At 71.2% G+C, this 56,414-nt stretch carries 56 protein-coding genes and 1 riboswitch (2 of these 57 cut by a window edge); of the genes, 21 read left to right on the top strand and 35 right to left on the bottom strand.

The genetic code is table 11. From position 1 onward, the window contains the following. A protein-coding gene (locus ABD732_RS14365; protein WP_344784908.1) for an MFS transporter crosses the window boundary here: on the top strand, positions 1–25 show its end. Its footprint begins 1,484 nt before the window's first position; the window shows 25 of its 1,509 coding nt (coding positions 1,485–1,509); the start codon falls outside the window, past its left edge; the stop codon is at positions 23–25. A 10-nt stretch (positions 26–35) separates the two neighbouring features. Here the strand turns inward: ABD732_RS14365 and ABD732_RS14360 are convergent, their stop codons facing one another. The 6 genes from ABD732_RS14360 to guaB all read right to left on the bottom strand — a co-directional run bounded on the left by ABD732_RS14360 (position 36) and on the right by guaB (position 7,816). Beyond that, positions 36–1,247, bottom strand: coding sequence for an amidohydrolase (locus tag ABD732_RS14360; protein ID WP_344784906.1), 1,212 nt, complete (start codon positions 1,245–1,247; stop codon positions 36–38). Between the two features lie 42 nt (positions 1,248–1,289). Continuing rightward, positions 1,290–2,798 (bottom strand): anaerobic C4-dicarboxylate transporter family protein, encoded by a 1,509-nt coding sequence (locus ABD732_RS14355; RefSeq protein ID WP_344784904.1) that lies wholly within the window; start codon positions 2,796–2,798, stop codon positions 1,290–1,292. Positions 2,799–2,874: 76 nt separating this feature from the next. Then, positions 2,875–4,635, bottom strand: coding sequence for a GMC family oxidoreductase N-terminal domain-containing protein (locus ABD732_RS14350; RefSeq protein WP_344784902.1), 1,761 nt, complete (start codon positions 4,633–4,635; stop codon positions 2,875–2,877). A 50-nt stretch (positions 4,636–4,685) separates the two neighbouring features. Continuing rightward, on the bottom strand, positions 4,686–5,096 hold the full coding sequence (locus ABD732_RS14345) for a DUF1622 domain-containing protein (RefSeq protein ID WP_344785033.1): 411 nt from the start codon (positions 5,094–5,096) through the stop codon (positions 4,686–4,688). Positions 5,097–5,114: 18 nt separating this feature from the next. Continuing rightward, on the bottom strand, positions 5,115–6,278 hold the full coding sequence (locus tag ABD732_RS14340; protein WP_344784900.1) for a GuaB3 family IMP dehydrogenase-related protein: 1,164 nt from the start codon (positions 6,276–6,278) through the stop codon (positions 5,115–5,117). A gap of 26 nt (positions 6,279–6,304) precedes the next feature. Next, on the bottom strand, positions 6,305–7,816 hold the full coding sequence (gene guaB, locus ABD732_RS14335; RefSeq protein WP_344784898.1) for an IMP dehydrogenase: 1,512 nt from the start codon (positions 7,814–7,816) through the stop codon (positions 6,305–6,307). A 67-nt stretch (positions 7,817–7,883) separates the two neighbouring features. Here guaB and ABD732_RS14330 point away from each other — a divergent pair, with 67 nt between their 5' ends. After that, entirely contained in the window at positions 7,884–8,273 is a 390-nt protein-coding gene (locus tag ABD732_RS14330; protein ID WP_344784896.1) for a DUF5319 domain-containing protein, read from the top strand. A gap of 47 nt (positions 8,274–8,320) precedes the next feature. On the opposite strand, the gene ABD732_RS14325 is transcribed toward ABD732_RS14330, so the two are convergent. The 3 genes from ABD732_RS14325 to ABD732_RS14315 all read right to left on the bottom strand — a co-directional run bounded on the left by ABD732_RS14325 (position 8,321) and on the right by ABD732_RS14315 (position 10,639). Continuing rightward, positions 8,321–9,160, bottom strand: coding sequence for an anti-sigma-D factor RsdA (locus ABD732_RS14325; RefSeq protein ID WP_344784894.1), 840 nt, complete (start codon positions 9,158–9,160; stop codon positions 8,321–8,323). Further along, positions 9,157–9,729: a sigma-70 family RNA polymerase sigma factor gene (locus ABD732_RS14320; protein WP_344784892.1), complete on the bottom strand. Its 573-nt coding sequence runs from the start codon at positions 9,727–9,729 to the stop codon at positions 9,157–9,159. Before ABD732_RS14320 ends, ABD732_RS14325 begins: the two co-directional genes overlap by 4 nt. A gap of 88 nt (positions 9,730–9,817) precedes the next feature. Beyond that, positions 9,818–10,639, bottom strand: a complete 822-nt coding sequence (locus ABD732_RS14315; protein ID WP_344784890.1) for a hypothetical protein — start codon at positions 10,637–10,639, stop codon at positions 9,818–9,820. 269 nt (positions 10,640–10,908) lie between these two features. Here ABD732_RS14315 and ABD732_RS14310 point away from each other — a divergent pair, with 269 nt between their 5' ends. Continuing rightward, positions 10,909–11,208, top strand: coding sequence for a WhiB family transcriptional regulator (locus ABD732_RS14310; RefSeq protein WP_344784888.1), 300 nt, complete (start codon positions 10,909–10,911; stop codon positions 11,206–11,208). A 91-nt stretch (positions 11,209–11,299) separates the two neighbouring features. Here the strand turns inward: ABD732_RS14310 and groES are convergent, their stop codons facing one another. The 16 genes from groES to rplM all read right to left on the bottom strand — a co-directional run bounded on the left by groES (position 11,300) and on the right by rplM (position 24,331). Then, positions 11,300–11,599, bottom strand: a complete 300-nt coding sequence (gene groES, locus ABD732_RS14305; protein ID WP_344784886.1) for a co-chaperone GroES — start codon at positions 11,597–11,599, stop codon at positions 11,300–11,302. 152 nt (positions 11,600–11,751) lie between these two features. Next, positions 11,752–12,780 carry a tRNA (adenosine(37)-N6)-threonylcarbamoyltransferase complex transferase subunit TsaD gene (gene tsaD / locus ABD732_RS14300; protein WP_344784884.1) on the bottom strand — a complete coding sequence of 343 codons (1,029 nt, stop codon included), beginning with the start codon at positions 12,778–12,780 and terminating at the stop codon, positions 11,752–11,754. Beyond that, entirely contained in the window at positions 12,777–13,253 is a 477-nt protein-coding gene (gene rimI, locus ABD732_RS14295; RefSeq protein ID WP_344784882.1) for a ribosomal protein S18-alanine N-acetyltransferase, read from the bottom strand. Before rimI ends, tsaD begins: the two co-directional genes overlap by 4 nt. After that, positions 13,250–13,936 carry a tRNA (adenosine(37)-N6)-threonylcarbamoyltransferase complex dimerization subunit type 1 TsaB gene (gene tsaB, locus ABD732_RS14290; RefSeq protein ID WP_344784880.1) on the bottom strand — a complete coding sequence of 229 codons (687 nt, stop codon included), beginning with the start codon at positions 13,934–13,936 and terminating at the stop codon, positions 13,250–13,252. The genes rimI and tsaB overlap by 4 nt, the downstream gene beginning before the upstream one ends. Beyond that, positions 13,929–14,390: a tRNA (adenosine(37)-N6)-threonylcarbamoyltransferase complex ATPase subunit type 1 TsaE gene (gene tsaE, locus ABD732_RS14285; RefSeq protein WP_344784878.1), complete on the bottom strand. Its 462-nt coding sequence runs from the start codon at positions 14,388–14,390 to the stop codon at positions 13,929–13,931. The genes tsaB and tsaE overlap by 8 nt, the downstream gene beginning before the upstream one ends. After that, positions 14,387–15,514, bottom strand: coding sequence for an alpha/beta fold hydrolase (locus ABD732_RS14280; protein WP_344784876.1), 1,128 nt, complete (start codon positions 15,512–15,514; stop codon positions 14,387–14,389). Before ABD732_RS14280 ends, tsaE begins: the two co-directional genes overlap by 4 nt. After that, entirely contained in the window at positions 15,511–16,662 is a 1,152-nt protein-coding gene (alr, locus tag ABD732_RS14275) for an alanine racemase (RefSeq protein WP_344784874.1), read from the bottom strand. The genes ABD732_RS14280 and alr overlap by 4 nt, the downstream gene beginning before the upstream one ends. Positions 16,663–16,667: 5 nt before the next feature. After that, positions 16,668–18,128: an NAD(P)H-hydrate dehydratase gene (locus ABD732_RS14270; protein WP_344784872.1), complete on the bottom strand. Its 1,461-nt coding sequence runs from the start codon at positions 18,126–18,128 to the stop codon at positions 16,668–16,670. A 3-nt stretch (positions 18,129–18,131) separates the two neighbouring features. Then, on the bottom strand, positions 18,132–19,994 hold the full coding sequence (gene glmS / locus ABD732_RS14265; RefSeq protein WP_344784870.1) for a glutamine--fructose-6-phosphate transaminase (isomerizing): 1,863 nt from the start codon (positions 19,992–19,994) through the stop codon (positions 18,132–18,134). Positions 19,995–20,005: 11 nt separating this feature from the next. Next, complete coding sequence (locus ABD732_RS14260) at positions 20,006–20,953, bottom strand: poly(ethylene terephthalate) hydrolase family protein (protein ID WP_344784868.1); 948 nt, start codon at positions 20,951–20,953, stop codon at positions 20,006–20,008. Beyond that, entirely contained in the window at positions 20,929–21,123 is a 195-nt protein-coding gene (locus tag ABD732_RS14255) for a hypothetical protein (RefSeq protein WP_344784866.1), read from the bottom strand. The genes ABD732_RS14260 and ABD732_RS14255 overlap by 25 nt, the downstream gene beginning before the upstream one ends. Continuing rightward, the gene (locus ABD732_RS14250; protein WP_344784864.1) at positions 21,120–21,680 is read right to left on the bottom strand and encodes a hypothetical protein; all 561 of its coding nucleotides are present in this window, start codon (positions 21,678–21,680) and stop codon (positions 21,120–21,122) included. Before ABD732_RS14250 ends, ABD732_RS14255 begins: the two co-directional genes overlap by 4 nt. Continuing rightward, on the bottom strand, positions 21,677–21,958 hold the full coding sequence (locus tag ABD732_RS14245; RefSeq protein ID WP_344784862.1) for a hypothetical protein: 282 nt from the start codon (positions 21,956–21,958) through the stop codon (positions 21,677–21,679). Before ABD732_RS14245 ends, ABD732_RS14250 begins: the two co-directional genes overlap by 4 nt. 85 nt (positions 21,959–22,043) lie before the next feature. Continuing rightward, on the bottom strand, positions 22,044–23,372 hold the full coding sequence (gene glmM, locus ABD732_RS14240) for a phosphoglucosamine mutase (protein WP_344784860.1): 1,329 nt from the start codon (positions 23,370–23,372) through the stop codon (positions 22,044–22,046). Next, on the bottom strand, positions 23,373–23,891 hold the full coding sequence (gene rpsI, locus ABD732_RS14235; protein WP_344784858.1) for a 30S ribosomal protein S9: 519 nt from the start codon (positions 23,889–23,891) through the stop codon (positions 23,373–23,375). It abuts the gene before it with no gap. Continuing rightward, complete coding sequence (gene rplM / locus ABD732_RS14230; protein ID WP_344784856.1) at positions 23,888–24,331, bottom strand: 50S ribosomal protein L13; 444 nt, start codon at positions 24,329–24,331, stop codon at positions 23,888–23,890. The genes rpsI and rplM overlap by 4 nt, the downstream gene beginning before the upstream one ends. A gap of 168 nt (positions 24,332–24,499) precedes the next feature. On the opposite strand from rplM, the gene ABD732_RS14225 reads away from it, so the two are divergent. Further along, positions 24,500–25,027 (top strand): YceI family protein, encoded by a 528-nt coding sequence (locus ABD732_RS14225; RefSeq protein WP_344784854.1) that lies wholly within the window; start codon positions 24,500–24,502, stop codon positions 25,025–25,027. On the opposite strand, the gene ABD732_RS14220 is transcribed toward ABD732_RS14225, so the two are convergent. Beyond that, positions 25,008–25,733, bottom strand: coding sequence for an AraC family transcriptional regulator (locus ABD732_RS14220; RefSeq protein WP_344784852.1), 726 nt, complete (start codon positions 25,731–25,733; stop codon positions 25,008–25,010). The genes ABD732_RS14225 and ABD732_RS14220 overlap by 20 nt on opposite strands. 171 nt (positions 25,734–25,904) lie before the next feature. Between ABD732_RS14220 and ABD732_RS14215 the strand changes: the two genes are divergently transcribed. Both ABD732_RS14215 and cynS read left to right on the top strand, forming a co-directional pair. After that, positions 25,905–26,279, top strand: a complete 375-nt coding sequence (locus tag ABD732_RS14215; RefSeq protein WP_344784850.1) for a cupin domain-containing protein — start codon at positions 25,905–25,907, stop codon at positions 26,277–26,279. After that, complete coding sequence (gene cynS, locus ABD732_RS14210) at positions 26,276–26,746, top strand: cyanase (protein WP_344784848.1); 471 nt, start codon at positions 26,276–26,278, stop codon at positions 26,744–26,746. Before ABD732_RS14215 ends, cynS begins: the two co-directional genes overlap by 4 nt. Here cynS and ABD732_RS14205 read toward each other — a convergent pair. The 3 genes from ABD732_RS14205 to ABD732_RS14195 form a co-directional block, all read right to left on the bottom strand. Then, complete coding sequence (locus ABD732_RS14205; protein WP_344784846.1) at positions 26,733–27,923, bottom strand: type VII secretion-associated protein; 1,191 nt, start codon at positions 27,921–27,923, stop codon at positions 26,733–26,735. The two genes, cynS and ABD732_RS14205, sit on opposite strands and share 14 nt — an antisense overlap. Then, entirely contained in the window at positions 27,920–31,864 is a 3,945-nt protein-coding gene (gene eccCa / locus ABD732_RS14200; protein ID WP_344784844.1) for a type VII secretion protein EccCa, read from the bottom strand. The genes ABD732_RS14205 and eccCa overlap by 4 nt, the downstream gene beginning before the upstream one ends. Positions 31,865–31,977: 113 nt before the next feature. Then, complete coding sequence (locus ABD732_RS14195; protein ID WP_344784842.1) at positions 31,978–34,206, bottom strand: fatty acid desaturase; 2,229 nt, start codon at positions 34,204–34,206, stop codon at positions 31,978–31,980. Positions 34,207–34,248: 42 nt separating this feature from the next. Beyond that, positions 34,249–34,343, top strand: a riboswitch (TPP riboswitch). Here ABD732_RS14195 and ABD732_RS14190 point away from each other — a divergent pair. Continuing rightward, positions 34,334–35,125 carry a 3-oxoacyl-ACP reductase gene (locus tag ABD732_RS14190; protein ID WP_425553054.1) on the top strand — a complete coding sequence of 264 codons (792 nt, stop codon included), beginning with the start codon at positions 34,334–34,336 and terminating at the stop codon, positions 35,123–35,125. (Overlaps the previous riboswitch by 10 nt.) A gap of 19 nt (positions 35,126–35,144) precedes the next feature. On the opposite strand, the gene ABD732_RS14185 is transcribed toward ABD732_RS14190, so the two are convergent. Beyond that, positions 35,145–36,800: an NERD domain-containing protein gene (locus ABD732_RS14185; protein WP_344784840.1), complete on the bottom strand. Its 1,656-nt coding sequence runs from the start codon at positions 36,798–36,800 to the stop codon at positions 35,145–35,147. Between the two features lie 137 nt (positions 36,801–36,937). Between ABD732_RS14185 and ABD732_RS14180 the strand changes: the two genes are divergently transcribed. From ABD732_RS14180 to mycP, 3 genes are all read left to right on the top strand, one after another. Further along, positions 36,938–37,888, top strand: coding sequence for a DUF808 domain-containing protein (locus tag ABD732_RS14180; RefSeq protein ID WP_344784838.1), 951 nt, complete (start codon positions 36,938–36,940; stop codon positions 37,886–37,888). Between the two features lie 112 nt (positions 37,889–38,000). Then, a complete protein-coding gene (eccD, locus tag ABD732_RS14175; RefSeq protein ID WP_344784836.1) occupies positions 38,001–39,488 on the top strand; it encodes a type VII secretion integral membrane protein EccD in 1,488 nt (495 codons plus the stop codon). After that, on the top strand, positions 39,488–40,873 hold the full coding sequence (mycP, locus tag ABD732_RS14170; RefSeq protein ID WP_344784834.1) for a type VII secretion-associated serine protease mycosin: 1,386 nt from the start codon (positions 39,488–39,490) through the stop codon (positions 40,871–40,873). The genes eccD and mycP overlap by 1 nt, the downstream gene beginning before the upstream one ends. Here mycP and ABD732_RS14165 read toward each other — a convergent pair. After that, entirely contained in the window at positions 40,800–41,756 is a 957-nt protein-coding gene (locus ABD732_RS14165) for a 4-hydroxy-3-methylbut-2-enyl diphosphate reductase (protein ID WP_344784832.1), read from the bottom strand. The genes mycP and ABD732_RS14165 overlap by 74 nt on opposite strands. A gap of 34 nt (positions 41,757–41,790) precedes the next feature. On the opposite strand from ABD732_RS14165, the gene ABD732_RS14160 reads away from it, so the two are divergent. Genes ABD732_RS14160 through ABD732_RS14150 form a run of 3 tightly spaced genes read left to right on the top strand, consistent with a single transcriptional unit; the run spans position 41,791 to position 44,010 of the window. Next, a complete protein-coding gene (locus ABD732_RS14160) occupies positions 41,791–42,519 on the top strand; it encodes a lipid droplet-associated protein (protein WP_344784830.1) in 729 nt (242 codons plus the stop codon). A gap of 28 nt (positions 42,520–42,547) precedes the next feature. After that, complete coding sequence (xseA, locus tag ABD732_RS14155; protein WP_344784828.1) at positions 42,548–43,789, top strand: exodeoxyribonuclease VII large subunit; 1,242 nt, start codon at positions 42,548–42,550, stop codon at positions 43,787–43,789. Continuing rightward, complete coding sequence (locus ABD732_RS14150; protein ID WP_344784826.1) at positions 43,786–44,010, top strand: exodeoxyribonuclease VII small subunit; 225 nt, start codon at positions 43,786–43,788, stop codon at positions 44,008–44,010. The genes xseA and ABD732_RS14150 overlap by 4 nt, the downstream gene beginning before the upstream one ends. 20 nt (positions 44,011–44,030) lie before the next feature. Here the strand turns inward: ABD732_RS14150 and ABD732_RS14145 are convergent, their stop codons facing one another. Further along, complete coding sequence (locus ABD732_RS14145; protein ID WP_344784824.1) at positions 44,031–44,597, bottom strand: DUF4245 domain-containing protein; 567 nt, start codon at positions 44,595–44,597, stop codon at positions 44,031–44,033. A 94-nt stretch (positions 44,598–44,691) separates the two neighbouring features. Here ABD732_RS14145 and glpX point away from each other — a divergent pair, with 94 nt between their 5' ends. Further along, positions 44,692–45,678, top strand: a complete 987-nt coding sequence (glpX, locus tag ABD732_RS14140; protein ID WP_344784822.1) for a class II fructose-bisphosphatase — start codon at positions 44,692–44,694, stop codon at positions 45,676–45,678. A 7-nt stretch (positions 45,679–45,685) separates the two neighbouring features. Continuing rightward, a complete protein-coding gene (locus ABD732_RS14135) occupies positions 45,686–46,510 on the top strand; it encodes a hypothetical protein (protein WP_344784820.1) in 825 nt (274 codons plus the stop codon). Between the two features lie 91 nt (positions 46,511–46,601). Here ABD732_RS14135 and ABD732_RS14130 read toward each other — a convergent pair whose 3' ends face one another. Together ABD732_RS14130 and ABD732_RS14125 are read right to left on the bottom strand one after the other, a co-directional pair. After that, complete coding sequence (locus ABD732_RS14130) at positions 46,602–47,303, bottom strand: ABC transporter ATP-binding protein (RefSeq protein WP_344784818.1); 702 nt, start codon at positions 47,301–47,303, stop codon at positions 46,602–46,604. Between the two features lie 12 nt (positions 47,304–47,315). After that, complete coding sequence (locus ABD732_RS14125) at positions 47,316–48,317, bottom strand: ABC transporter permease family protein (RefSeq protein ID WP_344784816.1); 1,002 nt, start codon at positions 48,315–48,317, stop codon at positions 47,316–47,318. Positions 48,318–48,480: 163 nt separating this feature from the next. Here ABD732_RS14125 and ABD732_RS14120 point away from each other — a divergent pair, with 163 nt between their 5' ends. Next, positions 48,481–49,677 carry a sensor histidine kinase gene (locus tag ABD732_RS14120; RefSeq protein ID WP_344784814.1) on the top strand — a complete coding sequence of 399 codons (1,197 nt, stop codon included), beginning with the start codon at positions 48,481–48,483 and terminating at the stop codon, positions 49,675–49,677. Next, positions 49,674–50,306 carry a response regulator gene (locus ABD732_RS14115; RefSeq protein WP_344784812.1) on the top strand — a complete coding sequence of 211 codons (633 nt, stop codon included), beginning with the start codon at positions 49,674–49,676 and terminating at the stop codon, positions 50,304–50,306. Before ABD732_RS14120 ends, ABD732_RS14115 begins: the two co-directional genes overlap by 4 nt. On the opposite strand, the gene ABD732_RS14110 is transcribed toward ABD732_RS14115, so the two are convergent. Further along, positions 50,303–50,935, bottom strand: coding sequence for a trimeric intracellular cation channel family protein (locus tag ABD732_RS14110; protein WP_344785029.1), 633 nt, complete (start codon positions 50,933–50,935; stop codon positions 50,303–50,305). The two genes, ABD732_RS14115 and ABD732_RS14110, sit on opposite strands and share 4 nt — an antisense overlap. A 127-nt stretch (positions 50,936–51,062) precedes the next feature. On the opposite strand from ABD732_RS14110, the gene ABD732_RS14105 reads away from it, so the two are divergent. From ABD732_RS14105 to ABD732_RS14090, 4 genes are all read left to right on the top strand, one after another. Next, positions 51,063–52,763 carry a fumarate hydratase gene (locus ABD732_RS14105; protein WP_344784810.1) on the top strand — a complete coding sequence of 567 codons (1,701 nt, stop codon included), beginning with the start codon at positions 51,063–51,065 and terminating at the stop codon, positions 52,761–52,763. Between the two features lie 85 nt (positions 52,764–52,848). Then, entirely contained in the window at positions 52,849–54,402 is a 1,554-nt protein-coding gene (locus ABD732_RS14100) for a multicopper oxidase family protein (protein ID WP_344784808.1), read from the top strand. 72 nt (positions 54,403–54,474) lie between these two features. After that, a complete protein-coding gene (locus tag ABD732_RS14095) occupies positions 54,475–55,884 on the top strand; it encodes a class II fumarate hydratase (protein WP_344784806.1) in 1,410 nt (469 codons plus the stop codon). Positions 55,885–55,907: 23 nt separating this feature from the next. Next, positions 55,908–56,414, top strand: partial view of a PIG-L deacetylase family protein gene (locus tag ABD732_RS14090; protein ID WP_344784804.1) — the 5' portion only. The gene runs 171 nt beyond the window's last position; only the first 507 of its 678 coding nucleotides appear in the window; its start codon is at positions 55,908–55,910; the stop codon falls past the right edge of the window.

Below are 56,414 nucleotides of genomic sequence, written 5' to 3'. Positions count from 1 at the left end.
CAAGGACTTCGTCCAGACGCCCTGATCCGCCGCGATCAGCTCAGCCAGGCGCGGGCGGCGGTCACCAGCGCCGCCACCCCCATGGTGAGCGTTGGCTCGATCACCGGGGCGTACTCCGGCGAGTGGTTCGACGGAATCTCCGCGAGCACCTGGAAGAGGTCGGCCGGCGGAGCGAACAGTTTCGGATCGGCACCGCCGAGGAACCAGTACACCGAGGGGGCATTCGCGGCCGCACCCAGCTGACCGAAGTCCTCCGAGCCCGACCCCGGCGGCACCTCCATCACGCGCCCGGCGAAGGCGGTGTTGAACGCACCGACGACGCGCTCGAGGGCGGCATCGTCGTTGTGGGTGGCCGGGCCGCTGTACAGAGTGACGATCTCCGGTTCACGTTCGGCACCGGAGGCCATCGCCTCGCCCTTGACCACCCGGGCGATCGCGTCGAGCACCTTGGTCCGCACCAGCGGGTCGAAGGTGCGGACCGAGAGCTTGAGGGTCGCCTCGTCGGGAATCACGTTGTTCTTGGTCCCGGCCTCCACGACGCCCACGGTGACGACGGCCTGATCGGTCGCGGCCACCTCGCGGCCGACGATGGTCTGCAGCCGCAGGATCACCGCGGCGGCCATCACGATCGGGTCGATGGTGGCCTCCGGCCGCGAGCCGTGCCCACCCTTGCCGAACAGCGTGATCTCCAGCGCATCACTGGCCGCCAGCGTGTACCCGGGGTGGTAGAACACCATCCCCGCCGGACCGGGCGCGACGTGCTGGCCGAGCACGACGTCGGGGTGCGGCACCTTGTCCAGCAGCCCGCCGTCGACCATGGCCTTGGCGCCGGAGAGATTCTCCTCGGCCGGCTGGAAGACCGCGACGACGGTGCCCTTCCACTCGTCGAGGGTGGACGCCAACTTGCCCGCGGCGCCGATCAGCGCTGTGGTGTGCATGTCATGACCGCAGGCATGCGCCACCGGGACGGTCTCGCCGTCGTCGTTCACAGCGGTCACCGTGCTCGCGTAGTCGAGCCCGGTCTCCTCCGCGACCGGCAGCGCATCCATGTCGGCGCGCAACCACACGGTCGGCCCGTCGCCGTTGCGCAGCACCCCGACGAGGCCGTAGCCGCCGATGTTCTCGGTCACCTCGTAGCCGAATGACTTCAACGAGTCCGCGACGATGCCCGCGGTGCGCTGCTCGTGCCCGGAGAGCTCCGGGTGGGCGTGGAGATCCTTGTAAAGCGTGGCCAGATCGGTCGTCATGGAAACTGTCCTATCGTGCTGGGTTTCAGGTGGGCCGGACGATCAGAAAACGAACATTTGAACGACCATGCCGACGGCGATCGAGAAGACGACGCCGAGCAGCATGGGCACGGTGAACGAGCCGTTGATCAAGATCGAGCCCTGCTTGGTGGAGCCTGTCTTGTCCGTCATGATGCATGCCTGGCCGAGGCCGCCCATCGAGGCCAGCAGGTTGTTACCGCTGGCCGCACCGAGCATGCCGGTCATCGGCCCGACTCCCAGGCCGGCGATGACCGACGCCGGGATCAGGATCGTCAGGGACGCCACCTGACTCTGGATCAGGGCAGCGAGGACGAAGAGGATCACCGCGAAGAGCAACACGGAGACGCCGATCGCACTGCCGACGAAGCTCTTGATCGACTCCATATGGGCGTTCAGGATGGTTCCCGCCATGACCGGCGTGGCCAGTAGCAGCAGCGCCGCGATCAGTCCGGTTCCGACGATTGGCTGACCGATCACCTTGGGCGTCTTGACCTTGCAGATGATCATGATGAGTCCCACCACCGCGAACATGGTGATCGGGATCATCGTGGACATCGAGACGTGCCGTTCCACCATGTGCGCCACCGGGGCGTCCAAACTGCCCGAGTCGTCGATGACCGCCACCGAGTACGTGGGCCGCAGCTTCTCGAAGAATCCCAGGATGCAGCCGACGATCACGCCGCCGACGAAGATGTATGCACTCCATGCGGCACGCGGCGGAAGCGGCTCGGCCTCAACATCATCAGCGAGCTCCGGCGGCGGCTCCACCTCTCCGGCAGCCAAACGCCGCTGGTATTCCGGATCGTCCTCCAGATTCTTGCCGTAGCGGGTCATCACCAACGACATCAGCACGGTGGCTATCAACGAGGCCGGCACGGTGACGGCGAGAGTCTTGCCGAGCGAATTGCCCTGACTCTCGGTCATCTGAATGAACACGTAGCTCACTGCCGCGACCGGGCTGGCCATCAGCGCCAGCTGGCAGACCGCGTTCGCGGTGGCCAGCACCCGCTCGGGACGGATCTTGGCCGAATACGACACCTCGTACAGGATCGGGATCAGCGCGAAGGTGATGTTGCCGGTACCGGACATGACCGTGAACAGCCACACCAGCAGCGGGCCGATGATGGGTATCTGTTTGGGGTGCCGGCGCAGTGCCTTCGCCGCCATGCGCACCAGCCAGTCCATTCCCCCGGCGGCCGTCATCGCAGCGGTGGCACTGATCACCGACAGGATGATGAAGATCGCGGCGATCGGTGCCGTTCCCGGTTGGAGTCGCAGGACCTCGACCATGATGAACACCGAGACGGCGGAGGCACCGATGAGCCCGAACGGCCCGTACCGCGCGCCCAGAGCCAAAGGCAGCAGAAAGAGCAGGATCTCGACGACGACCTTGAAGACTGTCAACTCATTCTCGCTTCCCAGTGACTCGAATGCAGCTTTCGTCAAGTTATCGTGGTGCCCGCCTCGGGCTACCTGGCGACTCGGGGAACCGGCACCGAATACACCCGTGCATGGCACGATTTGAACCACTTACGGCCTCACCCACCCGCGTCGGCTATCGCCTAAGGCATGGCCGCAGGTGGAGCGCCGGATGCTCCTATAGATGTCAGTCGGGCACGCGAGCAGAATGCTCCGGGGCCGAGTGGTCGACCGGAGTGAGATTCAGCCGCAGTGCTCCAGGGGCACCCGCCGGCACCACCGGTGCCGCCGGCGGATTCGGGGCCATTCGCACATAGGCCTCCCCCTGCGCCGGTCGAGGATCGGCGTCACCGCGGTTCGGCCACAGGGCGATCGCCCGCTCGGCCTGCGCGCAGATCGTCAGCGACGGATTCACGCCCAGGTTGGCCGAGATCGCGGCGCCGTCGGTGATGTGCAGGGTCGGGTAGCCCCAGACGCGGTGGTACGGGTCGATGACGCCGGTGGCCGGGTCGTCGGAGATCACGCAGCCGCCCAGGTAGTGCGCGGTGAGCGGCATGTTGACGATGTCGCCCCAGGTGCCGCCCGCCATGCCGTCGGGCAGCTGGTCGGCGGCCAGCCGGGTGGCCTGGTTGCCGGCCGGGATCCACGTCGGGTTCGGCTCCCCGTGCCCCTGCTTGCTGGTCACGTACTTGAGCGGGCCGCGCTTGCGCAGATAGGTGGTCAGCGAGTTGTTGTTGTTCTGCATCACCAGCGCGATCACGGTCCGCTGACTCCACTTGCGCACGACGAGCAGCCGCACCAGCAGCAGCGGATTCTTGGCCGCCTGCTGCAGGAACTGGCGGACCCGGTATCCGATGGTGCCGCCGTCGGTGAGCAGGGTCTGCAGGTAGGCGATCGCGTTGCTGCCCTTGCCGTAGCGGACCGGTTCGATGTGGGTGTCGGACGCCGGATAGAACGACGACGTGATCGCCACGCCCTCGGAGAAGTCGCGGTCCGCGTCGTAGGTGCGCGCCTGGGCGCCCAGAATCGACTCGGAGTTGGTGCGGGTCAGCACGCCCAGCGCGTCAGAGACCTTCGGCAGCGTCGTGTCCTTGGCACCGAACATGATCTTCTGCGTGTTGAAGGTGCCGGCGGCCACCACCACCTGCGCGGCGGTGTAGTCGCGGCGCCGCGCCCCGAACGGCCCCCACGCCGACGAGCCCCGCGTGGACACCACCCAGCTGCCGTCGCTGCGCTGGGCGAGGCGGTCGACGGTGGTGCGGTCGATGATCCGCGCGCCGTTGGCCTCGGCCAGGCCCAGGTAGTTCTTCATCAGGGTGTTCTTGGCGCCGACCCGGCAGCCGGTCATGCAGGCGCCGCATTCGGTGCAGGCGGTGCGGGCGGGTCCGGCACCGCCGAAGTACGGGTCGGGGACCTGCTGGCCGGGCGCGCCGTCACCGCCGGTCTTGGCGCCGAAGAAGACGCCCACCGGGGTGGGGCCGAAGGTGTCGCCGACGCCCATCTCGTCGGCCACCTTCTGCATCACCGCATCCGAGTGGGTGAAGGTCGGATTGGTCACCACGCCGAGCATGCGTCGCGCCTGCTCGTAGTGCGGGGTCAGCTCGGACTCCCAGTCGGTGATGTGCGCCCACTGCGGATCGTTGAAGAACGGTGACGGCGGTTTGTACAGGGTGTTGGCGTAGTTCAGGGAGCCGCCGCCCACCCCGGCGCCGGCCAGGATCATCACATCCTTGAGTGCATGGATGCGCTGAATGCCGTACAGGCCAAGCCGCGGGGCCCACAGCCATTTGTGCAGGCGCCAGCTGGTCTTGGCGAACTGGTCGTCCTCGAAGCGCCGGCCGGCCTCGATCACCCCGACCCGGTACCCCTTCTCCACCAGCCGCAGTGCGCTCACGCTGCCGCCGAAACCGGAGCCGATGATCAGGACGTCGAAGTCGGTGTTGCCCATGACTGACGATACTAATGACCGTTGTCACTATTCCGACAGCAAGCGTGCCCTTACTTGTCGGACGCCTTGGCTGCCGCGGCGTCCCGGCGCACCTCGTGGGCGACGACGGTGGCCCCGCTGGTGACCACTGCGCGCCGCCACGGCAGCACGCCGTCGATCTCGATCTGGATGGAGATCGACAGCACGGTTCGGATGAGCACGATGATGCCCAGGATCAGGGCGTCCTCGATGGACGGTTTGGAGGTGATGGTGCGGACCAGGTCGGCGGCCACCAGGACTTCCAGACCGAGCAGGATGGCGCCGCCGAGCGTCCGGCGGACGATGCCGAAGATCTCCTCGCCGGGATCCCCGCGCCCGATGGCCCGGATCCCCAGGACGATCGCGATCAGCAGACCGACCACCATGGCCAGCGTGCCCAGCGACTCGAAGGCTACGGCGACCCAGGTGAAGACATCCTCCATCACATCCACGGGCTCACCTTAGCCGCGGACGGACAGGCCCACCTTCTGAAACTCCTTCAAGTCCGCGTAACCGGCCTTGGCCATGGAACGGCGCAGGGCGCCGATCAGGTTCAGCAGGCCGTCCGGATCGTCGGACGGGCCGTTGAGCACCCGCTCCAGGCTGGAGCGATCGGTCGCCTCGGCGACCTGGAGCAGCGCGCCGCGCGGGGTGTCCGGGTGGGCGGCCGCCGACGGCCAGTACCAGCCGCGCCCGGGCGACTCCTCGGCGGCGGCCAGCAGCGTGCCCAGCGAGACGGCGTCGGCGCCGCAGGCGATGGCCTTGGCGATCTCGCCGGAGGTGTGCAGGTCGCCGTCGGCGATCACGTGCACGTAGCGGCCGCCGGTCTCGTCCAGGTAGTCGCGGCGGGCCGCGGCGGCGTCGGCGATCGCGGTGGCCATCGGCACGCCGATGCCCAGCACCTCGTTGGTGGTGGTGGCGCCCTCGGCCGAGCCGTAGCCGACGATCACCCCGGCCGCGCCGGTGCGCATCAGGTGCAGCGCGGTGCGGTGGTCGTGGACGCCGCCGGCGATCACCGGGATGTCCAGATCGGAGATGAAGGTCTTCAGGTTCAGCGGCTCCAGCTCGGTGCCGTCGCCGTTGCGGTCGACCAGGGTGACGTGCTCGGCGGAGATGATGGTGCCGTGGACGACGAGGATCTCCATCCCCGCCGCCAGCAGCGCCGGCGTCAGTTCGGGGGCGTGCTGGGGGCTCACCCGCACGGCGGTGGTCACCCCCGCCTCCCGCACCTGTGCGACGGCGGCGGCCAGCAGCTCCGGCTGGACCGGGGCCGAGTGCAGCTTCTGCAGGAACCGCACGGCGGCTCTCGGGTCGGGATCGGTGTCGGCGACCTCGATCAGCTCGGCGAGCTTGGCGTCGACGTCGGTGTGCCGGGCCCACAGGCCCTCACCGTTGAGCACGCCGAGCGCACCGAGACGCCCCAGTGCGATCACCGCGGCCGGCGAGCCGATGGCGTCGGTCGGATGGTTCAGGATCGGGGCCTCGAACCGGTAGGCGTCGATCTGCCAGGCCGTGGAGACGTTCTTGGACGACCGGGTCCGCCGGGACGGGACGATCGAGATGTCTTCGAGTTCATAGGTCCGGCGGGCGGTCCTGCCCATGCCGAATTCGACGAGGTCACGCACTCGAGGCGCCTTTCTGTCAGCTGCTCTCAGCGAGAGTAGTAATTCGGCGCTTCGGCCGTCAGGGTGATGTCGTGCGGGTGGGATTCCTTGAGCCCGGCCGCGGTGATCTGCACGAACTGCGCCTGCTGCAGTTCGGCGATGGTCTGGGCGCCGGTGTATCCCATGGCCGCGCGCAGACCGCCCACCAGCTGGTGGATCACCTGCGACAGCGGGCCGCGGAAGGGCACGCGGCCCTCGATGCCCTCGGGCACCAGCTTGTCCTCGGCCAGCACGTCGTCCTGGAAGTAGCGGTCCTTGGAGTACGACTTGCCCTGCCCGCGGCCCTGCATGGCCCCGAGCGAGCCCATGCCACGGTAGCTCTTGAACTGCTTGCCGTTCACCAGGATCAGTTCACCCGGCGATTCGGCGGTGCCGGCCAGCAGCGAGCCGAGCATCGCGGTGGAGGCACCGGCCGCGAGGGCTTTGGCGACGTCACCGGAGTACTGCAGGCCGCCGTCGGCGATCACCGGGACGCCCGCGGCGTCAGCGGTCGCGCAGGCTTCCAGGATCGCGGTGATCTGCGGGGCGCCGACCCCGGCCACCACGCGGGTGGTGCAGATGGAACCGGGGCCCACCCCCACCTTCACCGCGTCCACGCCGGCGTCGATGAGCGCCTGCGCACCGGAACGGGTGGCGACGTTGCCGCCGATCAGCTGCACGCGTCCGCCGAGTTCGGCCTTGAGCTTGGCGATCATCTCCAGGACGCCGCGCGAGTGCCCGTGGGCGCTGTCGACCACCAGGACGTCCACCCCGGCCTCGGCCAGCAACGTCGCCCGGGTCCAGGCCTCGTCGCCCGCACCGACCGCGGCGCCGACCAGGAGACGGCCGTCGGCGTCCTTGGTGGCGTACGGGTGCTGCTCGGTCTTGACGAAGTCCTTGACGGTGATCAGACCGGTGAGTCGGCCGTTGCCGTCGACGATCGGCAGCTTCTCGATCTTGTGCCGCCGCAGCAGGCCGAGCGCGGCCTCGGCGGAGACGCCCTCCTGGGCGGTGATCAGCGGCGCCGGGGTCATCACCTCGGCCACCGGACGCGACTGGTCGTGCTCGAAGCGCATGTCGCGATTGGTGATGATGCCGACCAGCGCGCCGGCATCGTCGACCACGGGCAGCCCGGAGATCCGGAAGCGGGCGCACATGGCGTCCACCTCGGCGAGGGTGTTGGTCGGGCTGCAGGTGACCGGGTCGGTCACCATGCCCGCCTCCGAGCGCTTGACCGTCTCCACCGCCGACGCCTGCGCTTGCGCCGACATGTTCCGGTGCAGCACGCCCATGCCGCCGGCGCGAGCCATCGCGATGGCCATGCGCGACTCGGTGACGGTGTCCATGGCCGAGCTCACCAGGGGCACGCGCAGAGTGATGTCGCGGGTCAGTCGCGACGAGGTGTCCACCGCGTTCGGCACCACCTCGGAGGCGGCCGGGAGCAGCAGTACGTCGTCGAAGGTCAGGCCGAGCATCGCGACCTTGCCGGGATCATCTCCACCAGTGCGCACGGGAGTCATCGCTCCATCGTATCGGCCCGCACGCGGCCCGGCCCCCGGTGCCCACCGGATCGGCTACGGTGGAGGCGTGCACGACCACTTCCCTCCCGGCATGCCGCCGGATCCCTTCGCCGACGACCCGACCGATCCGGCCGCCGCGCTCGACGCCCTCGAACCCGGCGTCCCCCTGGATGATCAGGAACGGGAGGCCGTGCGCGAAGATCTGGTGGACCTGGAGGTCTACGAACGCCTTCTGGCCCCGCGCGGCATCCGCGGACTCGTAGTGATCTGCGAGGACTGTCGTGAAGATCACTTCCACGACTGGGACATGCTGCGCGCCAGCCTGCATCAGCTGCTGCTCGACGGCACGGTGCGGCCCCACGAGCCGGCCATCGAGCCGCGCCCGGAGGACTACGTCACCTGGGATTACTGCCGCGGCTTCGCCGACGCGCACGCCGTCTTCCGCGACCGCCGCTGAACCGGCTTCAGCCCGAACGACCCTCGGTCACCGAACGCCTCAACCGCTCAGCGGCTGGGGGTCGGTGAGACCGTGACGGTGCGCGAGGCCTGACTCGAACTGGTCGGCCGGGAGGTGGACGGTTCCGAGCTCGACGGCTGCGACGGTGACGACGACGGCGCCGAGGAGGACGACGACGGCGTCTCGGACGAGGGGACGGTGACCGTCACCGAACTCGACGTGCTGGAGTCGCTGGTGATGTCCGACGGCGGTGTCGCCGGATCGGTGCTCGACTCGGAGGTGCCGGTCATCAGCCGCTTGTCGGTCTCGGTGCGCTTGTCGTCGTCGTCGCGCAGCCGCTGAATCCACTGCTCCATGCGTTCGCGGGTGGCGCCCTCGTTGATCGGCCGCAGCTCATGCTCGGCTTGTTCCACCAGGGAGGCGACGGCCACGGTGTCCCCGGCGGCCCGGGCCGCTTCGGCCCGTTCGAGGTGGTTCTGCACGTTGATGGTGGCCTGGGTCTGCTGCGCCTGCTCGGCGAAGACGACCTTCTTGACGTTCCACAGCGGATCGCCGGGCTCGGAGTTCTCCGACAGCACCAGCAGGCCCGCGGCGGCCACCGCGGTGATCGCGGCGGCGCCGGAGATCAGGCGCAGGTGGCGCGTGAAACCCTGCCGTTTACGTTCGGCGGCCTGTGCGGCAAGCGCCGCGTCCACGTCGGCGAGCGTCGGATGAACGGGCGGCGGCGGTGCGAGGGCCTCGGTGCGCCAGGCGAACAGGAGTGAGCCCACGGCGGCTTCGCCCTCGTCGGCGGGCGGCAGTCCACCGCCGGCCGCCAGGGCGTCCAGGAATTCGTCGTCGCGGCGTACGGCCTGCAGGTCGACGGAGTTCTCGCCGTGATCCTTCACCGTTCACCTCCGGAGGTCAGTAACTTCTTCAGCTTCGTCAGGGCCCGGTGCTGTGCGACGCGCACGGCGCCGGCACTGCTCCCGACCATTTCCGCGGTCTCGTCCGCGGACATCCCCACCACCAGGCGCAGCACGAGGATCTCGCGCTGCTTCTCCGGCAGGGTCTCGAGGAGGCGCGCCATCCGGCGGCTGGCGTCGTTGTCCATCGCCTGCTGCTCGGGTCCGGTGGAGAAGTCGACCGATTCGGGGATCACGTCCACCGGGTCGGCTTTCACGCGGGCGGCCGAGCGCATGGCGTCGGCGACCTTGTGCGAGGCGATGCCGTAGACGAAGGCCATGAACGGACGGCCTTGGTCTTCGTACCTGGGTACCGCAGTCATCACCGCCATCAGCACCTCCTGCGCGACATCGTCAGCGGAGAACAGATGCCGTTCGCCGGCACCCATCCGCGCCCGGCAGTAACGCAGGACTGGTTCCCGCACACTCTCGAGCACTGAGTTCAACGCTGCGCGGTCCCCGCCAGCCGCTTCCCGGACCTTCTGGTCCAGCGCCTCACCTGTCAGTTTCATCGTCACGCTGTGCTCGAAGTGTTACATCGCCGTGGTCACACCGGGTCGCTGCGGAGGGCAGCACGGGTGGGCGGGTCACCGATCCACCTTATCGACCGTGCCGTTCGCCCGGCCGGAGGGGCGCTAGCGGCATGCCGCGCAGTGCGAGCCGGTCGCGCAGTTCAGTGACTTCGCCCTGGTAGACGGCCTGCTCACCAGTCTGGTCACTGGAGCGCAGACCGGCCAGCAGGGTGGCCGCGGCCCAGCGCAGCGGGAGCAGCCCCAGTTCCCCGGCGCGTGCGTGGGCGGCCCGGGCGCCGCGGTCGGCCGCGGCGGTCTCGCCGCCGGCGGCGGCCACGGCCGCGGCGATGAGATCGGTCTTGATCCGGTGCCGCGGGGAGGGCAGGTCCGCGGCCAGTTCGGCCGAGGCGGCCGCGGCGGCGCGGGCCACCGCGAGGTCGCCGGAGTACAGGCCCCATTCGCTGCGCACCCACGACAGCCGCAGCGCGGTGCGCGGCAGCGTCTGCCAGTCCACCTCGGATCCGGCGGCGGCCGCGGCGGCGCCGGCGTGCGCGGCCGCGCGGTCCAGGAGGCGGGCCGAGGCGGCGAAATCGGCCAGACCGAGGTTGTCGGCGGCCAGCCCGATGAGCCCGTCCAGCCAGGCCGCGTCGAGCCAGGGGTCGCCGGGATCGCCGGTGGCGGCCACGGCCACCGAGCAGGCCCGCCCGTCGCCGGCGCGCGCCGCAGCGTGACCACCGGCCTGGCGGATCAGGGAGGCGCGGGTGCTGTGCGCCAGGGAACGGATCGAGGCCGCCGTCGCCCGGTCGGCGTCCAGGGCCGCCAGGGCGCAGCGCGCGGCCGCGGCCCGACCCTGCGCGCCGAGTTCGACGGCGGCGGTCCACGCGTGCAGGCCGGCCGGCTCGGGGCTCATCGTCCTCTTCTCGTCAGTTTCTCGGCAGATTTCTTCGGGCGTAACACTCGGTGACTTCCCGTCGCCCGACCCCGCCCGCGGTCCACCCCATGTTTACCCCGTGTTACCGCGAAGCGACGAAACCGCAGGAGCCGCACCGGCCGTTAACCTAGCGGCAAAAATGCTGCTCATACCGGGTTTCGATGCTGTTTGACTCGCTCGATTCGCGCGTCCTAGCGTGAGCGATGCAACGACCGGAACCAACGAGAACCGACGAGAGGACATGCGCCGTGACCATCACCGCAGACCACCTGCCCGGCCCCAACGCCGACTTCTGGGACTGGCAGCGCGAGGGGCATTGCCGGGGTCTGGACTCATCGGTGTTCTTCCACCCCGAGGGTGAGCGCGGCCATGCCCGCCGGCAGCGCGAGCGGCACGCCAAGCAGATCTGCGCCGGCTGCCCGGTGATCGATCAGTGCCGAACGCACGCGCTGTCGGTCGACGAGATCTACGGGATCTGGGGCGGCCTGTCCGAGCACGACCGCAACGTGATCCGGCGCCGCCAGCCCAGCCACTCGCTGGCTTCCTGAGGGGTCCGGCTTCCTGAGGGGTCCAGACAGACGACCGCCCCGGCGGGCCGGGGGGCCTGCCGGGGCGGTCGTTGTCTAGCTACGGGGAGCGTCAGCCGACGACTGCGAGAATGTCGCGAGCCGACAGGATCAGGTAGGTCTCTCCGCTGTAGGTGATCTCGGTGCCGCCGTACTTGCTGTAGATGACGGTGTCACCTTCAGCGACGTCGAGCGGGATCCGCTTGTCGCCGTCCTCATCCCAGCGGCCGGGGCCCACTGCGATGACCTTGCCCTCCTGGGGCTTCTCCTTGGCCGAGTCCGGAATGACCAGCCCGGAAGCGGTGGTCGTCTCGGCCTCGATGGCCTGGATAAGGATCTTGTCCTCTAGCGGCTTGATGTTCACGCCTGCCACGATGTCAGTCCTTCTGTCTCGTCTTGCTGATGAAGAGTTCACAGCTCGGGCTCGGTGCCACGTCGTCGCGGGTGCCGTGGCATGAATCCCTTGCCGACTAGCACTCTACCCAGGCGAGTGCCAGCACTCAAGCCTTGCGGGCGCTGATTCGCTCAGAGTTTGCTGATCTGGACCGACATGCCCGGATCGGTGGCCACCGTCAGCGGCGACGGCGGCGCTCCCCCGCCGATCACGTGCGCGCCGAGGGTGGCGACCATGGCCCCGTTGTCGGTGCACAGCCGGGGCTTGGGGACGCGCAGCGCCACCCCGGCGGCGTCGGCGCGCTCGCTCGCCAGCGACCGGATCCGCGAGTTGGCGGTCGCACCGCCGCCGAGCACCAGGGTGCTCACGCCGCGCTCGGCGCAGGCGCGCAGCGCCTTGGCGGTCAGCACGTCGGCGACGGCCTCCTGGAAGGACGCGGCGACGTCGGGGACGCTCACCTCGCGGCCGGCGCGGACCTCGCCCTCCACGTAGCGGGCAACGGCGGTCTTGAGCCCGCTGAAGGAGAAGTCGTAGGGCGCATCGCGCGGGCCCGTGAGACCGCGCGGGAAGGCGATGGCCCCCGGGTCGCCGTCGCGGGCGGCCGCGTCGAGGGCCGGGCCGCCGGGATAGCCCAGATCCAACAGCCGGGCGACCTTGTCGAAGGCCTCCCCGGCGGCGTCGTCGATGGTGGTGCCGAGTTCGTCGAGGGGCCGGGCCAGATCGTCGATGCCCAGCAGGTGGGTGTGGCCGCCGGAGACCAGCAGCGCCACCGACGCGGGCATCGGACCGTGCTCCAGGGTGTCCACCGCGACGTGCCCGCCCAGGTGGTTCACCGCGTACAGCGGCACGTCCCAGGCCAGGGCGTAGGCCTTGGCCGCCGCGACTCCCACCAGCAGCGCGCCGGCCAGGCCGGGGCCGATGGTCACCGCGATCGCGTCCGGGCGGTCGATACCGGCGGTCTCCCGGGCGCGGCTCATGGTCGGCACGATCGCTTCCAGGTGCGCGCGGGAGGCCACCTCGGGCACCACGCCGCCGTAGCGGGCGTGCTGGTCCACGCTGGAGGCCACCTCGTCGGCCAGCAGCGTCGCCGCCTCGCCGTCCCAGGACACGATGCCGACGCCGGTCTCGTCGCAGGAGCTCTCGATCCCCATCACGATCACGGGCGGTTCACCTCCGCAGCCGCGGGCCGCACCATGGTGTAGGCGTCGGCGCCGGACGGCTGATAGTAGTTGCGGCGCACGCCGGCGACGGCGAAGCCGGTGCTCTCGTACAGCGAGATCGCCACAGTGTTGTCGGTGCGCACCTCCAGGAATACCGGCGCACGGTGGCGGTCGGCAACCTGGAGCAGCGCGTTCAGCAGGGCGCGGCCACCGCCGGTCCCCCGGGCCTCGGGGACCACGGCGATGGTGTGTACCTCGCACTCGTGTCCGCCGGCCGGGCCCAGCACGCTGATGCCGGCGTACCCGGAGACCGGGGCGCCGGGCTCGGCGCGCAGGGCGAAGTAGTGGTTGTAGCCGGCGGCCAGCTCGCCGACGAACCCGGCCAGCGGCCACGGGGAGTCGCCGGCGAACAGCTGCGCCTCCAGCTCGGCGCACCGCGGCAGGTCGCGGGGCGTCAGCGCGTCGACGATCATCCCAGCAGCGACTTGCGCCGCTGATCCTTCAGTTCCACCGCGTCCGGGCGCCGCAGATACAGCGGTGTGAGCGTCTCCGGGACGGCGCCGACGCGGATCGCCCCGGCGGCGACGGCCACCAGCGAGGCCGCGGTCGGCGCGGTGACCGCCGCGACCGGCAGCGCGTACCGGTCGGTGAAGCCGGGGGTGCCGGCGACGACCTCCGCCCCGCCCGGCGGCACCGCGTCGGGGGCACACACGTCGGGTCCGGCCACCCGGGCACCGCCGGTGTAGCGGCCCCAGTAGACCTCGCGGCGGCGCGCATCGGTCACCACCAGCACGTCACCGGCGTCGGCCTCATCGGATTCGGTGACGGCGGCGGCGATCGCGTCCAGCGAGCAGACGCCGTAGACGGGCAGGCCCAGGGCGTCGCCGTAGGCCGCCGCGGTGGCCATGCCCACCCGAAGCCCGGTGAACGGGCCGGGCCCGCAGCCCACCACGACCGCGGCCAGATCGGCCCCACCGATCCCGGCCTCGGCCAGCACCTCGCTGATCAGGGTGGTGAGCACCTCGGCGTGCCGCCGGTGATCGTCCACCACCCGCTGCGCCAGGGTCTGCGGGCCGTCGCCGGTCAGCGCCACCACCCCGGTGACCACCGACGGCGTCGCCGTGTCCAGGGCCAGTACCAGTCGCCGCTCAGTCATTGCGCACCCATTCCCACTCGGCCCGACGGACTTCGGAGTCATCATCGCGGCGCAGCCGCACCAGCAGGTATTCGTCCACCAGCCGCTCGGCCACGCCTTCGCCCCATTCGACCACCACCACCGAGTCGGCCAGGTCGGTGTCCAGGTCGAGGGCGTCGAGGTCGTCCAGGCCACCGAGCCGGTAAGCGTCGACGTGGATCAGACCGGGCCCGCCGGGGGTGCCGGCCGCGTGCTGGCGGGCGATGATGAAGGTCGGCGAGGAGACCCGGCCGCGCACCCCCAGGCCGGCGGCCAGGCCGCGGGTCAGGGCGGTCTTGCCCGCACCGAGGGGGCCGTCCAGGATCACCAGATCGCCGGGGGCCAGCACCGCGGCCAGCTGAGAGCCCAGGGCTTCGGTATCGGCCATCTCCGGCAGGGTGCGGCGCCCGGCGGCGCCGCGCTCGACGGTGCTCATCGCGTGCCCCAGCGCCAGCGCATCTTGGGGCGTCCCAGGGCCAGCCGGGACCGCTGCAGCAGATCGTCGATGCCGTCGTTCACCAGGTCCGGGTACTCCATCGGCAGCATGTGCCCGCAGCCCTCGCCGATCACCAGGCGGGAGTCGTCACCGAGCTCGGAGTACATGCGCACCGAGTTCGGCAGCGGGGTGAGGCGGTCGACGTCGCCGCCCATCACCACCGTCGGCACCTGCGCCAGCACCGGCAGCGCGGTGGATTCGTCGTGACTCTCCAGTGCGTGCAGGAAGTTCACCATCGTCGAGATCGAGGTGTTCTGGATCATCGACTCCACGGCGTGTCCGGCGGACGGGCTGTAGAAGTCCGGGCCGAAGCTGGCGGCCACCAGCACCGGCTCCACCGCCTGGCGGGTGATGCCGCGCCCGGCCTGCACCAGCCGCGGGAAGTAGCGGACCGAGACGCGCAGCGCGTCGACGATCGGATTGTTCAGGCCCTCGCCGAGACCGGCCTCGGTGATGCCGCGGGCCGCGGTGGAGACCAGGGCGACGCCGCTGATGCGGCCCTGATGGCCGAAGAGCTCGGGGTGGGCGCGCGCCAGCGCCATGATCGTCATGCCGCCCATCGAGTGGCCGACCAGGATCACCGGTCCGGTGGGGGCCACCGCGCGGATCACCGCGGCCAGGTCCAGGCCCAGCTGCGGGATCGAGGCGCTGTCGGCCGGGGCCGGATCGGAACGCCCGTGGCCGCGCTGGTCGTAGAAGACCATCTTGATGCGGCGGTCGGCCCACCGCTCGGCCAGCCCGTAGCGCTGGAAGTGCCAGGACGCCAGGCGCAGCGTGAAGCCGTGGACGAAGATCACCGTCGCCTCGGGCGCCGCGTCCGGGTCGCCGCCGGTGACGCGGGTGCGCACGGCCAGGCCCACGCCGTCGTCGACGATCACCGTCGACGCCTCGTCGGTGTAGAGGGCTTTGAAGTCGACGTCGGCGTACGGGTCGACGGCGGCTCCGGACTTGCGGCGCTGTCGCCGGCGGCGGACGTTGCCGCCCACCGTGGCGCCCAGGGCGCCGACGTCCCGCAGGCCCGACGACCAGGCCGGCAGCCGGCGCGTGGTGTGCGGATCGGTCATACCGGTCCCCCGGTGTCGCCGCCGACGTAGCGGCGCTGCGCGCGACCGCGGATGCCCGAGACGATCTCGTAGTCGATGGTGCCGATGGTCTCGGCCCAGTCCACGGCCTTGGGTACCTCCGGCTCGCCGGCGGGGGTGGCGCCGAAGAGCACGGCCCGGTCGCCCTCGGACACGCCGCCGCCGTCCGGGCCCAGGTCCAGCACCAGCTGATCCATGCAGATGCGGCCCACACCGGGGAACCGGCGGCCGTTGATCGAGACCTCGAAGCGCCCGGAGATCAGGCGCGGGACGCCGTCGGCGTAGCCGGCGGGCAGCACCGCGATCGTGGTGTCGCGCGGGGTGATCCAGCTGTGCCCGTACGACACCCCCTGCCCGGCCGGGATCTTCTTCACCAGGGCCACTTCGGCGCTCAGCGTCAGCGCCGGGATCAGACCGAAATCCATCCCCGGGATCGGCGAGCAGCCGTACAGGGCCAGGCCGGGGCGTACCAGATCGCGCGACAGGTCCGGGCGGGTCAGGGCGGCCGGCGAGTTCGACAGATGCAGCGCCTCGGGCACCACCCCGAGCCGCGCCAGATCGGCCGCGGCGGCGTCGAGGCCGGCGGCCTGCTGCGAGTTCATCGGGTGATCGGGTTCGTCGCCGAAAGCCAAGTGGCACATCATCGCCCGCAGCGTGATCGCGCCTTCGGCCTGCGCGCGGGCCAGATCGGCGGCGGTCTGCGCCCACTCGTCCGGGGCGATTCCACTGCGTCCCATCCCGGTGTCGACCTTGGCGGTGACGATGGCGGTGGTGCCCGTCTCGCGGGCGGCCGCGACCACCGCGGCCAGCTGCCGAGGCGAGGAGATCGCGAGGTCGACCCCGGCGGCGATCCCGGCGGCGAAGTCGGTACCGGGGGTGTGCAGCCAGGAGGTCAGGTGCGCGTCGATCCCGGCCGCGCGCAGCGTCAGCGCCTCGGTGAGGTGGGCGACGCCCAGTTCGACGGCCCCGGCCGCCAGCGCGGCGCGGGCGACGGGCACGGCGCCGTGGCCGTAGCCGTCGGCCTTGACCACCGCGATCACGGGAGCGCCGGCCCGTTCGGCCACCACCCGCACGTTGTGGGCGATCGCCGACAGGTCGACGGTGGCGGCCAGCGCCGGCGAATCGGTCATCGTCGTCATTGTCCCAAGCCCTCCAGCTCGCGTATCGCCTGCGGTACCGCGGCGACCAGATCGGACGCCCCGATCGGTGCGCCGCCCGGGCCCGGCGGGCCACCGTGCTCGGCCAGCAGCGCCGCGCGCGCGTGCACCCGGGCGGCGGCCGCACCGGCCGGGCGCGGCGGCAGTCCGGCGGCCAGCAGCGCACCGGCCATCCCGGACAAGACGTCGCCGGCGCCGGCGGTGGCCGCCCACGACGATCCCGCGTCGTTGCCCAGCACCGTGCCGTCGGGGTCGGCGACCAGGGTGATGCGGCCCTTGAGCAGCACCGTCACCCCGAGCTCGGCCGCCAGTTCGCGAACCGCGGCCAGCCGATCGGGGCCCACCGGGTGTCCGGCCAGGCGCGCGTACTCCCCCGCGTGCGGAGTCAGCAGCGTCGGCGCGGTGCGTCCGGCCAGCAGATCGGGACGGCGAGCCAGAACGGTCAGCCCGTCCGCGTCGACCAGGGCCGGGACGTCGGCGGCCAGGACGTGCTCCACCAGATGTTCGGCGTGCGCGCCGGTGCCCAGGCCGGGGCCGACCACCCAGGCCTGCACGGTGCCTGCGTCGGCGATGCGGTGTACGGCGACCACTTCGGGGCGGTGGCCGACCACCACTGCGGCGGCGCCGCCGACGAAGCGGGTCATCCCGGAGGTCGCGGCGATCGATCCCCCCGTGCACAGCACCGCGGCACCCGGGTACTGCTCGGAACCGGCGACGATCCCGGCCACGCCCTGGGTGTACTTGTCGTCGGCCGGGCCGGGCAGCGGCCACAGCGCGGCCACCTCGGCGTCGGTGAGGCTCGCGACGGCCGGCTCCCCCAGCGTCGAGCTCTCCCCCTCGGCGAGGCCGATGTCGATCACCTCGATCCGGCCGCACCGCGGCGCGGCCAGCAGGTGCGCCAGGCGCCGGGCGCCGAAGGTCACCGAGACCGTGGCGGTCACCGACGGGTCGTGCACCTGCCCGGTGTCCGGGTCGATCCCCGAGGGCAGGTCGACGGCCAGTACCGGCACCCCGGGCACCGCGGCGAAGGCGTCGGCGGCGGCCGGGCGCAGCGGCCCGTGCCCGCCGAGGCCGACGACGGCGTCGATCACCAGGTCGGTGTCCGGCGAGAGTGTCGGCACCACGCGGCCGCCGGCGGCGCGGAACGCGGCCAGACCGCCCGGGTGCGCGGCATCGGGGGCCGGCAGGACGGCCTGCACGGCCGCGCCGGAGCGCGCCAGCCGGGCCCCGGCGTAGAGCGCGTCACCGCCGTTGTTGCCGGCACCGACCACCAGGCCGACGCGTCGGCCGTAGACGCCGCCGCAGCGCTCGCGCAGCTCCGACAGTGCCACCCGGGCGACGCCGGCCGCGGCGCGTGCCATCAGCACGCCGCCGGTCAGCAACGGCCCGGTGGCCTCCTCGGCCGCGCGGATCTGCGCCGCGGGGTAGTAGCCGATCACGGCCTATTCCACCGTGACCGACTTCGCGAGGTTCCGCGGCTTGTCGACGTCGTATCCACGTTCCTGCGCCACGGTCGCGGCGAAGACCTGCATCGGCACCGTGGACACCAGCGGCTGCAGCAGCGTCGGGGTGTGCGGGATGGGGATCAGGTGGTCGGCCACCGCGGCGGCCGCCGTGTCACCCGGCTCGGCGATGATGATGGTCTTGGCACCGCGGGCCTGGATCTCCCGCACGTTGCTGATCATCTTGGAATGCAGGACCGCGCGACCCTCCGGGGACGGCATCACCACGATCACCGGCAGGCCGTCGTCGATCAGCGCGATCGGCCCGTGCTTGAGTTCCCCGGCCGCGAAGCCCTCGGCGTGGATGTAGGCCAGTTCCTTCAGTTTGAGGGCGCCTTCCAGCGCCACCGGGTAGCCCATGTGCCGCCCCAGGAACAGGACGGTGTCGCTGGCGGCGTACTGGCGCGCGAGGTCGCGCACCGCCTCCATCTGCTCGAGGACCTCTTCCACGACGGCCGGGATCTCCTCGAGGGCGCGGAACTCGCTGACCACCTCATCGGGGTACTTGGTGCCGACGGCCTGCGCCAGCGCCAGGCCCACCATGTAGGCGGCGGCGATCTGCGCCAGGAAGCACTTGGTGGAGGCGACGCCGATCTCCGGGCCGGCGTGGGTGTAGAGCACCGCATCGGATTCGCGCGGGATCTGGGCGCCGTTGGTGTTGCAGATGGCCAGGACGCGGGCGTTCTGGTCCTTGGCGTGACGCACCGCTTCCAGGGTGTCGGCGGTCTCGCCGGACTGGCTGATGGCCACCACCAGCGTCGAGCGGTCCAGGACCGGGTCGCGGTAGCGGAACTCGCTGGCCAGCTCCACCTCGACGGGCAGTCGGGTCCAGTGCTCGATGGCGTACTTGGCGATCATGCCGGCGTGGTAGGCGGTGCCGCAGGCCACCACGAAGACCTTGTCGACGTCGCGCAGGTCCTGGTCGCTGAGCCGCTGCTCGTCCAGGACGATCCGGCCGCCCTCCAGGTGCCCCAGGAGGGTGTTCGCGATCGCCTCGGGCTGCTCGGCGATCTCCTTGAGCATGAAGTAGTCGTAGCCGCCCTTCTCCGCGGCCGCCAGATCCCAGTCGATGTGGAAGGGCTTGCCGCCGGTCGGGTTGCCGTCGAAGTCGGTGATGTCGAAGGAGTCGGCGGTGATCACCACCACCTCGTCCTGCCCCAGCTCCACCGCATCGCGGGTGTGCTCGATGAAGGCGGTCACGTCGGAGGCGACGAACATCTCGCCGTCGCCGACGCCCACCACCAGCGGCGTCGACCGCCGCGCGGCGACGATGGTGCCCGGGTGGTCGGCGGAGGCGAAGACCACGGTGAAGGCGCCCTCGAGGCGGCGCAGCGTGGCGTAGGCGCTGGCGACGAAGTCGCCGGCGTGCGGGCCCTCTTCGTACTCGCGGCGCAGCAGGTGCACGGCGGTCTCGGTGTCGGTGTCGGAGGCGAAGTCGACGCCGAGGTTCTCCAGTTCGTCCCGCAGCGGCGCGTAGTTCTCGATGATCCCGTTGTGCACCACCGCGAACTTCTCGTTCAGGCTCTGGTGCGGGTGCGCGTTGCGGTCGGTCGGCTGGCCGTGCGTGGCCCAGCGGGTGTGGCCCATGCCGGTGGTGCCGCGGAGGTTGTCGGCGCCCACCTCGGCGATCTGCTTCTCGAGGTTCTCCAGGCGCCCGGCCTTCTTCTCCACCGTGAGGTGTCCGTGACCGTCGGCGATCGCCACTCCGGCGGAGTCGTAGCCTCGGTACTCCATCCGGCGCAGCGCCTCGACGACGATGTCCAGTGCCTGACGCTGCCCCACGTATCCGACGATTCCGCACATGGTCGCCGAGTTTACCTGCCGGGGATCAGCCGGCCTTTCATGCTCTTGTCCTCGACGGGCTTGTACGCCGCGATGCCCAGGAGCTGGGAGAGGTGATCGGCGTCCGCGCGGTGCACCGTCGTGAGATCGACCGCCTCGGCGTCGCCCATCGTGGTGTCCTGCTCGGCGAACGCCGCGTACTGCCGTTCACCGGCCAGCCGGTACAGCAGATAGCCCGTGACCTGGGCGCGGACGGCCGCATGGGTCTTGCGCTCGGCGCCGTTGATGCCGATGAGCGACTTGATCGACGGCTTCTCCAGCAGGTCGTTGGCGCTGACCCCGTCCAGTGTGCGCAACACCACGTCGCCGCCGAGCTGTTGCACCAGTTCCACGGCGTTGCCGGTCATCGAATCCATCTCGCCGGTGGCCGCGACGATCAGCGCGGGGGCGGTGACGCCGGCGGCGGCGGTGGCCAGGTCGGCCGTCGTCGGCGCCGGGAACAGGGTCACCAGGGCACCGGTCGGGATCTGCGGGCGGCCGAGCAGCGCCCGGTCGGAGGCGGCGCGCACGGCTGCGGCCGCACCGAAACCGTGTCCCACCAGGCCGAGCCGGTCGGGGTTCACCGTGATCGCGCCGGCGGTGCCCAGCGGCACGCGGGCGCACACGGTCAGTGCGGCACGCAGGTCGGTGGCCAGTTCGATGTCGGAGGCGAGGGGACCGCGCTCGGAGTCGGGGGCGGCCACCACGATGCCCCAGGACGCCAGGTGGAACAGCAGGTCGCGGTAGGCCTTGCTGCCGCGCAGCCAGCCGTGCCCGAAGGCGACGGCGGGCAGGTCGGTGCCCTTGGCGGGCGCGAACACCTGTCCGGTCAGGCCGACGATGCCCAGATCGCCGCGTTCGACCTTGTGGGGTCCGCGGCGGGACAGGATCTTCATCAGCTCATCCGGCGGTGGGGCTACGACCTTCTTCTTCCCGAACACGGTCCCACCCTATCCAGTTGCACCGGCACCATCAGTCGCGGCAGGGATTCCGGCTCCCGGTCGGAGGTCCGCCGGGCCGGCGACGTCCGCTGCGCATAGGTGCGCCGGGCGGCCGCCAGGTCGGCCCGCGCCCGCGCCCCGATGGCTTCGAGCTGGGCCGCGACGCTCATCGGTCACCCGCGAGGATCAGTTCGCCAGGCGAGCGCCATGCCTGGTGCAGGACGGCCAGCCCGTCGTCGACGGCGGCCGACGCGGCGTGTCCGGCGGCGGCCGCCAGGTCCAAGCGGGCCCGCAGTTGATCGCGGGCCTGCGGCACGTCGATGCCGACGGCCAGCGGATCGGTGGCCTGGGCCATCGTGGTCCGGTAGTCCTCGACCACCTCGCCGAGGATCTCGTGCGCCGCCGACATGGTGCGCGCGTGTCGGGCCAGTTCTTGCGCGGCCGGCGCCAAGTCCACTGCGAGGCGTCCCGAAGCGCCGGCCAGCGCGGTGGCGGCAGCGCCGGTCCAGCTCAGTGGGACGTCCGGGCCGACGGTCTCCAGGCGGGCCAGAGTCTGAGTCACCACCGCGGCCCGGGTGCGCAGTTCCCCCGCGACCCGGCCGAAGGCGTCCAGGTCGAAGACGCTGACGGCCGCGTGCGGGGCACCGACCTCGTCCTCGTCGAAGGTCACCGCACCGCGGTCGCGCCACAGCCGCAGCAGCGCCAGGAAGGCGTCGATCGGGTTCATCGGACCGCTTCGGCGTCGGCGGCGGACAGGGCGGCCGCGTGAGCCAGCATGCGGTCGGCGAGGCCGGAGACGTCGTCGCCGGCCGTCCTCAGCCGCCCGGCGAGGTGGTGCAGGCGCCCGTCCAGTGCGGCGGCGGCCGCGCGGTGCGCGGGCGTGTGCGCCCAGTCGCGGGGCGCCTCGAGGTGGCGGGCGCAGTCCGCGAGCGCCTGCGCGACCTCTCGCTGGCGGGCGGCCAGCCCGTCCAACGCGGCCGCGTCCAGGCGCACCTGGCCGGTCACGGGTGGATCTCCGTCATGTGTGCTTAGACGCAGCGGGGCGCTCCCCGGTTCCCGCGACACGCGGAAACCGTCAGCGAACCGCGGCTCAGACCGCGGCGACGACCTTCGCCACACGCTCGGCGATGCTCTGCGCGTGATCGGCGGTGGTGGCCTCCACCATCACCCGGACCAACTGCTCGGTCCCCGAGGGGCGCAACAGGATCCGGCCGCTTCCGTCGAGTTCCGCCTCGGCCTCGGCGACGGCGTCGCGCACGCTCGGCGCCTCCGCGACGGCGTGCTTGTCGCTGACCGGGACGTTGATCAGGATCTGCGGCAGGACCGACATCACCGCGGCCAGATCGGCCAGGCGGCGGCCGGTCTCGGCCACCCGCCGCGCCAGCAGCAGGCCGGTCAGTACCCCGTCGCCGGTGGTGCCTGCGGAGGGGATGACGATGTGGCCGGACTGTTCGCCGCCGAGGGCGTAGCCGCCGGACCGCAGCTCTTCCAGGACGTAGCGGTCGCCCACGCCGGTCACCTTGACCTCGATGCCGGCGTCCTTCATGGCCAGGTGCAGGCCCAGGTTGCTCATCACCGTGGCCACCAGGACGTCGTCGGTGAGGGCGCCGCGTTCGCGCATCGCCAGCGCGAGGATCGCCATGATCTGGTCGCCGTCGACCACCGCGCCGGTGGAGTCCACGGCCAGGCAGCGGTCGGCGTCGCCGTCGTGCGCCAGCCCCAGGTCGGCGCCGTGCTCGAGCACCGCGCCCTGCAGATTGCCCAGGTGGGTGGAGCCGCAACCGTCGTTGATGTTGAGGCCGTCGGGGTCGGCGTGGATGGCGATCACCCGCGCCCCCGCGGCCTCGTAGGCCCGCGGGCCGACCGTGGACGCGGCGCCGTTGGCGCAGTCCACCACGATGGTCAGGCCGTCCAGGTGGCTGCCGCCGGAGGCGGTGAGGTGGTCGAGGTAGCGGTGCACCGCGTCGGGGGCGTCGATCAGCCGGCCGACGTCGGCGCCGACGGGGCGCGGGGCCTCGCCGGACATCGCCGCCTCGATGGCGTCCTCGACGTCGTCGCCGAGCTTGTGCCCGCCGGCGCCGAAGAACTTGATGCCGTTGTCGGGCATCGGATTGTGGGAGGCGGAGATCATCACGCCGAAGTCCGCCGCATAGTCAGCGGTCAGGAAGGCCACGGCCGGGGTCGGCACCACGCCGACCCGGATCGCATCCGCGCCGGCGGCCGCCAGGCCCGCGCACAGCGCCGCTTCCAGGAGTTCCCCTGAGGCCCGGGGGTCACGGCCGACCACCACGCGGGGGCGACCCTGTGCTTGCACACCGAGCACGCGAACGGCGGCCGAGGCCAGGCCCAGCGCCAGCTCTGCAGTGAGCTGGTCGTTGGCCCGGCCCCGGACGCCGTCGGTGCCGAACAGACGCGCCACTTAGCGCTTGCTGTACTGCGAAGCCTTGCGGGCCTTCTTGAGGCCGTACTTCTTGCGCTCGACCGCACGCGGGTCGCGAGTGAGGAAGCCGGCCTTCTTCAGGGTCGGACGATCCTCGGGGCTCACCTCGACCAGGGCGCGGGCAATGGCCAGGCGCATGGCGCCGGCCTGACCCGAGGGGCCGCCACCGACGAGCTTGGCCTGGATGTCGAAGACATCGGGGCGCTCGACGGCCACCAGCGGCGACTTGACCAGCTGCTGGTGCACCTTGTTCGGGAAGTAGTCCTCCAGCGACCGGCCGTTGAGCTTGAACTCACCGGTGCCGGGCAGCATGCGGACGCGGACGACGGCCTCCTTGCGGCGGCCGACGGTCTGCACCGGGCGGTCGAAGACGATCGGGCCGCGCGAGGTGACCTCGCCGGCTTCGGTCTCATCGGACTCGGTGGTGTAGGCGCCGTCTTCGAGCACGACCTCTTCGTCAACGACCTCGACGTCGTTGTTCACGTTCTCGTTGGTCACTGGGACACCTGCTTGATCTCGAAGGGAACGGGGCGCTGGGCACCGTGGGGGTGGTTCGGGCCGGCGTAGACCTTCAGCTTCGAGGCGATCTGGTCACCGAGCTTGTTCTTGGGGAGCATGCCCTTGACGGCCTTCTCCACCAGACGATCCGGACGGGTCGCCAGGACCTCGCCCACGGTGCGGGACTTCAGGCCGCCCGGGTGCCCCGAGTGGTGGTAGATCTTCTTGTCGTTCGCCTTGTTGCCGCTGATGGCGACCTTCTCGGCGTTGATGATGATGACGTAGTCGCCGCCGTCCATGTGGGGGGCGTAGGTCGGCTTGTGCTTGCCGCGGAGCAGGTTCGCGCTCTGCACGGCGAGGCGGCCGAGCACCACGTCGCTGGCGTCGATGACATGCCACTCGCGGGTGATGTCACCGGCCTTCGGGGTGTAGGTAGGCACAGTAGTCCTCACTGTTCGTTTGCTTCTGCCGGTCATGGTGCGTTGACACAGCTGGTTCCCGGCGACCGGTAGGGACCCGGGGCTGACGACGATGGTCAGGCACCAGCGATCCAGATTACGTGACCCGATCGGGGCAGGTCAAAACGCCCGATGTGTCAGGCTGAAGCGATGAGCGACACCTGGACTCTGACCGCCGACGACGGCGAACTGCTGCTGCACACCGGCACCGCCGGCCGCGCGGCCCGCACCGGCCACAAACTGACCATCGCGATGACCTCCTGGCAGGCCCAGGCGACCGTCGCCGACGGCCACCCCACCGAGGTGACACTGACCGTGGACGTGGACTCGCTGGACGTGGTCAACGGCGAGGGCGGCCTGACACCGTGGACGGGCGTGGAGGCCGGCACCGCCCGCAAGAACGCCCTCAAGTCACTGGACGCGAAGAAGTATCCGCAGATCACCTACCGCTCCACCGGGGTACAGCGCGACGGCGACACCTACGCGGTGAGCGGCGAGCTCACCGTCTGCGGGGTCACCCGCCCGCACCCGCTGACCGTCACCCGCGACGGCGACCGCTTCTCCTGCGAGTCGGTGATCACCCAGACCGACTTCAAGATCAAGCCCTTCTCGTTGATGATGGGCAGCGTCAAGGTCGCCGACGACGTGAGCGTCTCGATCACCGCCACCGCGGGCTGAGCTGCCGGGCGAATGCGGCCGGGGTGACGCCGAACTCCCGCCGGAAGGCCCGATCGAAGGTGTCGGCGCGGCTGAATCCCGCGTCGGCGGCCGCGGTGCGGGGAGAGACGCCGGCACGAAGGAGCTCGCGGGCGTGGCCGAGCCGCTGTCGGCGGATCAGCGCAGCCGGCGAGTCGTGGTCGCGCGCCAGGATCGCCTGCAGGGTCCGCAGCGAGATGTGATTGTCGTGCGCCAGGCGCCGCGGCGTGAAGTCCGGGTCCCCGAAGCCCTGCGCCACCTGCTCCCTCAGCGCTGCCGCGGACGGTAAGGCGCCGACCTCGTTCGCCGGTACCGGAGGCGAATCGCGATACGGATGAAAGGCCAGCAGCCACACGTGCCGCCCCGGCAGCGTCGACACCTTCCACCGCGCGAGGAACAGGTTGCCGGACGCGGTGGCGAAGGTCTCCGTGCCGACGGCGTCGCGGCGGTCACGGGCCGCCTGGACGATCGGGCATTCGTGGGCCGGATACGGCGAGCCGTTCCCCCGGAGGGCATGGAGGGTGTCGTGGCTGGAACGGCCGCGCAGATCCCGGCGGTCGGCGATCCCCAGCGCCCACCCGGCCGCCTCGTTCGCGTACTCGATGGCGCCGTCCGCGCCGATCACCCACACGGGCTGCCAGACGGTGTCGACCACCGTGCTCAGCCACTGATCCAGCGCTCTCGTCACGCGTCGATTCTGGCACCGCCGGATCACGCCCGGATTGCGGCGACGTTTCCGTCGCCCGGTGCGCGGATCGCCGGACACAGCGCGCGTTCTTCCCTTCCCCTGTCCACCGTTCGGTGGTCGACTGGGATCGTCCCCACCAGATCCGCCCGCAGGGCACGAAAGGACGACGACATGTCGTACAACCCACAGATGCAGAAGGCGACGTTCGCTGAGATCACCCCGGACGTGCACGGCCGGATCTCCAAGCGCACGGCCGCGCTCGACGGCGTCGACGTCACCCAAGTGACCTTCGGCGTCGGCGCGAAATGGTCCGCCGACCTCAAGGAATACGCCGGCACCGCCGATTGCGAACTGCCGCACGTCTCGCTGGTACTGGCGGGCACCCTCGGCGTCGAGATGACGGACGGATCGACCGAGGAGTTCTCGGCCGGTGACGTGATGCTGTTGCCGCCCGGCCACGACGCGTGGACAGTCGGCGACGAGGCGTGCACTTTCGTCGAGTTCTCCCGCGGCAACGACTACTACGGCGAGGAGGCGGCCGAATGAGCAGCAGCGCCGTGCTCGGCAAGCAGGAGGCCGGGCTGATCATCGACGAGGCGCGCCGAGAACGCGGGCTGACCTGGGACCGGCTGGCCGAGATCATCGAGCAGCCTCCGGTGTGGACAGTGGCCGCACTCCTCGGCATGCACCCGGTGCCGGAGCCGGTGGCGGGACTGGTGCGCGCCGAACTCGGCCTCGACGACGACGTGGTCAAGGCCCTCACCCGACAGCCCGTGCGGGCTGCGACCACCGACATCTCCACCGACCCGACCATCTACCGGTTCCACGAGCTCATCGGGGTCTACGGCCCGGCCTTGAAAGCGCTCATCCACGAGGAGTTCGGCGACGGCATCATGAGTGCCATCAACTGCAGCATCTCCGTCGACCGGGGCACCCACCCCGACGGCGACCGCGTGAAGGTGACCATCGACGGCAAATTCCTGCCCTACGCGTGGAACGCTAGCGAGGACTGACCGGCTCATGCGCGCGGACCGAGCCGACGGCCCGCGCGCATTCCGGGTCGATCCGGTCGCCACCACTGCCGTCCTGGCAGCCGACGCTCACCTGCAGGCCGCCGTCGACCACCACGTACCAGCGCACCGCCGGACCCGATTCGGGGGCTTCGCGGTAGCTGATCACGTCCCGTCCGCCGTACGAGCTCGCGGCCGCGAACTCGACCACCACGTCATCGCCGCGCTGGGCGATCCGGTTGGCCAGACTCTGCGCCACCGACTCGCGGTCGGCACCGGCGCGCAGCGCGGTGACCACCACGATCAACCGCCGTCCGTCGGTGTCGTCGGCGAACACCGCCCGCAGGCCGCGACCGTCGTCGGGGCGGTCGCCGGACAACTCGGTGCGACGCCAGTCGGCGGGGATTTCCACCGATGCCGGTCCGATCATGCGCAACGGGGACTCGGCCACAGCGGCCGGGCGCGGCCAACGCGCGACCAGCCCCGCGGCGACCACCGCCAGCAACACCGCCACCGCGACCGCGAGGGCTGCCCGCGGCACCCTGCGGGCCGGCGCGATCGGTGGATCGGGGAAGGCGAAGTCGACCGGTTCCGGCGGCAGCCAACGATGCCCGTGCCGCTCCACCAGCGCCCGATCGACGCAGGCCACCCTGGCGCCAGGCAACGCGGACCGTAGAGCGTCGGTCAGCCCGTCGCCGGGACCGTCCACCAGGATCACCTCGGCGGAGCCGGCGAACGCGGTGAGTTCAGCCGGAATCTCCCCCGGCCCAGCGGTTCCCGTCCCGAGTTCTCCGGCGTCGCTGCGCTCGATCCGCCACGACGGTCCCGCCCGCGACACCAGTTGGGCGCACCACGGATCCGGGTGCTCGCCGGGGCGCTCCCCCGGCACCAGCAGCGCCTCGATCACCACCACCGACGACGTCGCCGCGTCGGCGTGACTGGCAGCGATCAGCAGGGCCCGTGGGACCAGGCGGCCCCACGGGCACACCGCCCGCACCGCCTGGTGCAGTCGTCCGCGGCGCGGACGACCCCACGCACTGGGACAGCCGATCGTCGTCGTGTCCGGGCCCAGCCGCAGGGCGGTCATCCCGGCGGTCAGCGCGGCGACGCCGTCCGGTCCGTCCACCTCGCGCAGGAAGTCGGCGTCGGCCAGGTCGGCCACCGCCCGACCGGCGGTCACTGGGCGACCTGCACCATGTCGGCGCCGCGGGTGCGGGAGATCAGCTCCCCGCGGCCGGGGATCAGTTTCTGCATGCGGTGCCGACCGACGATGTAGCCCTCGTCGGCGTCGCCGGACAGCAGCAGGACGTCGCAGGACAGGTCGCGCAGTCGTGCGATCACCGGATCGAACAGGGCCCGCCCGATGCCGCCGGAGCGGCGCGCCAGGATCACCCGCAGGCCGATGTCCCGGGCGTGGCCGAGCAGTTCCAGCAGGGGCTGCAACGGATTCCCCATCGCGGTGGCGACCAGGTCGTAGTCGTCGATCACCAGGTACACGGTGGGGCCGGTCCACCAGTCGCCGCGCGTCAGCTCCTCGGCGCCGACGTCCTCGGCGGGCAGGCGCGCGGTCAGGTACTCCGCCAGCTGAGTCATCATCGGGCCCGCCGATTGGGCCGAGCTCGCGTAGCCGGCGAGATGGTCGGCGTCGACCAGGCCCAGCAGCATGCGCCGGTAGTCGACCAGCACCACCTTGCAGTCGTCGCTGGAGCCGCTCGCGAGCAGACCGGTGATCAGCGTGCGCAGCGTCTGGGTCTTGCCGGACTCGGCGTCACCGAAGACCAGCAGGTGCGGCTCGCCGCCGAAGTCCAGGACCGCCGGCTGCAAGTCCGACTCCCGGAGACCCAGCGTCGCTTGCCCGGTACGAGGCGGATCATCCTGGGCGGCAAGGAGATCCGCGATGTCCTCAAGGGAGACGTCGTCGTCGAGCAGCCGCAGCCGCGGCGCGAACCGGTCCGGGTACTCGGCGGCCGTGGCGGCGACGAAGGCTGCGGTGCCAGCCGGCAGCGAATCGGTGTCGGCGACCCCGTCGGTTCGGGGCAGCGCGACCAGCAGGTGCAGTTCGTCGGCGGTCAGGCCGCGGCCCGGGCGACCGGTCGGCACCGTCGCCGCGACCTTGCGGCTCATCTCCGAGTCGAGCGGATCACCCAACCGCAGTTCCAGGCGGGTGCCCAGCAAGTCCTTCATCGCCGGCCGCACATCCGCCCACCGGGCCGAGGCCACCACGACGTGCACCCCGTACGACAACCCCTGCGTCACCAGGAGATTCACCTCGTCCTCCTGGTCCTCGAAGTCGCTGCGCAGCGTGGTGAGGCCGTCGATCACCAGGAAGACGTCCCCGTGCGGCTGATCGATGTAACGGCCGGCGCGGCGGGCCGCACGGTACTCGCGCATGGACTCCAGCCCTTCGGCGGCGAAGAACTCCTCGCGAGCGGTCAGAATCGTCTTCACCTCGGCGAGGGTGCGGCGCACCGCGTCCCGACGGTTCTTGGTGGCCACCCCGGCCACGTGCGGCAGACCGGACAGCGCGGTCAGGGTGCCGCCGCCGAAGTCCAGGCAGTAGAAGGCCACCTGCTGCGGGGTGTGGGTGGCGGCGGCCGCGCAGATCAGGGTGCGTACGGCTGTCGACTTGCCCGACTGCGGGCCGCCGACGATCGCGGCGTTGCCGGCCGCCCCGGACAGGTCCAGCCACAACGTTTCTCGACGCTGCTCGTACGGCCGGTCGACCACGCCCAGCGGGATCCGCAGGGTGCCGGCCTCGGTCCGATCGTCGAGGAAGGCATCGAGGGTGACCGCCGGTTCCAGCGGCGGCAGCCACACCGGATGCGGCGCCGTGCCGTGGCCGGTGATTCGCCCCACCAGGGTCTCCAGCAGGGTTCCGGCAGCCCCGGCCGACGTCTGCTCCTCATCGTCGCCGGGCTCGGCGACCGGCAGCGGCAGCGGCTGCGCGGTGAAGCGCAGCACCTCGGCGGGAGCGATCGGGCCGCCCAGGTGGCCGGCGCCGTCGCCGCGGGGCGGACGGTACGGACCGGAGACGAACGACGTGCTGAACCGCACCGGCGCAGCCGAGTCGCACTTGAGGTAGGCGGCGCCCGGGGTGCTCGGCAGGTGGTACGCGTCCGGGACACCGAGAACCGTTCGGGATTCGTTGGCGGAGAACGTCTTCAGGCCGATCCGATACGACAGGTGACTGTCCAGCCCGCGCAGTCTCCCCTCGTCCAACCGCTGCGAGGCCAGCAGGAGATGGATGTGCAGTGACCGGCCGAGCCGGCCGATGGCCACGAACAGTTCGGCGAACTCCGGTTTCTGCGCCAACAGTTCGGAGAATTCGTCGACGACGATGAACAGCGCGGGCAACGGAGCCAGCGGCGCGCCCGCCAGCCGCGCCTGCTCGTACTCGCCGACGTTGGCGAAGTTCCCGGCGCTGCGCAGCAGTTCCTGACGCCGGTTGAGCTCCCCGGAGAGCGCGTCGGCCATCCGGTCGACCATGGTCAGTTCCTGCTCCAAGTTGGTGATCAGCGCCGCCACGTGGCGACTGTTCAAGCCCAGGAAGGTGGCGCCGCCCTTGAAGTCGACCAGCACCAGGTTGAGCTCGTCCGGGGAGTGGGTCGCGATCAGGGCCAGCACCAGGGTCCGCAGGAACTCGCTCTTGCCGCTGCCGGTAGCGCCGATGCACAGCCCGTGCGGCCCCATGCCGCAGTGGGCGCTCTCCTTGAGATCCAGATCCACCGGTGTGCCGTCGGAGGTGTAGCCGATCGGCACCCGCAACCGGTCCTGCGGTGACCGCCCGCGCCATCCGGTATCGGGGTCGAATGCACCGGCGTCACCGATCCCCAACAGGGCGGGCAGGCCCGGATCGGTCGCGACCTGCGAGGTGTCCAGGCCGGGCAGCGGCAGGCTGCTGGCGAGCCGGTAGCGCGCGAGCGAGCGGGCCAGCCCCTCGGCCCGGGCCGCCGACAGCTGGTCGATCGCCGCGAACCGTTCCAGGCCGGCCACGCTGCGCGCGGCGATCCTGCCCGGTCCGGCCACCAGCTGCAGGCCCCGGCGCACGGCCAGCGACTCGAGGTCCGGCTGCAGGTCGAGCACCGTCAGACCTTCCCGGCCCGCACCGATCGCCAACTCCTCGTCGCCGGTGCGGTGGCCGCCGTCGAGCACCACCAACAGGTGCGGGCGCGCGGTGACCGGCGGCGCCGACCGCGAGAAGCGACCGCGGTCGGCCAGGTCGGCGGCCAGTTCGGTCTCCAGGAGCTCGAGGCCGTCGTAGATCATCCGTGCCGGCCCCAGCCGGTCGTTCACCGACGGATGCCCGGTGTGCGGCAGCCATTTGGCCCAGTCCCAGTCCGGGGCGCCCGGGTCGTCGGTGACGATCGCGATCAGCAGCTGATCGGGCGCGTGCAGCACCGCCAGCTGCGCGAGCATCGACCGCGCCAGCCCCAGAACGGCGTCACGCGGCCCCTCCACCCCGACGGCCGGGAAGCTGCGCAACGAGACCGCGGTCGGCAGTTCCGGGACGGTGGCGTGGGCCTGCACGAAGCGGCGCAGCGCCAGCGCGCACACCGGCTCCAGTTCTTCGGCCGGAGCCACTTCCGGCGGCACCAGCGCGGTCGCCAGCGGCTGCGTGCCGATCCCCAGCCGCACCTGGACGAAGTCGGCATCGCCGGGCCGACGTTCCCACATCCGCACCGTCCCGAGCAGCGCGGGCAGCGCCGCCGGATCCGGGTGGCTCCACAGCGCACAGGTGCGTTGTTCGCGCACCGTGTCCGCGATCCTCGCGCGGGTCTGCGCCAGGTAGCGCAGATAGTCCTTGCGGTCCTCGTTCACCTCGGCGGCCCGCGCCGGTCCCCCGCGGCCGCCGCTGGCCAGCATGCCCACCATCGACATCACCATCATCAGGGGGAACATCAGGAACAGCGGGTTACTCAGGGCGCCACGGCCGCCGGTCATCAGCATCAGCGCGACCATGCCGACCAGCGCCACCACCATCACCACCGGCAGCAGCCGGACCAGCAGATTCTGCGGCACCGCCCGCGCCACTTCCGGCGGGCCGACCAGTTCCAGTTCCCCACCCGGCGGCACCGGCGGCACAGGCCGTCCACGGCGCACGAAAGCAACAGTCGATCCCATCGGACTCCCCCCGAAGCCTGTCCTCACCCTGCGGCGTTGGTGATTTTTCTACCAAGGCGCCGCGGCCGGGTGGGCCGAATCAGCCGAATCACACAGCGGTGTTCACCCGTGTTTCAGAGATCGAGCTCCACGTCCGAGCACGCCATCGCCGTGCACACGGTGATGCGCTCCTGCGGCGCCGCGTCGGTCTCCAGGTTCACCGTGCCGGCCAGCTTCGGCGTCACGCAGGCGCGGCACAGGCCGCGTTCACAGCCGGTGGGGACCGCGATGCCGGCCTGGGCGGCAGCCTCCAGCAGCGTGGTGGCGCCGTCGATCTCAACCGAGCGGGCGCTGCGCCGGAAGCTCACGGTGTAGCGGCGGCCGTCGTCGGCCGGGCGGTCCAGTTCCGGCGGCGAGAACGATTCGGCGTGGAATCGGTCATCGGGCAGACCGAGCCCGGACAGCCACCCCCGGGCCAGGTCGATGAGCACCGGCGGGGCGCAGACGTACGCCTCGCGTTCGGCGACGTCCTCGACGTAGTACTCGACGAGCTCCGCCGACAGCTGCGCGGTCGTCACGTCGGGACGGGCCGAGGGCGCATCGGTGAACAGGTGCAGCCGCACCCCCGCACGCCGCGCGAGCTCCTGCAGCTCGGCCTCGTAGATGATCGAGCGGTCGTCCCGGTTGAAGTAGAGCAGGACGGCGTCCGGCGCCGGGGTGGCCCGGGCGAGGCGGCGCAGCAGGCTGATGATCGGGGTGATGCCGACGCCCCCGGCGATGAACAGCGACTTGTCCAGCGGCGCCGGGACGTCGAAGTCGCCCGACGAGGCGGGCGGGCCCACCAGGGTGACCCACCGGCCGGCCCGCAGCTGATCGTTGAGCCGATTGGACACCCGGCCGTCGGCGACGCGTTTGATGCAGATGTCCATGGTGTCGGCGGCGGAACTGTCGGAGGTCAGCGAGTACTGCCGGACCAGCTCTTCCCCGTCGACGTCGACGCGCACCGAGACGAAGGCTCCGGCGTCCCAGGTGACGTCGTCCCAGCCGCGGGGCCGCGCCAGCCGCACCGACATCGCCTGGCCGTCGGCGACCGGGGTCGCCGAGAGCACCCGCACGGGCACGTCGAAGAACCGCGGCTTGCCCAGATACGGGGAGTCCGGCAGCACCTTGTAGGCGAGGCCGTAGCCCAGCCGACGCGCGAGTTCGCGCGGCCGGGACAGCAGACGCACCGGGTGGCCCTCCTCCTGATCACCGGCCGGGGCCGACAGCCGGGTCAGCGTCTTGGCGATGAGCGGGACGGTGTCGAGCAGTGGGGTCTCGTTGTACGGCAGACCGTGCCGTTCGGCGATGGCCCGGACCTCCGGGGCGATCTTGCGCTGCATCGACGGCGGCAGGTCCGGGAACAGGTGGTGTTCGACGTGGGTGTCCAGGCCGCCGTAGAAGATGTGGAAGCCGGGCCGGTTCTCGAACGGCACCTCCTCGTGCAGGAGCCGCTCCAGGGAGGCGTCGAGTTCCGGGCTGGGCAGAAAATTGCGGGTCGCGCGGATCTGCCGCTCGTAGTACTGGTCGGCGGTCTCGTCGGGTCCGGGGTCGGCGAACAGTTCCAGTTCGCCGGCGTGGTGCTCGATGAACACCAGGAACAGCACCGACATGTAGCCGGCGACCCCGCCGGCGTAGTTGGCCAGCAGGGCCTGCAATGCACGCGACCGGGCGGACAGCGGCTCGGCGACGTAGCGCCGGCGGGCGTCGCGCGCGGCGATCCGCGCGGGTGACCGCAGTGTCCAGGAGCTGAAGAAACGGCGGTTCTCCACCTGCCGGGCCACGTTGGCCAGGAAGAACGGCGCCGCCTGCGGCGACATCGCCGCGAGAGCGCTGATGATCGCGGTCTGCGCGACGTGGTGGCCGAACCAGTCCTGCCCGGCGCTGCCGCGCATGATGCTGTAGCCGAGGTCGTGGTCCTTGCCGACGATGTTGGTGTTGGGGTGATGGCCGACGTGGTGCATCACCTTCCAGTGGTCGACGTCGACGTTGAAGTCCCAGTGGTAGCGGTCGGAGTGGTACTCACCGTTGCCGGGCAGGTGGTCGTAGCTGCCGTGAATGATGTTGTGCCCCAACTCGGAGAACTGCATGAGCCGGTAGAGCATCTCGAGGGCCGCGGCCCTGCGGATGGCGCGCGGTCCGCCGTCACGCAACAGCTCCAGGCGCCGCGCGTCGATCGCTTCGCCGTAGGCGGTGACGTTGCGGATGTGGGCGAGGTCGGTCTCCCCCACGTCGGCCTTGGCCCGGACGTAGAGCGCTTGCAGTTCGTCGGCGAGGCCGGACCGGGCGGCGACCGCGCCGGCCGCGGCGAGGGTGACAGTCATACCGGTGACCATAGTCACGAATCGATCCGATGTGTTTGGATGGGCGGCGACACGGGGTGCCGCGACCGCGGCTGAGATCAGACCCGTCGAACCTGCTCCAGTTCGCACTGGCGAAGGGATGGTCGAGATGACTGCTGCACGGCCCGATTCCGCACTGCCCATTTCCGAACAGATCGTGCTGATCACCGGCGGGGGCCGCGGCCTCGGGGCTCGGCTCGTCGCCGCGTTCGCCGATCAGGGCGCCCGGGTGGTGATCAACTACCGCTCGAGCGCGAAGGCGGCGCAGCAGCTGGCCGACCGCTACGGCGCCGACCGGGCGCTCGCCGTCGCCGCCGACGTCACCGACACCGCCGCGGTCGCGACGCTCTTCGACACCGCGGCAACGCATTTCGGCGGACCGGTCACCACGGTGGTGAACAACGCGCTGCCCGACTTCTCCTTCAACGGCGACGCCCGCGCGTCCGCCGACGAGCTCACCTGGGCTGAGCTCGACCAGCAGCTGCGCGGCATCCTCGGCGGTGCGCTGAACACCATTCAGGCGGCTCTGCCCGGCATGCGGGCGGCCGGCCACGGGCGGATCATCAACGTCGGCACCAACCTGTTCCAGAATCCGGTGGTCCCGTACCACGACTACACCGCCGCCAAGGCCGCCCTGCTGTCGCTGACCCGCACCATGTCCGCCGACCTGGGGCCCGACGGCATCGCGGTCAACATGGTCTCCGGCGGGCTGCTGCGCACCACCGACGCCAGCGCGGCCACCCCCGACGCCGTCTTCGACGCGATCGCGCAGGCCACGCCACTGCGGTCGGTGACGACCCCGGAGGAGTTCGCCGATGCGGTGCTGTTCTTCGCCTCACCCTGGTCGCGGGCGGTGACCGGCCAGAACCTGGTGGTCGACGGCGGTCTGGTCAAGGACTGACCGGACCTTCACCGGGTCCTCATTCCGGCCCGGGCACTCCGAGCCGGGCGGCCACCTCGTCGCCGCCGATCTGCCGGACGAACTCCGGGTCCCCGCAGACCACCAGTTGGTCGCGGGCCCTCGACAGCCCGACGTAGAGGCGTTCGGTGGACCGCTCCTGCGGCTCGTGCTCGTTGAGGGCCAGCACCACCACCCGGCGCTCGAGCCCCTTGAAGCCGAGGACGTGACCATAGAACACCTGCTCGTCGTCCCAGAAGGTGTCCCAGTAGCCGGCCGGGCCGAGCTCCTGGCGGGAGACCTGCTCGGGGTGCCGGCTGCCGGTGGTGAGCAGCGCGATGTCCTCGGGCCGCCAGCCGTCGTCGAGGAGCAGATCGACCTGATCGTCGGCGGTCACCACGGCGTCGCCGGGGGCGCAGGCGACGAAGCGCGCCTCGGGTCCGTCGCCGCCACGCAGCCGCATCCGCTGTCCCACAAGGGGCTTGAACACGGTGGCGATCTGCCGGGTGTTGCGCATGTTGTGGTCGAGCACGAGGGGCACCAAGGAGACCGGTGGCGTTCCGTGCCGGTCGAACACCCGTTGCGCCTCGTCGCTGAACACGTAGATGCCGTCCTCGTCCGGGTCGTTCAGACAGGCCAGCATCGGACGCCACCAGGCGTCGGCGAAGTCCTGCGCCTCGTCGATGACGATCGCGTCGAACCGGTCGGCGGGGTCGAGGTTCTCGGCCAGCTCGGCCATCTGCCGCGGCAGTTCGTCCTCCCAGAACTGCGCGGCGTCGGAGGTCCGGATCGATTCGTCGGGCCCCTCGGCGGCACCCCACTCGATCCCGAGCTGGTGGAACTCGCCGACGTAGGCCGGCCGATCCCGGTAGCCCCACTGCGCCACCACCCGGCCCAGGTAGGAGGCCAGGCCGTGCGAATAGCAAACCAGCGCCACCCGCTGCCCCGCCCGCGTCAGGCGTCGGGCCTGCTCGAGCGCCAGGTACGTCTTGCCGCTGCCGGCACCGCCGCGCACCTCGACTCGGTTGATCAGGCGGATGGCGCCCAGCAGCGCGTTCTGCTGTTCGGTGATGAGGTCGGCGGCCGATTCGTTCTCCATCGACCGGGCGACCACGTCGCGCTGCGGCAGCCCGCGGCCCTGGAGCGCGGTGTGCAACTGCTCGATCCCGGTCGCGGTGAGATACGGGTGGTCCTGCTTCTTGGTCAGCGGGACCCGGCGGATCAGCGGAAGCAGCTGGTCGAGCTGGGTGCGGTCGATGATCTTCCAGCGCGGGCAGTCCGGCAACGCGAAGTCGTCGGCGATCTCCGCGTGCGGGAAGACCACCATGTGGTCCCAGCGCAGACGGCCCTGGGTCCAGGCGGGATGGGATTCGACGTACTCGCGCAGCGCGTAGCAGGCGCCGCGCGCCTGTTCGACGGGCTCGATCCGCTTGGCCGTCTTGCCCTGCCGCCAGTACTCGCCGTCGTGCCAGACCTCGCCGCCCTTGACCTCCAGGCAGACGATCCCGGCGCCCTCGATCGCGACGACGAAGTCGGCTTCGTGATCCTTCACGTGATCGGTGACGCGCTGACCGAAGATCACCGCGTCCTCGTCGAGGAGCTGATCACCCAGGAGATTCCAGACCGTCTCTTCGGTGGCGTTCACGAAACGCGGGTCGTCGGGCGACATCTGCGGCACTGAAAGACCTCCGGTATCCGAGCCTGAGCAGCAGTCTGTCAGACCTCGCCGACAGTCGCGGCCGTGGACACGCGCCTCGCCCGGCCGGCGGGTATCGTTCTGGCATCTTCTCTGCCCCTACCCGCCGAAGGATTGCCGTGGCCACTGGACTGGTTGCCCTGCTCGACGACATCGCGGCGCTCACCCGCGCGGCCGCGGCCTCGATCGACGACATCGGCGCCGCCGCCGGGAAGGCGACCATCAAGGCGGCGGGCGTGGTGGTCGACGACACCGCGGTGACGCCGCGGTACGTCGACGGCTTCTCCCCCGACCGGGAACTGCCGATCATCCGCCGCATCGCACTCGGCTCCATCCGCAACAAGCTGCTGATCATCCTCCCGGTGGCGATGATCCTGAGTCAGTTTCTGCCGCAAGCTCTCCCGTACCTGCTCATCGCCGGCGGCCTGTACCTCTGCTACGAGGGCGCGGAGAAGGTCTACGAGGGCCTGGTCGGCGGCCATCACCAGCAGAGCGGACCGGCCCCGGGCCAGAGCAAAGCCGAGTTCGAGGACGCGATGGTCGGTGGCGCCGTACGCACCGATCTGATCCTGTCCGCGGAGATCATGATCCTGTCGCTGTCGTCGGTCGAGAGCGAGCCCTTCTTCATCCGGCTGGCGGTCCTCGTCGTCGTGGCCCTGGTCATCACCGCCCTGGTCTACGGGGTGGTGGCGCTGATCGTGAAGATGGACGACGCCGGGCTGGCGCTGGCCCGCCGGTCCTCGTCGATCAGCCGGCGGATCGGGCGCGCCATGGTGGCCGCGATGCCGCGGGTGATGTCGGTTCTGACGATCGTCGGGGTGGCGGCCATGCTGTGGGTGGGCGGTCACATCTTCCTCGTCAATCTCGGGGAGGCGGGCTTCGCGTGGCCGGCCGATCGGCTCCACGACCTCGAGCACTGGGCCGGAGACCTGATCTCCGGCGTGTCCGGTCTGCTGTCGTGGACGGCCGGGACCGTCGCCTCGGCGATCGCCGGACTACTCATCGGCGCCGTCGTCGTCGCGCTGGCCCACCTCGTCCCGAAACGACGCACCACGGAACCGGCCGCGTAGTCCCCACCCGGTTATCCACAGCCCCGGCGCGAGTATCGCCGAATCGCTCCACCGCCCCGGCTCGCATGGTTGAGTCGACCTCCATCGAGGACCTCGGGGGGAGGGTTTGCCGATGACCGTCACGGCGGCCGGGGACACCCGGCGCACTGCCGAACCGGAGCTGATCCGGGTATCTGTTCTCGGCGCGGACACGCAGCTCGACGTCGCGCTGCCGGCGCAGGCGCCGATCGTCGCGCTCCTGCCGGACCTGCTCGCGCTGCTGCGGCTGCCCGCGCCGCCGACCGACGACCCCGACCGGATCGGCGAGTTGCCCCGGTGGACGCTCGGCCGGGTCGGCGAGGCGCCGCTTCCGGCGGAGATCTCGCTGGCGCAGGCCGGGGTGTTCGACGGCGAACTGCTGATGGTGCGCGAGGATCTGCCGTCGGCTCCCGGCGCTCTGGTGGACGACGTGGTGGACGGCCTGGCCCATCTCGCCGGCCGCCAGTCCCCGGGCTGGACCGCCGATTCGGCGCGACTGCTCGGGTACGCCGTCGCCGTGGCGGCCACATCGCTGGCCGTGATCGCCGGACGCTTGGCCGCCGGGTCGTCGCCGGTGCCGATCGCCGCGGCCGCCGGCGGCGCCGCCGTGCTGCTGGCTGCGGTCGCGATCCTCGCCGGCCGGTCGGGCACCGATCCGCGCAGCGTCACCACAGCGTCGACCTGCGCGTTCCTGGTGGCCGTGTTGGCCGGATCGGCGGCGCCCCAACCGAATTCGACCGGTCCGTCACTGGCCGCGGCGGGAATCTGCGGCCTGGTCGCGACGATGGTGGTGTACCGGTGCACCGGGGTGGGGCCGCTCCTGCACTCGGCGCTGGGCACCGTCGCCGCTCTCGGCGGCGCCTGCGGCCTGTTCACCATGGGACTGTCCGACGACGTGCGCGCGGCCGCGGCGATCACCGCGGCGCTCGGCGTGTACCTGATTCTGCTCGCGGCGCGGGTCGCGATCGCGGCGGGACGGCTGCCCCTGCCTCCGGTGCCCACCACCCCGCCGCCGCTGCCGTCGATCCCAGACGGCGACGCCGTCGTGGACGGCCTCGACGGAATGGTTCCCGACCGGTCCGCCCCGGCCGATCCGGTCGGTGCCATCGCCGAGTTGGCGCTGGTGGAACTCGACGATCTGGCCCGACGCTCGGCGATCGCGGCCGGCTACCTGACCGGCATCGTGGCCGGTGCCGCCGCGGTCACGGTGGCGGCCGTGGCCGTCGTCGCCACCGGGTACGGCGGATCGGTCGCCTCGCTGCTGTTCTGCGGCGCCGTGGCCGTCGCCCTGCTCGCCCGCGGCCGCACCCACGCCGACCGGACGCAGAGCGCGACGCTGATCGGTGCCGGCGCCGCATGCGTGCTGGCCGTGCTGGTGGGGACCGGTTCGCTGATCGCCGCGTTCGCCGGCGGCATCGCGCTGGCGGCAACGGCTTTCACCATCGGGGTGACGGCCGACGAGCACAGCTTCTCGCCGCTGCAGCGGCGGGCGCTGGAGGTCGCCGAGTACGCCGTGCTGGTCGCGATCATTCCTGCGCTGCTGTGGCTGCTCGACACCTACCGCGCGATCCGCGAGTTCTGATGCGCCTCGCCGCGCTGGCCGCGATCCTCGCGCTGCTCACCGCGGGACTGGCCCCCGCCGCCGCCGCTCCCCCGCCGCGGGTGGCCGCGCTGGTCCCGGTGCAGGCCGAGCCCGTCGGCCCCGCCCAGCCGACGCAGCAGCGCACCCACTGCGCGCGCCCGGCGCCGCCGGCCGCCGATGCCGCGACCGAAGCCGCCGGGCACCGCCTGCTCGACATCGCCGGCGCCTGGCGGTTCAGCCGCGGAGCGGGCGTGAGGGTCGCGGTGATCGACACCGGCGTCACCCCGCACCCCCGGCTGCACAGACTCCGCGGCGGCGGCGACTACGTCGGCACCGGGGACGGCCTGGCCGATTGCGACCTGCACGGAACCCTGGTGGCCGGGATCATCGCGGCCGCGCCGTCGAGCGGCGACGACCTCGCCGGGGTGGCCCCGGAGGCGGCGCTGATCTCCATCCGCCAGTCCAGCGGCGCCTACGACACCCGCTCGCGCGGTGAGGGCGGCGCCCCGGTCTCGGTCGGCGCCGGCTACGGGCCGCTGAGCACCCTGGCCCGCGCCATCGTGCGGGCGGCCGAACTGGGCGCACAGGTGATCAACGTCTCCGAGGTGGCCTGCACCCCCGCCGAGGCCGGCATCGACGACGATGCCGTGGCCAGCGCCCTGGCGTTCGCGCAGCGGCGGGACGCGGTGGTGGTCGCCGCGGCCGGGAACCTCACCGACAGCGGCGGCTGCCGCGACCAGAATCCGCCGGCCGCGCCGTCACCGGCGGCGGCGTGGACGCAGGTGCGTTCGGTGGCCACCCCGGCGCGCTTCGGCCGCGAGATCCTCACCGTCGGCGCGGTGGACGCCGTCACCGCCGTCCCGGCCGAGTTCAGCCTGCGCGGACCGTGGGTCACCGTCGCCGCCCCCGGTACCCAGGTGGTGAGCCCGGTCGGCGGCCGGCCGGTGGATGCGCTGGACGGCGAGCAGGGTCCCCGCCCGGTCGCGGGCACCAGCTATGCCGCCGCCTACGTCTCCGGGGTGGCCGCCTTGGTGCGGGCCCGGTATCCGCGGCTGTCCGCCGCGCAGGTGCGCGAGCGGATCGTGCGCACCGCCCGGGGCGGACCCGACCACGATGCCGCGGTCGGCTTCGGCGTCGTCGACCCGGTGGCCGCGCTCACCGCCGACCTGCCCGCGGCCGAGGACCTCCCCGACCCGGCCCGCGGCACGGCGCTGGCCACGCCGATGCCGGAAGAACCGGATCGTCGCGGCATCATCGCGGTGGCCACCGCAGCGGCGATCGGCAGCGCCGTCGTCGTCGGCGCCTACGTCCTCACACGGAGGCGTTGCGGGCCGGGCGCAGCTCGCGCGGCAACGCGAAGGTCAGCGTCTCCTCGGCGGTGGTGACGGTGTCGACGTCGGTGTAGCCGTGCTCGGCGAGAAGGTCCATCACCCCGCGCACCAGCACCTCGGGCACCGAGGCGCCGGAGGTGATGCCGACGGTCTGCACGCCGTCCAACCACGCCAGGTCCACTTCCTTGGCGTAATCGACCAGGTAGGAGGCCTGCGCGCCGTTCTGCAACGCCACCTCCACCAGCCGCACCGAGTTCGACGAGTTCTCCGAGCCGACCACGATCACCAGATCGCACTGCGGCGCCATCGCCTTCACGGCGCCCTGGCGGTTCTGGGTGGCGTAGCAGATGTCGTCCGAGGGCGGATCGTTGAGCAGCGGGAACCGCTCGCGCAGCCGCTTGACGGTCTCCATGGTCTCGTCCACCGAGAGGGTGGTCTGCGACAGCCACACCAGCTTGGACTCGTCGCGCACCTCGACGTCGTCGACGTGGTCGGGGCCGGCCACCAGCTGAATGTGCTCGGGCGCCTCGCCGGCGGTGCCCTCCACCTCTTCGTGGCCCTCGTGGCCGATCAGCAGGATGTCGTAGTCGTCGCGGGCGAAGCGCTTGGCCTCCTGGTGCACCTTGGTCACCAGCGGGCACGTGGCGTCGATGGTGCGCAGCTGCCGCTGTTCGGCGCTGGCGTGCACGGCCGGGGAGACGCCGTGCGCGGAGAAGACGACGAGGGCGCCCTCGGGCACCTCGTCGGTCTCGCTGACGAAGATCGCCCCGCGGTCGGCAAGGGTGTCGACCACGTGGCGGTTGTGCACTATCTCCTTGCGGACATACACCGGGGCTCCGTGCTTGTCGAGGGCTCGTTCGACGGTTTCCACCGCCCGATCGACGCCCGCGCAGTAGCCTCGCGGCGATGCGAGCAGGACACGCTTGGTATCGGCCATAAGTCCCAGGGTACGGGTGTGGCACAGTAAAAGCATGAGACGTCCTCCGTACCCTGCTCGCGTGGCCGCCGGAGTCCTGGTGACCGCTCTCGATGAGACCAAGCGCCTGCCGACCCGCGTCATCACGCTGCCGATGACCGCGGTGAGTCGCGGACTGCAGGCCGGCATGCGGTTACAGCAGAACATCGCCGAGATGGCGATCAAAGGCGACGAGTTCTTCGCCCCCTACTGTGAGACGGACGAGGAGCAGCCCGAGTGGGCCCGGTTCGACGACGACGAGGACAACGTGATCTCCGTCCCAGTCGCCGAAACCACGCCCACCAAGGCGCCCGCCGAGCCCTCGAAGGCGGCCAAGCCCGCCAAGAAGGCCCCGGCCCGCAAGGCCGCCGCGCGCAAGCCGGCCGAGAACGCCCCGGCGACGAACACCCCTGCGGAGAACTCCGCCGAGGTTCCCACCGTTGACGGCGACACCCCGGCCGCCGGCTCGGGCCGGTTCGCCCTCTACAGCTCCCCGCCGGCCGACGTGGCGTCCGAACCCGCCGAGAAGGCCCCGGCCGCTACGTCCGCCGGCAAGCCGGAGGTGGTCGGGCTCCTCGATTACGACACGCTGACCCTGGCGCAGTTGCGCGCCAAGCTGCGGGGCCTGAGCACAGACGACCTGCAGGCGCTGGCCGACTACGAGCGCGCCGGCCGCAACCGCACGCCGTTCACCACCATGATCGACAACCGGATCGCCAGCCACCAGAAGAAGTCCGGGGCCTAGTGTTCCGAAGTTCCGAGCGTCCGGCGCCGTGAGCACCCAGCCGCCGCCGAACACCGCGGACAATCCCTGGCCGGTCCGCACCCTCAGCCTCAAACTCGCCGATTGGATCCACCGGCTCGGCCAGGTGTGGGTGGAAGGTCAACTGACCCAGATCAATCGCCGCCCGGGCACCCGCACCGCGTTCCTGACGCTGCGCGATCCGGCGGCCGACCTGTCCCTCTCACTCACCTGCGACCCCGACCTGCTGCGCCGCAGCGAGGTGCCGCTCACCGAGGGCGCCCGCGTCGTCGTCTACGGACGGCCCAGCTTCTACACCGGCCGCGGCACGCTGTCGCTGCGGGTCACCGACATCCGTCCGGTCGGCATCGGTCAGCTCCTCGCCCGGATCGAGCGGGTCAAAGCACTGCTGGCGGCCGAGGGGCTGTTCGACGTCCGCCGCAAACGCGTCCTGCCGTTCCTGCCGTACACCGTCGGCCTGATCAGCGGACGCGGCAGCGCCGCCCAGCGGGACGTGGTCGCGGTGGCCACCGCGCGCTGGAGCACCGTCCAGTTCCGGCTGTCGGAGGTGCCGGTGCAGGGCCCGTCGGCGGTGCCGGCGATCGTCGAGCACCTACAGCTGCTCGACCGCGATCCGCAGGTCGAGGTGATCGTGATCGCGCGCGGCGGCGGCAGCGTCGAAGACCTGCTGCCCTTCTCCGACGAGACGCTGCTGCGGGCGGTGGCCGACTGCCGCACGCCGGTGGTCAGCGCGATCGGTCACGAACCGGACAACCCGCTGCTCGACCTGGTCGCCGACCTGCGCGCGGCCACCCCCACCGATGCCGCGAAACAGGTGGTGCCCGAGGTGGCCGCCGAACTGGCCGCGATCGAGGAGCTGCGCGGCCGCAGCGCCAATGCCCTGCGCAACTGGGTTCGCCGTGAGGAACACCTGATCGACGGGCTCCGCGCCCGCCCCGTGCTGGCCCGCCCCCACCGGCTGGTCGACGACCAGCGCGCCGTCGTCGACCGCTTCCGCGCCGACCTGCGCCGCGCCATCGACCACCACCTGACCGCCGAGCGCCACCAGCAGGCCCAGCTCGCCGGTCGCCTGGCCACCCTCGGCCCGGCCCAGACCCTCGCCCGCGGCTACGCCGTGGTGCAGCGCATCGACGACGCCGCCCCGCACGCGGTGAGCAGCGTCGACCAGCTCCCGCCCGGCGCGCAGGTGCGCATCCGGGTGGCCGACGGCGCCGCCCGCGCCGTCGTCGTCGACCCGGAAGGAACACCGTGACCGAACCGCTCGATTCGCAGGTACCCGTGAACGAACTGGGCTACGAAGCCGCCCGCGACGAACTCGCGCAGGTGGTGGCCGCCCTGGAGCAGGGCGGTCTGGGTCTCGACGAGTCGCTGGCGCTGTGGGAGCGCGGCGAAGCGCTGGCGACCCACTGCCGCGCCCAACTGCAGGGCGCCGCCGAACGCATCGAGAAAGCCCTCGAGCACAGCGAGGACTGAACCTCGTACTCGGGCAAGGGCTACTTGGGCAGCGGCTGCGCCTTCAGGGTCGCGGCGGCGAGGGTGTCCAGCGGCGGATTCGCACCGCGGCCCAGCAGCCCGATGCGCACCTCACCCAGGTCGGTGATCCACACGGCGCGGTCCTCCGCGTCGTTCGCGTAAGTCACCCAGGTGACGCCGCCGGCCTCCGTGGTTCCGGTGCCGAGCACCGCGTCCCCGCCCAGATGCGGGGTCAGCTGGTCCTCGGTGGCCGCCGTCTGCGTCAGCTGCACGTAGGTACCGGACTCGGTGATCCAGCCGACGTTGCTGGTCAGCGAGGCACCCACCGTCGACGTCGAGCCCGAGTTGGACTGCCAGTCCGCCGGCACCGCCGGTTCGCGGATCGGGAATCCCATCGTGCGAGCGTCGGCCTGGAAGGCGGCGGTGCTGTCGAAGGTGGGGACCTTCTGCTCGGCGGCCTTGTCGCCGAAACCCCAGGCGCAACTGCCCGCGATCCCTGCGATCACCACGCAGATCACCAGCAGCGGAATCAGGGACCAGACCATGTCCCTGCTGTCCTGCAAGATGCGTGGTTTCTTCTCGGCCATGGCGCCCAGTATCGCAGTCGGGTCGGGGCCCGGGCCAATCGCAGGTCATGACAGAATCAAGGCGATCTCAGCAACGACGCAAGGAGCCGACACCATGTCGAAGCAAGCCCCGGACCGCAACCTCGCCATGGAACTCGTGCGTGTGACCGAAGCCGCCGCCCTGGCGGCAGGCCGCTGGGTCGGCCGCGGCGACAAGAACTCCGGCGACGGTGCGGCCGTCGACGCGATGCGCGAACTCCTGTCCACCGTCTCGATGCGCGGCACCGTGGTGATCGGCGAGGGCGAGAAGGACGAGGCGCCGATGCTGTACAACGGCGAGGAGGTCGGCAACGGCGAGGGCCCCGAGGTGGACGTGGCCGTCGACCCGATCGACGGCACCACGCTGATGGCCGAGGGCCGCCCGAACTCCATCGCGGTGATCGCGGTGTCCGAACGCGGCACCATGTACGACCCGTCGGCCGTGTTCTACATGAACAAGATCGCCGTCGGCCCCGAGGCTAAGGGCGCCATCGACATCAACCAGTCGGTCGCCTGGAACATCAACTCGGTGGCCGCCGCCAAGGGCATCGACGTCGCCGACATGACCGTCGTCGTGCTCGACCGTCCCCGCCACAGCGACCTGATCCAGGAGATCCGCGAGGCCGGCGCCAAGATCCGGCTGATCTCCGACGGCGACGTCGCCGGCGCGGTGGCCGCGGCCGGTGAGCACAGCACCGTCGACATGCTGATGGGTATCGGCGGCACCCCCGAGGGCATCATCTCCGCCGTCGCCATGAAGTGCATGGGCGGCGAGATCCAGGGCAAGCTGTGGCCCACCAGCGACGAGGAGCGCCAGAAGGCGATCGCCGCCGGCCTGGACCTCGACCAGGTGCTCACCAACGACATCCTGGTGCGCGGCGAGAACTCCTTCTTCTGCGCGACCGGCGTCACCAACGGCGACATGCTGCGCGGGGTCACCTACCGCCCGACCGGCGCCACCACCCGCTCGCTGGTGATGCGCAGCCGATCCGGCACCATCCGCACCATCGAGGCCGTGCACCAGACCACCAAACTCCGCGAGTACGCCCGCCTGGACATCTAGTCCGGTCGTGGCCGATCGTGCGCTGGCGGCCTGGACCGTCCGGATTCCGGTCCGCGCTCGGGTTGCTGCCCTCGCCGAGACGCTCACCAGCGCGGACCACTGGCCGCTGCTGCTGCCCGAGGGGATCGTCGCCGAGGACGTTCCGCCGCGCGTCGGTCCCGGCGCGCAGTTCCGGGTCCGGGTCGGTCGGCCGTTCGCCGAAGCCGGGGACGCATCGGGTCTCGCACGCTTCGGCGCCGTCGAGCCGGAAGCGGCCGGCGTATCGCTGCGGATCGATGCCGGTCTGTCATCCGGTCCGCTGATGCTGCGGTGGACCGCCGAGTCGGTCCCGGACGACGCCTCGCGGTCTCGGGGCGTGCTCACCGTGACCGGCGCGTCCCCGACCCTGTCCGAGTTCGAGTTCCAGCAGTACGCGACGCGTGCGCTGTACGGATTCGCCGCCCTCAGCGAAGGTCCCGGCCTCTGGGAGACGACAGCGCGCGGTTTCGAACCCAAGCCCCTTCACGGCACCTTCGGCGGTGGCATGCCGCCGCCACGGCGAACCATCCGCCTGGCCCCGGACTACGGCCGCGGGTGCCCGCTGTGGGAGACCTCCACCGAGACCTGGGATGTCGGCACCGCGACCGATTCGCAGACCTATTCTCTGTCCGCCGCACTCGCCGCCCGGCTGGCCGCCTGGCAGCAGACGTGGGAGTGGGAGTTTCACTATGAGGGCGACAGTGATCCCGAGGTCGCCGCACGGTGGCACGCCGAGGGCGAAGAGCTCGCGCGGCTTCTCGCTGCCGAGGTCGCCGACTACGCCGACGTCGAGTACACCCGCCTAGCCATCTAGTCCCGGTAGGCCCCGGGGCCTACAGCCGCAAAAGTGTCGAATCTTCACCGCATAGCGATGAAGATTCGACACTTTGTCGTTCGGGCGCGGCTCAGCCGACCGGTACCTGCGCGAACAGCTCGCCGTCGAGCATGCGGATCAGGCTGTCGGCGCCGTCGGTGCCGCCGACGTCGAGCGTCGCGAGGTCGTGCGTCACCAGCAACGCCGCCAGGTCGCGTTCACGGGACAGACGCACGATCAGCTCGACGATCGCCCGGCCGCGCGCCTGATCCAGCGCCGAAGTGGGCTCGTCGATCAGGAGCACGCGCCGCGGCCCCATCAAAGCGCGGGCGATGTTCACCCGCTGGCGCATTCCGCCGGAGAGCTGACCGGGCAGCTTGCGCTCCTGGCCCGCCAAGCCCACGTCGGCGAGCAGTTCGCGCGCCTCCTCGCGGTGGCGGGACGGCCGCTCTCCGCGCAGGTGCACGGCCAGCAGGACCTGCTCTTCGACGGTCAGGTCCGGGAGCAGATTGTCGTTCTGGAACACGAAGCCGATCTGCTCGCGCCGGATCCGGGCGCGGTCGCGTTCGGACATCTCGCCCACCTGCACCCCGTCGATCTCCACCGACCCGGAGTCGGGGCGGATCAGGGTGCCCGCCACGGCCAGCACGCTGGACTTGCCGCACCCGGACGGGCCGGTCAGGGCCGTCACCTTCCCGGGTTCGACCGTCAGGCTCGCGTCGCGGATGGCGTACACGCGGCCGGCATCGCCGTCCGGGTACGACAGGTTCACGTTGGTCAATTGCAGAGTCATCGGATCTCTCTCCTATCGGTTCAGTGCGGTCAGCGGGTCGACGGTGGTCAGCGGACGCAGGGCCAGGATCGCCCCGCCCAGGCCGAGGACGGCCATCGCGGCGACGGGCAGCAGGACGCCGCCGGCGGTGATCGCGATCGGCACGGCACCGGAGGCGATCAGGGCCACCGCCACGCCGGCCAGCGCGCCCACGGTCAGGCCCGCAGCGAGCACCACCGCGGCCTGGCCGAGGCCGTCGCGCAGCAGGTAGGCGCGGCCGCCGCCCATTGCCCGCACCACGGCGAGCGCGGACAGCCGGTGCCCGGTCCACACGGCGAAGAAGGCGCCGACCACCACGGCCGAGATCACCAGCAGCAGCCCCTGGATCAGCAGCAGCGAGCCGTGTTCGGAGGTGTAGCCGGGGATCAGGTCCAACCGGGCACTCCCCTGGGCGTCGGTGACGCCGGGGATCCCGGACACCTCGCCGGTCACAATCATCGCGGTCACTTCGGGCCGGTGCGCCACCTCCCGCCACAGGTCGAGGGGCACCTCGACCACCGGGGAGTGCGCGAACATGCCGGTGTCGGTGACGTCGGCGACGCGGGTGTCGACCCCGCCGACCGTGATCGAGTCACCGGCGGACACGCCCAGCGCCTGCGCGGTGTCCGGGGCGAGTGTCGCGCCGGACGCGGCCTGCGCCCGCCCGAAGACGGCGACCGCCGAGTTCACCTCGCCCACCCCGACACCGGACATCGTGATGCCGAGCGGCTGCGCCGCCGGGTCGTGGTACCCGATTGCGGCGACGGCGTCGTCGCTGAGCCGGCTGTCGACCAGGTTCACCGCCTCCCCCGAGGCATCGGCTTGGACCGCCAGACCCGCGCCGGGCAGCGCCTGCACCGCCGACACCGACTGCGCCTGCAGTCCCCCGGTCAGCGATGACAGCACCACCACCATGAATGCCAGCAGGGCGATCACCCCGGCCATCAGGCCGAACTTTCCCGCCGACCTCCGGATCTCGCGCCATCCGATGTACATCGGTCACCTCCGTTGTCGTGGTTGTTTCGTCTGTGTTCCACTCTGTCGTTCCGGAGGCCTCGGCGAATCGCGCGGAATCGCGGTTTGCCGGTGCACCTTCCGGCGACGCGCAGTCCATCGAAAGATGGAGGCGTCCCCGGTGCCCGTCCGGGACACTGGAGGGGTGCCCGTCCCCGACCAGCCGCCGATGAGCCGCGCGTACGTGACCGCCGACCGCTATGTGCAGTGGGGCGGCCATCTGCTGTTCGCCGTGCTCATGGGTATCGGCCTGGCGCGGGCGGTCAGTGGCGCGACCGGCTCACCGGTGCCGGTGATCCTCGGTGCGACGGCGGTGGCCTGCTGGTACGTCTTCGGCGCGATCGCGATCGCGGTCCGGCGCGGTCACCGCGAGAGGGCGTGGGTGCTCATCCTGCTGGCGGCCTGGACAGTGCTGACCGTGTTCTCCCCCGACTTCGTGTGGGTGGCTTTCGTGCTGGCGATGCTGTGCTGGCATTTCCTGCCGCTCACCCTGGCGGTCCCCGCGGAACTGATCGTCGCGGTGGTGGCGGTGACCGCCGCGCTGCGCGAGGGTCCGGTCGGCGCCGGTTCGGTCCTGGGACCGCTGATCGGGATCGCCACCGCGATCGCCGTCACCGAAACCGTGCACCGGGTGGTCGACGCGGCCGCGGCCCGCGATGCCCTGGCGAGCGAACTCGCCCAGACCCAGCTCCGGCTCGCCCGGCAGGAACGCGAGGCGGTGGTCCTGGCCGAACGCGAACGCATGGGCAGCGAGATCCATGACGGTGCGGGTCAGGCCCTCGCCGGGATCGTCATGCTGCTGCAGTCGGCGACCGATCCGGAGGTGGAGCCGCAGCGGCGGCAGGCCCAGGCGACCACCGCCCTGGAGATGGCGACGACGGCCCTGGCCCAGACCCGCTCCTTCCTGCGCGACCTCGACGGCTCCGCGGTGGGCGCCGACGGGCTGGCCGCCGGTCTGCAGGGCGCCGTCGATCAGGCCGGGCGCCTGGGTCTGGCGGCCGAGCTGCACGTCCACGGCACCCCGGCCGCCCTGTCCGAGCAGTCGCGATCGGTCCTGGTCCGCGCGGCGCAGGAGGCCCTGGCCAACACGGCGCGGCACGCCCAGGCCACCCGCGCCATGGTCACCCTCACGGTGGTGGGCGACGAGGTGCACCTGGACGTGGTCGACGACGGCCGCGGCTTCGATCCGGCGCAGACCGGATCCGGCACGGGCTTCGGACTGTCGGGGCTGCGCAGTCGCGTCGCGCGCTGCGGCGGCGCGGTCACCATCGACTCCGAACCGGGCGACGGCACCACGGTGCACGTCTGCCTGCCCATCGAGGCCGTCGGAGGTGCGCGGTGATCCGTGTGATGCTGGTCGACGACCATCCGGTGGTGCGCGCCGGACTGCGGGCCGTGCTCGATCCGGCCGACGGTCTCGCCGTGATCGCCGAGGCGCAGAACGCCGACGAGGCGCTCGCCCTGGCCGAGCGCGGCGGCATCGACGTGGTGCTGATGGATCTGCGGCTGGCCGGCACCGCCGCCGGCGAGCGCGACGGCGTCTACGCGACCGCCGCGATCCGGGCGCTGAAGGATCCGCCGCGGGTCCTGATTCTGACCACCTATGTCTCCGACGCCGACGTGGTGCGTGCCGTGGAGGCCGGGGCCACCGGGTACCTGCTCAAGGACACCGCCCCGGAGACGCTCATCTCGGGGATCGCCAGCGCCGCCGCGGGCGAGACGGTGCTCGGGCCGCCCATCGCCGCGCGGCTGCTGGACCGGCTGGCCGACCCGACGCAGGCGCTGACGGTGCGGGAACTGGAGATCGTCGAGCAGTTGGCCGTCGGCGGCTCCAATCGAGAGATCGCCAAACGGCTGTTCATCTCCGAGGCCACGGTGAAATCGCACCTGGTGCACATCTTCGGCAAGCTCGGCGTCAACAGCCGCACCAAAGTGGTGGCCGTGGCCCGCGAGCGCGGCCTGATCTCCTAACCCTCGGGTTCGGTGCGCCCGGTGTACCAGGGGCGCGGTCCGTGCCAGCCGAACTTCAGCGATGCCAGTCGCAGCGCGATGGCGGCCACCGCGCAGACCAGCCCCATCCACGCCTGATAGTCGGTGTAGCGCAACAGGATCGCCACCGCGCTCGCACATGCCAGCGCCGGAATGGCGTACAGGTGCTCGCCCGGCCGCAACACGATCGGGATCTGCCCGGACAGCACGTCACGGATCACCCCGCCGCCGATCGCCGTCGTCAGGCCGAGCAGCGCGGCACCGGGCGCGCCCAGCCCCCAGTCGTAGGCCACCACGGTGCCGGCCACCGCGAACATGCCCAGCCCGATCGCGTCGGTCACGTCCAGCGGCCACCGGGTCAGGCGGGCCGGGACGCGCCAGAAAAAGATCAGCAGGCCCGCGGCCGCCGCCGCGACGAGGAAGCGGTAGTCGGTGAACGCGATCGGCGGGGTGTTGCCGATGATCACGTCGCGCACGATGCCGCCGCCGAGTGCCGTGGCGACCGCCAGCAGCAGGATCCCGACGACGTCGAGGTTGCGGCGCACGGCGACCAGCGCCCCCGAGGCGGCGAAGGCGACGGTGCCGATCAGTTCTCCGGAGTGGTGCACCATCCACACCGCGTCGTCGATTCTGTTCACAAGGCTCACACAGTAGCGCGGTGCGCGCCGCCGTGTCCCGGGCCGAGTTAGGGTGCGCTAAGGAGCAGGTCAGAACGTCGCCGACGTAGCATTCGGATTTGTGAGTGAGTCAGCCCCCGCACCCGAATTCCTCTATTCCGACCTGCTGCCCGCCGATCAGGACGACACCCCGTACCGTCTGATCACCACCGAAGGCGTCTCGACCTTCGAGGCCGGCGGCCGGACGTTCCTGAACGTCGAACCGGAGGCGCTGACCAAGCTCACCGCCGAGGCCATGCACGACATCAGCCACTATCTGCGGCCCGCGCACCTGGCGCAGCTGCGCAAGATCATCGACGACCCGGAGGCCTCCGGCAACGACCGCTTCGTCGCACTGGACCTGCTGAAGAACGTCAACATCTCGGCCGGCGGCGTGCTGCCGATGTGCCAGGACACCGGCACCGCCATCGTGATGGGCAAGAAGAGCGAGGGCGTGCTGACCGGCGCCGACGACGCCGAGGCCATCTCGCGCGGGGTTTACGACGCCTACACCGAGCTGAATCTGCGCTACTCGCAGCTGGCGCCGATCACCACGTACGACGAGAAGAACACCGGTACCAACCTGCCGGCGCAGATCGAGCTGTACGCCACCGAGCAGGGCCCCAAGGGACCCGAGTACAAGTTCCTGTTCATGGCCAAGGGCGGCGGCAGCGCCAACAAGTCGTTCCTGTTCCAGGAGACCAAGGCGATCCTCAACCCCAAGAAGATGCTGACCTTCCTGGACGAGAAGATCCGTTCGCTGGGCACCGCGGCGTGCCCGCCGTACCACCTGGCCGTGGTGATCGGCGGCACCTCCGCCGAGTTCGCCCTCAAGACCGCCAAGTACGCCTCAGCGCACTACCTGGACAACCTGCCCACTGAGGGGTCGATGGCCGCGCACGGCTTCCGTGACCACGAGTTGGAGGAAGAGGTCTTCAAACTGACCCAGTCCTTCGGCATCGGCGCGCAGTTCGGTGGCAAGTACTTCTGCCACGACGTCCGGGTGATCCGCCTGCCGCGGCACGGAGCGTCGTGCCCGGTGGCGATCGCGGTGTCGTGCTCGGCGGACCGGCAGGCGCTGGGCAAGATCACCGCCGACGGCGTCTTCCTGGAGCAGCTGGAAACCGATCCCGCGCAGTACATGCCCGACGCGGGCGTCGCCGAGGACATCGAGGGCGGCGAGGTGGTGCAGGTGGACCTGAACCGCCCGATGGCGGAGATCCTGGCCCAGCTCAGCCAATACCCGGTCAAGACCCGGCTGTCGCTGACCGGCCCGCTGGTGGTGGCCCGCGACATCGCGCACGCCAAGATCGCCGAGCGTCTGGACGCCGGCGAGCCGATGCCGCAGTACATGCGCGACCATCCCGTCTACTACGCCGGTCCGGCCAAGACCCCCGAGGGCATGGCGTCGGGGTCCTTCGGCCCCACCACGGCGGGCCGCATGGACAGCTACGTCGAGCAGTTCCAGGCGGCGGGCGGCTCGATGGTGATGCTCGCCAAGGGCAACCGCTCCAAGCAGGTGACCAACGCCTGCGACGCCCACGGCGGCTTCTACCTGGGCTCCATCGGCGGGCCGGCCGCCCGCCTGGCCCTGGACTGCATCAAGAGCCAGGAGGTGCTCGAGTATCCCGAGCTCGGCATGGAAGCGGTGTGGAAGATCGAGGTGGAGGACTTCCCGGCGTTCATCGTCGTCGACGACAAGGGCAACGACTTCTTCACCGATCCGTCCGGCGCGGTGAACGTCCCGATCTCCGGCATCCGGGTCCGCTCCAAGGAGCGCTGACCCGAGTCGGGGTGAGCCCTGATCCTCACCCTGAGATCCGGCGGAATCCGTTGACCGGCCGGCGCCGCGCCCGCACCGTCGGAGTATGACCGGCTCGTACCCGACACCCACGGCACCACCGCCGACGCCGCGACGACGCTCCCGCGCGCTCGTGATCACCCTCGCGCTCGTCGCGGTGGTGGTGCTCGGCCTCACCGCCGTCGGCGCCTGGATCACCGTCTCGGTGGTGCGGGCGCCGCTGAACACCCTCGGCGCCGTCGCCTTCGACCGCGAGCTGGCGATCCCCGACCTCGCCGAGTCGCGCGTCGAGGACGGCGTCCGCGTCTTCGACCTGACCATGCAGGAAGGCCGGTCCGACCTCGGCCGGGGTCCGGACACCCCAACGTGGGGCATCAACGGCGCGCACCTGGCCCCCACGCTGCGCGCGGCACGGGGCGAGCGGGTCCGCGTCCGGGTGACCAACCGGCTCGGAGAGGCCAGCACTCTGCACTGGCACGGCATGCACGTGCCCGCCCGGATGGACGGCGGCCCGCACCAGATGATCGACCCCGGCGACACGTGGACCCCGGACTGGCGCATCGATCAGCCCGCGGCGAGCCTCTGGTACCACCCGCACCCGCACGGACAGACCGCCCGGCACGTCTACCGCGGTCTGGCGGGGATGTTCCTCATCGACGACGACGCCGAGTCCGCACTCGACCTGCCGCGCGACTACGGAATCGACGACCTGCCGATGATCGTGCAGGACCGCAAGTTCCACGGCGACGGCACGCTCGACGCGTCCACCTCGCTCTTCCAGTCCGAAGGGATCATCGGCGACACCGTCCTGGTCAACGGCACTCCAGGGCCGTACGTCGACGTCACCACGCGCACCGTGCGGCTGCGGCTGCTCAACGGATCCAACACCCGCCCGTACCACTTCGAATTCGACGACCACCGCGAGTTCGCCGTCATCGGCACCGACGGCGGGCTCCTCCCTGCGCCGGTATCGGTCCGGTCGTTGCCGCTGTCCCCGGGCGAGCGCGCCGAGGTGGTGGTGGCCTTCCGCCCGGGCGAACGGGTTCGTCTGCAGAGCACCCCCACCCCGGGCGGGTCACGGTTCGCCGGCGGCGACGACCACCTGGAGATCGCCGAGTTCCGGGCCGCGCACCACCTCGGCGGAGTCGCCACCGTCCCCGACCGTCTGGTCGCGGTGCCGCCCATCCCCGAGGCCGCGGCCACCGTCACACGGAGCTTCGCCCTCGGCGGGACCAGTATCAACGGCAAAGCGATGGACATGGCGCGCATCGACGAGGTGATCACCGCGGGCGCCACCGAGATCTGGACCGTTGCCAACTCCGGGGACGGCGTGCACAACTTCCACATCCACGACGTCCGGTTCCAGGTCCTCGACATCGACGGCGGTGCTCCGCCGCCGCATCTGCGCGGCTGGAAGGACACCGTCTGGGTGCCGAGGGACTCCACGCTGCGGCTGATCATGAGATTCGGTCACCACACCGACACTGAAGTCCCGTACATGTTCCACTGCCACCTGCTCCGGCACGAGGACGAGGGCATGATGGGGCAGTTCCTGGTGGTCCCCCCGGGATCCAGCACCGATGCAGCCGACTACTCGGCGCACACCGGCCACGAGCACTGATCCGCCGCGCGCGCTAGGGTTAGGTAAGCCTAAATACCCAGACGAGCAGATCTCAGCGCGAGGAGCAGCCGCATGACCCGGTCCGACGAGCCCCAGTACCGCATCGAGCACGACACCATGGGCGAGGTTAAGGTCCCCGTCGACGCGCTGTGGCGCGCGCAGACCCAGCGCGCCGTGGAAAACTTCCCGATCTCCTTCCGCCCGCTCGAGCGCACCCAGATCCGCGCGCTGGGTCTACTCAAGGCGGCGTGCGCGCAGGTGAACGCCGACCTCGGTCTCCTCGACGCCGCCAAGGCCGAAGCCATCGTCGCCGCCGCCACCGAGATCGCCGAGGGTGAGCACGACGACCAGTTCCCCATCGATGTCTTCCAGACCGGTTCGGGCACCAGCTCCAACATGAACGCCAACGAGGTGATCGCCTCGATCGCCGCCGCGAGCGGTGTGCAGGTGCACCCGAACGACGACGTCAACATGTCGCAGAGCTCCAACGACACCTTCCCGACCGCCACCCATGTGGCCGCCACCGAGGCCGTCACCGCCGACCTGATCCCGGCGCTGGAGCACCTGCACGCCGCACTGGCGGAGAAGTCGCGCGAGTGGCGCGAGGTGGTCAAGAGCGGTCGTACGCACCTGATGGATGCGGTGCCGGTGACGCTCGGCCAGGAGTTCGGCGGATACGCACGGCAGATCCAGGCCGGCATCGAGCGCCTGCAGGCGACGCTCCCGCGCGTCGGCGAACTGCCGATCGGCGGCACCGCCGTCGGCACCGGCCTCAACGCCCCCGAAGGCTTCGGCACCCGTGTGGTGGCCGATCTGGTGGAGCGCACCGGCGTCGACGCGCTGAGCCTGGCCCGCGACAACTTCGAGGCCCAGGCCGCCCGCGACGGCCTCGTCGAGGTGTCCGGTCAGCTCAAGACCGTCGCCGTCTCACTGACCAAGATCGCCAACGACATCCGGTGGATGGGGTCGGGACCGCTCACCGGCCTCGGCGAGATCGCGCTCCCCGACCTGCAGCCGGGCAGCTCGATCATGCCGGGCAAGGTGAACCCGGTGCTGCCCGAGGCCGTCACGCAGGTGGCCGCGCAGGTGATCGGGAACGATGCCGCGGTCACCTGGGGCGGCGGCAACGGCGCCTTCGAGCTGAACGTCTACATCCCGATGATGGCGCGCAACGTCCTCGAGTCGATCACCTTGCTGGCCAACGTCTCCCGGCTGTTCGCCGACCGCTGCATCGCCGGGCTGACCGCCCACGAGGACCGGCTGCGCACACTGGCCGAGTCGAGCCCGTCGATCGTCACCCCGCTCAACAGCGCGATCGGCTACGAGGAGGCGGCCGCCGTCGCCAAGCAGGCGCTGAAGGAGGGCAAAACCATCCGGCAGACCGTGATCGACCGCGGCCTGCTCGGCGAGGCCCTCTCCGAGGAGGAGCTCGATCGTCGCCTGGACGTCCTCGAGATGGCGAACGTCGACCGCGAACGCTGACCCCGGGCGGTAGCGTCGGGAGCATGACGATCTCCGAGTTCCCCACCGACTGGTCGAGCGCGCTGGTGCTCGTCGCCCACCCCGACGACCCGGAGTACGGCATGGCCGCTGCGGTCGCCAAATGGACTTCCGAGGGCAAGACCGTGGTCTACGCCCTGGCCACCAGCGGCGAAGCCGGCATCGAGGGCATGGCGCCGGCGGAGGCCGGGCCGCTGCGCGAAGACGAGCAGCGGGCCTCGGCCGCCGTGGTCGGCGTCGATCACGTGGAGTTCTGGGGCTTCGACGACAGCGAGCTGTTCAACACCCCGGAACTGCGGGAGAAGATCGCCGAGACCATCGAGCGGGTGCACCCGGACGTGGTGCTCTCCCTCTACGGCGGTCCGGAGTGGGCGCCCGGGATGCCGAATCAGCGCGATCACATGGAGTTCGCGGCGGCCGTCGTCGACGCCTTCGACTCTCTCACCGATCCACCACGCGCCCTGTTCGTCAACGGGCCCGGCTCCACACACGCCGTCGACGTGGACGGTTTC

The sequence above is a fragment of the Gordonia caeni genome (assembly GCF_039537105.1).
GTDB classification, from domain to species: domain Bacteria; phylum Actinomycetota; class Actinomycetes; order Mycobacteriales; family Mycobacteriaceae; genus Gordonia; species Gordonia caeni.
The sequence above is the reverse complement of the archived record's forward strand: the minus strand, read 5'-3'. Positions and strand labels throughout refer to the sequence as shown.

Bases quoted from the DNA above. Each gene is read 5' to 3' on its own strand.
- ABD732_RS14130 (WP_344784818.1), bottom strand. From the start codon at position 47,303: ATGACTCTGCAATTGACCAACGTGAACCTGTCGTACCCGGACGGCGAT.
- mycP (WP_344784834.1), top strand. From the start codon at position 39,488: ATGCGCCTCGCCGCGCTGGCCGCGATCCTCGCGCTGCTCACCGCGGGA.
- glpX (WP_344784822.1), top strand. From the start codon at position 44,692: ATGTCGAAGCAAGCCCCGGACCGCAACCTCGCCATGGAACTCGTGCGT.
- ABD732_RS14095 (WP_344784806.1), top strand. From the start codon at position 54,475: ATGACCCGGTCCGACGAGCCCCAGTACCGCATCGAGCACGACACCATG.
- ABD732_RS14190 (WP_425553054.1), top strand. From the start codon at position 34,334: ATGACTGCTGCACGGCCCGATTCCGCACTGCCCATTTCCGAACAGATC.
- ABD732_RS14250 (WP_344784864.1), bottom strand. From the start codon at position 21,680: ATGAACCCGATCGACGCCTTCCTGGCGCTGCTGCGGCTGTGGCGCGAC.
- ABD732_RS14225 (WP_344784854.1), top strand. From the start codon at position 24,500: ATGAGCGACACCTGGACTCTGACCGCCGACGACGGCGAACTGCTGCTG.
- ABD732_RS14215 (WP_344784850.1), top strand. From the start codon at position 25,905: ATGTCGTACAACCCACAGATGCAGAAGGCGACGTTCGCTGAGATCACC.
- alr (WP_344784874.1), bottom strand. From the start codon at position 16,662: ATGACCGATTCGCCGGCGCTGGCCGCCACCGTCGACCTGTCGGCGATC.
- rimI (WP_344784882.1), bottom strand. From the start codon at position 13,253: ATGATCGTCGACGCGCTGACGCCCCGCGACCTGCCGCGGTGCGCCGAG.
- ABD732_RS14110 (WP_344785029.1), bottom strand. From the start codon at position 50,935: ATGGTGCACCACTCCGGAGAACTGATCGGCACCGTCGCCTTCGCCGCC.
- eccD (WP_344784836.1), top strand. From the start codon at position 38,001: ATGACCGTCACGGCGGCCGGGGACACCCGGCGCACTGCCGAACCGGAG.
- glmS (WP_344784870.1), bottom strand. From the start codon at position 19,994: ATGTGCGGAATCGTCGGATACGTGGGGCAGCGTCAGGCACTGGACATC.
- ABD732_RS14100 (WP_344784808.1), top strand. From the start codon at position 52,849: ATGACCGGCTCGTACCCGACACCCACGGCACCACCGCCGACGCCGCGA.
- ABD732_RS14315 (WP_344784890.1), bottom strand. From the start codon at position 10,639: ATGAGCCCCGAGCCGGCCGGCCTGCACGCGTGGACCGCCGCCGTCGAA.
- eccCa (WP_344784844.1), bottom strand. From the start codon at position 31,864: ATGGGATCGACTGTTGCTTTCGTGCGCCGTGGACGGCCTGTGCCGCCG.
- tsaB (WP_344784880.1), bottom strand. From the start codon at position 13,936: ATGACTGAGCGGCGACTGGTACTGGCCCTGGACACGGCGACGCCGTCG.
- tsaE (WP_344784878.1), bottom strand. From the start codon at position 14,390: ATGAGCACCGTCGAGCGCGGCGCCGCCGGGCGCCGCACCCTGCCGGAG.
- cynS (WP_344784848.1), top strand. From the start codon at position 26,276: ATGAGCAGCAGCGCCGTGCTCGGCAAGCAGGAGGCCGGGCTGATCATC.
- ABD732_RS14280 (WP_344784876.1), bottom strand. From the start codon at position 15,514: ATGACCGATCCGCACACCACGCGCCGGCTGCCGGCCTGGTCGTCGGGC.
- ABD732_RS14195 (WP_344784842.1), bottom strand. From the start codon at position 34,206: ATGACTGTCACCCTCGCCGCGGCCGGCGCGGTCGCCGCCCGGTCCGGC.
- ABD732_RS14165 (WP_344784832.1), bottom strand. From the start codon at position 41,756: ATGGCCGATACCAAGCGTGTCCTGCTCGCATCGCCGCGAGGCTACTGC.
- ABD732_RS14145 (WP_344784824.1), bottom strand. From the start codon at position 44,597: ATGGCCGAGAAGAAACCACGCATCTTGCAGGACAGCAGGGACATGGTC.
- ABD732_RS14125 (WP_344784816.1), bottom strand. From the start codon at position 48,317: ATGTACATCGGATGGCGCGAGATCCGGAGGTCGGCGGGAAAGTTCGGC.
- ABD732_RS14160 (WP_344784830.1), top strand. From the start codon at position 41,791: ATGAGACGTCCTCCGTACCCTGCTCGCGTGGCCGCCGGAGTCCTGGTG.
- ABD732_RS14345 (WP_344785033.1), bottom strand. From the start codon at position 5,096: ATGGAGGATGTCTTCACCTGGGTCGCCGTAGCCTTCGAGTCGCTGGGC.
- guaB (WP_344784898.1), bottom strand. From the start codon at position 7,816: ATGACTCCCGTGCGCACTGGTGGAGATGATCCCGGCAAGGTCGCGATG.
- ABD732_RS14360 (WP_344784906.1), bottom strand. From the start codon at position 1,247: ATGACGACCGATCTGGCCACGCTTTACAAGGATCTCCACGCCCACCCG.
- ABD732_RS14255 (WP_344784866.1), bottom strand. From the start codon at position 21,123: ATGAGCGTCGCGGCCCAGCTCGAAGCCATCGGGGCGCGGGCGCGGGCC.
- ABD732_RS14350 (WP_344784902.1), bottom strand. From the start codon at position 4,635: ATGGGCAACACCGACTTCGACGTCCTGATCATCGGCTCCGGTTTCGGC.
- ABD732_RS14320 (WP_344784892.1), bottom strand. From the start codon at position 9,729: ATGAAACTGACAGGTGAGGCGCTGGACCAGAAGGTCCGGGAAGCGGCT.